The 57,671-nt window shown below is 65.8% G+C and carries 52 protein-coding genes; 16 read left to right on the forward strand and 36 right to left on the reverse strand.

Features of this window, described 5'->3' with window-relative positions; all coding sequences use genetic code 11:
• The 3 genes from IEX43_RS17900 to IEX43_RS17910 all read left to right on the forward strand — a co-directional run.
• Positions 1–645, forward strand: a 645-nt coding sequence (locus tag IEX43_RS17900; RefSeq protein ID WP_188813210.1) for a lipoyl synthase, incomplete at its 5' end; no start/stop codon positions are given.
• A gap of 97 nt (positions 646–742) precedes the next feature.
• Positions 743–1,495: a DUF4191 domain-containing protein gene (locus IEX43_RS17905; RefSeq protein ID WP_188813212.1), complete on the forward strand. Its 753-nt coding sequence runs from the start codon at positions 743–745 to the stop codon at positions 1,493–1,495.
• Positions 1,496–1,577: 82 nt separating this feature from the next.
• Complete coding sequence (locus IEX43_RS17910) at positions 1,578–1,937, forward strand: DUF3817 domain-containing protein (protein ID WP_188813214.1); 360 nt, start codon at positions 1,578–1,580, stop codon at positions 1,935–1,937.
• Positions 1,938–1,974: 37 nt separating this feature from the next.
• Here the strand turns inward: IEX43_RS17910 and IEX43_RS17915 are convergent, their stop codons facing one another.
• Positions 1,975–2,412 (reverse strand): RDD family protein, encoded by a 438-nt coding sequence (locus tag IEX43_RS17915; protein WP_188813216.1) that lies wholly within the window; start codon positions 2,410–2,412, stop codon positions 1,975–1,977.
• A 300-nt stretch (positions 2,413–2,712) separates the two neighbouring features.
• Between IEX43_RS17915 and glnA (IEX43_RS17920) the strand changes: the two genes are divergently transcribed.
• Positions 2,713–4,137, forward strand: coding sequence for a type I glutamate--ammonia ligase (gene glnA / locus IEX43_RS17920; protein ID WP_174177032.1), 1,425 nt, complete (start codon positions 2,713–2,715; stop codon positions 4,135–4,137).
• Between the two features lie 251 nt (positions 4,138–4,388).
• Here the strand turns inward: glnA (IEX43_RS17920) and IEX43_RS17925 are convergent, their stop codons facing one another.
• From IEX43_RS17925 to glnA (IEX43_RS17940), 4 genes are all read right to left on the reverse strand, one after another.
• On the reverse strand, positions 4,389–4,904 hold the full coding sequence (locus IEX43_RS17925) for a GNAT family N-acetyltransferase (protein ID WP_188813218.1): 516 nt from the start codon (positions 4,902–4,904) through the stop codon (positions 4,389–4,391).
• Between the two features lie 5 nt (positions 4,905–4,909).
• The gene (locus IEX43_RS17930) at positions 4,910–5,353 is read right to left on the reverse strand and encodes a VOC family protein (protein WP_188813220.1); all 444 of its coding nucleotides are present in this window, start codon (positions 5,351–5,353) and stop codon (positions 4,910–4,912) included.
• Between the two features lie 68 nt (positions 5,354–5,421).
• Positions 5,422–8,433 carry a bifunctional [glutamine synthetase] adenylyltransferase/[glutamine synthetase]-adenylyl-L-tyrosine phosphorylase gene (locus IEX43_RS17935; RefSeq protein WP_188813222.1) on the reverse strand — a complete coding sequence of 1,004 codons (3,012 nt, stop codon included), beginning with the start codon at positions 8,431–8,433 and terminating at the stop codon, positions 5,422–5,424.
• Positions 8,434–8,442: 9 nt separating this feature from the next.
• Entirely contained in the window at positions 8,443–9,783 is a 1,341-nt protein-coding gene (glnA, locus tag IEX43_RS17940; RefSeq protein WP_066280551.1) for a type I glutamate--ammonia ligase, read from the reverse strand.
• Positions 9,784–10,059: 276 nt separating this feature from the next.
• Between glnA (IEX43_RS17940) and panB the strand changes: the two genes are divergently transcribed.
• Positions 10,060–10,962, forward strand: a complete 903-nt coding sequence (gene panB, locus IEX43_RS17945) for a 3-methyl-2-oxobutanoate hydroxymethyltransferase (RefSeq protein WP_104188656.1) — start codon at positions 10,060–10,062, stop codon at positions 10,960–10,962.
• A 54-nt stretch (positions 10,963–11,016) separates the two neighbouring features.
• Here the strand turns inward: panB and IEX43_RS17950 are convergent, their stop codons facing one another.
• On the reverse strand, positions 11,017–11,181 hold the full coding sequence (locus IEX43_RS17950) for an SPOR domain-containing protein (protein WP_188732230.1): 165 nt from the start codon (positions 11,179–11,181) through the stop codon (positions 11,017–11,019).
• A gap of 121 nt (positions 11,182–11,302) precedes the next feature.
• Between IEX43_RS17950 and map the strand changes: the two genes are divergently transcribed.
• Both map and ppgK read left to right on the forward strand, forming a co-directional pair.
• The gene (gene map, locus IEX43_RS17955; RefSeq protein ID WP_188813224.1) at positions 11,303–12,181 is read left to right on the forward strand and encodes a type I methionyl aminopeptidase; all 879 of its coding nucleotides are present in this window, start codon (positions 11,303–11,305) and stop codon (positions 12,179–12,181) included.
• A gap of 132 nt (positions 12,182–12,313) precedes the next feature.
• On the forward strand, positions 12,314–13,117 hold the full coding sequence (gene ppgK / locus IEX43_RS17960) for a polyphosphate--glucose phosphotransferase (protein ID WP_104188661.1): 804 nt from the start codon (positions 12,314–12,316) through the stop codon (positions 13,115–13,117).
• Between the two features lie 225 nt (positions 13,118–13,342).
• On the opposite strand, the gene nrdR is transcribed toward ppgK, so the two are convergent.
• The 3 genes from nrdR to IEX43_RS17975 form a co-directional block, all read right to left on the reverse strand.
• Positions 13,343–13,846 carry a transcriptional regulator NrdR gene (gene nrdR, locus IEX43_RS17965; RefSeq protein WP_188813226.1) on the reverse strand — a complete coding sequence of 168 codons (504 nt, stop codon included), beginning with the start codon at positions 13,844–13,846 and terminating at the stop codon, positions 13,343–13,345.
• Positions 13,847–14,002: 156 nt separating this feature from the next.
• Entirely contained in the window at positions 14,003–15,373 is a 1,371-nt protein-coding gene (hisD, locus tag IEX43_RS17970) for a histidinol dehydrogenase (protein WP_188813228.1), read from the reverse strand.
• 9 nt (positions 15,374–15,382) lie between these two features.
• A complete protein-coding gene (locus IEX43_RS17975; RefSeq protein ID WP_188813230.1) occupies positions 15,383–15,913 on the reverse strand; it encodes a hypothetical protein in 531 nt (176 codons plus the stop codon).
• Between the two features lie 134 nt (positions 15,914–16,047).
• On the opposite strand from IEX43_RS17975, the gene IEX43_RS17980 reads away from it, so the two are divergent.
• A complete protein-coding gene (locus tag IEX43_RS17980; protein ID WP_188813232.1) occupies positions 16,048–16,548 on the forward strand; it encodes a flavin reductase family protein in 501 nt (166 codons plus the stop codon).
• An 83-nt stretch (positions 16,549–16,631) separates the two neighbouring features.
• On the opposite strand, the gene dnaE is transcribed toward IEX43_RS17980, so the two are convergent.
• From dnaE to dinB, 23 genes are all read right to left on the reverse strand, one after another.
• On the reverse strand, positions 16,632–20,189 hold the full coding sequence (gene dnaE / locus IEX43_RS17985; protein ID WP_104188671.1) for a DNA polymerase III subunit alpha: 3,558 nt from the start codon (positions 20,187–20,189) through the stop codon (positions 16,632–16,634).
• 36 nt (positions 20,190–20,225) lie between these two features.
• Complete coding sequence (locus IEX43_RS17990) at positions 20,226–21,152, reverse strand: RluA family pseudouridine synthase (RefSeq protein ID WP_188813342.1); 927 nt, start codon at positions 21,150–21,152, stop codon at positions 20,226–20,228.
• A gap of 4 nt (positions 21,153–21,156) precedes the next feature.
• Positions 21,157–21,729 carry a signal peptidase II gene (gene lspA, locus IEX43_RS17995; protein WP_188813234.1) on the reverse strand — a complete coding sequence of 191 codons (573 nt, stop codon included), beginning with the start codon at positions 21,727–21,729 and terminating at the stop codon, positions 21,157–21,159.
• A gap of 92 nt (positions 21,730–21,821) precedes the next feature.
• Complete coding sequence (locus tag IEX43_RS18000; RefSeq protein WP_104188675.1) at positions 21,822–22,508, reverse strand: DivIVA domain-containing protein; 687 nt, start codon at positions 22,506–22,508, stop codon at positions 21,822–21,824.
• A 176-nt stretch (positions 22,509–22,684) separates the two neighbouring features.
• Positions 22,685–22,972, reverse strand: a complete 288-nt coding sequence (locus IEX43_RS18005; RefSeq protein ID WP_066275136.1) for a YggT family protein — start codon at positions 22,970–22,972, stop codon at positions 22,685–22,687.
• Between the two features lie 120 nt (positions 22,973–23,092).
• Entirely contained in the window at positions 23,093–23,623 is a 531-nt protein-coding gene (locus IEX43_RS18010) for a cell division protein SepF (RefSeq protein WP_104188679.1), read from the reverse strand.
• Positions 23,624–23,713: 90 nt separating this feature from the next.
• Positions 23,714–24,469 carry a YggS family pyridoxal phosphate-dependent enzyme gene (locus IEX43_RS18015; RefSeq protein WP_188813236.1) on the reverse strand — a complete coding sequence of 252 codons (756 nt, stop codon included), beginning with the start codon at positions 24,467–24,469 and terminating at the stop codon, positions 23,714–23,716.
• Positions 24,462–25,151, reverse strand: a complete 690-nt coding sequence (locus IEX43_RS18020; protein WP_188813238.1) for a polyphenol oxidase family protein — start codon at positions 25,149–25,151, stop codon at positions 24,462–24,464. The genes IEX43_RS18015 and IEX43_RS18020 overlap by 8 nt, the downstream gene beginning before the upstream one ends.
• 8 nt (positions 25,152–25,159) lie before the next feature.
• Positions 25,160–26,398, reverse strand: a complete 1,239-nt coding sequence (ftsZ, locus tag IEX43_RS18025; RefSeq protein ID WP_066275125.1) for a cell division protein FtsZ — start codon at positions 26,396–26,398, stop codon at positions 25,160–25,162.
• 183 nt (positions 26,399–26,581) lie between these two features.
• Positions 26,582–27,562, reverse strand: a complete 981-nt coding sequence (locus IEX43_RS18030; protein WP_188813239.1) for a cell division protein FtsQ/DivIB — start codon at positions 27,560–27,562, stop codon at positions 26,582–26,584.
• Positions 27,555–28,931 carry a UDP-N-acetylmuramate--L-alanine ligase gene (murC, locus tag IEX43_RS18035; protein ID WP_188813241.1) on the reverse strand — a complete coding sequence of 459 codons (1,377 nt, stop codon included), beginning with the start codon at positions 28,929–28,931 and terminating at the stop codon, positions 27,555–27,557. Before murC ends, IEX43_RS18030 begins: the two co-directional genes overlap by 8 nt.
• Complete coding sequence (gene murG, locus IEX43_RS18040) at positions 28,928–30,028, reverse strand: undecaprenyldiphospho-muramoylpentapeptide beta-N-acetylglucosaminyltransferase (protein WP_188813243.1); 1,101 nt, start codon at positions 30,026–30,028, stop codon at positions 28,928–28,930. The genes murC and murG overlap by 4 nt, the downstream gene beginning before the upstream one ends.
• Positions 30,029–30,034: 6 nt before the next feature.
• A complete protein-coding gene (gene ftsW / locus IEX43_RS18045) occupies positions 30,035–31,375 on the reverse strand; it encodes a putative lipid II flippase FtsW (RefSeq protein WP_188813245.1) in 1,341 nt (446 codons plus the stop codon).
• Between the two features lie 2 nt (positions 31,376–31,377).
• Positions 31,378–32,952, reverse strand: coding sequence for a UDP-N-acetylmuramoyl-L-alanine--D-glutamate ligase (murD, locus tag IEX43_RS18050; protein WP_188813246.1), 1,575 nt, complete (start codon positions 32,950–32,952; stop codon positions 31,378–31,380).
• A complete protein-coding gene (gene mraY, locus IEX43_RS18055) occupies positions 32,934–34,043 on the reverse strand; it encodes a phospho-N-acetylmuramoyl-pentapeptide-transferase (protein ID WP_188813248.1) in 1,110 nt (369 codons plus the stop codon). Before mraY ends, murD begins: the two co-directional genes overlap by 19 nt.
• Entirely contained in the window at positions 34,040–35,506 is a 1,467-nt protein-coding gene (locus tag IEX43_RS18060) for a UDP-N-acetylmuramoyl-tripeptide--D-alanyl-D-alanine ligase (protein ID WP_188813250.1), read from the reverse strand. Before IEX43_RS18060 ends, mraY begins: the two co-directional genes overlap by 4 nt.
• Before the next feature lie 6 nt (positions 35,507–35,512).
• Positions 35,513–37,174: a UDP-N-acetylmuramoyl-L-alanyl-D-glutamate--2,6-diaminopimelate ligase gene (locus tag IEX43_RS18065; RefSeq protein ID WP_188813252.1), complete on the reverse strand. Its 1,662-nt coding sequence runs from the start codon at positions 37,172–37,174 to the stop codon at positions 35,513–35,515.
• Positions 37,175–37,256: 82 nt separating this feature from the next.
• Positions 37,257–39,053, reverse strand: coding sequence for a peptidoglycan D,D-transpeptidase FtsI family protein (locus IEX43_RS18070; RefSeq protein WP_188813254.1), 1,797 nt, complete (start codon positions 39,051–39,053; stop codon positions 37,257–37,259).
• Positions 39,054–39,101: 48 nt separating this feature from the next.
• The gene (locus tag IEX43_RS18075; RefSeq protein ID WP_188813255.1) at positions 39,102–39,842 is read right to left on the reverse strand and encodes a hypothetical protein; all 741 of its coding nucleotides are present in this window, start codon (positions 39,840–39,842) and stop codon (positions 39,102–39,104) included.
• Entirely contained in the window at positions 39,839–40,831 is a 993-nt protein-coding gene (gene rsmH / locus IEX43_RS18080; protein WP_188813257.1) for a 16S rRNA (cytosine(1402)-N(4))-methyltransferase RsmH, read from the reverse strand. The genes IEX43_RS18075 and rsmH overlap by 4 nt, the downstream gene beginning before the upstream one ends.
• A 165-nt stretch (positions 40,832–40,996) precedes the next feature.
• Complete coding sequence (gene mraZ / locus IEX43_RS18085; RefSeq protein ID WP_104188709.1) at positions 40,997–41,425, reverse strand: division/cell wall cluster transcriptional repressor MraZ; 429 nt, start codon at positions 41,423–41,425, stop codon at positions 40,997–40,999.
• Positions 41,426–41,818: 393 nt separating this feature from the next.
• On the reverse strand, positions 41,819–42,193 hold the full coding sequence (locus tag IEX43_RS18090) for a DUF3040 domain-containing protein (RefSeq protein WP_188813259.1): 375 nt from the start codon (positions 42,191–42,193) through the stop codon (positions 41,819–41,821).
• Between the two features lie 274 nt (positions 42,194–42,467).
• A complete protein-coding gene (gene dinB, locus IEX43_RS18095) occupies positions 42,468–43,679 on the reverse strand; it encodes a DNA polymerase IV (RefSeq protein WP_188813349.1) in 1,212 nt (403 codons plus the stop codon).
• Between the two features lie 90 nt (positions 43,680–43,769).
• Between dinB and IEX43_RS18100 the strand changes: the two genes are divergently transcribed.
• Together IEX43_RS18100 and IEX43_RS18105 are read left to right on the forward strand one after the other, a co-directional pair.
• Positions 43,770–44,297 carry a hypothetical protein gene (locus IEX43_RS18100; RefSeq protein ID WP_188813261.1) on the forward strand — a complete coding sequence of 176 codons (528 nt, stop codon included), beginning with the start codon at positions 43,770–43,772 and terminating at the stop codon, positions 44,295–44,297.
• On the forward strand, positions 44,294–45,388 hold the full coding sequence (locus IEX43_RS18105; protein WP_188813262.1) for a polyprenyl synthetase family protein: 1,095 nt from the start codon (positions 44,294–44,296) through the stop codon (positions 45,386–45,388). Before IEX43_RS18100 ends, IEX43_RS18105 begins: the two co-directional genes overlap by 4 nt.
• 39 nt (positions 45,389–45,427) lie before the next feature.
• Here the strand turns inward: IEX43_RS18105 and IEX43_RS18110 are convergent, their stop codons facing one another.
• Positions 45,428–45,781: an Rv2175c family DNA-binding protein gene (locus IEX43_RS18110; protein ID WP_188813264.1), complete on the reverse strand. Its 354-nt coding sequence runs from the start codon at positions 45,779–45,781 to the stop codon at positions 45,428–45,430.
• A 239-nt stretch (positions 45,782–46,020) separates the two neighbouring features.
• On the opposite strand from IEX43_RS18110, the gene IEX43_RS18115 reads away from it, so the two are divergent.
• On the forward strand, positions 46,021–47,406 hold the full coding sequence (locus IEX43_RS18115) for a lytic transglycosylase domain-containing protein (RefSeq protein WP_188813272.1): 1,386 nt from the start codon (positions 46,021–46,023) through the stop codon (positions 47,404–47,406).
• Between the two features lie 101 nt (positions 47,407–47,507).
• Positions 47,508–49,682, forward strand: coding sequence for a Stk1 family PASTA domain-containing Ser/Thr kinase (locus tag IEX43_RS18120; protein WP_188813274.1), 2,175 nt, complete (start codon positions 47,508–47,510; stop codon positions 49,680–49,682).
• Positions 49,683–49,728: 46 nt separating this feature from the next.
• Here the strand turns inward: IEX43_RS18120 and IEX43_RS18125 are convergent, their stop codons facing one another.
• Together IEX43_RS18125 and IEX43_RS18130 are read right to left on the reverse strand one after the other, a co-directional pair.
• The gene (locus IEX43_RS18125) at positions 49,729–51,123 is read right to left on the reverse strand and encodes a class II 3-deoxy-7-phosphoheptulonate synthase (RefSeq protein WP_188813275.1); all 1,395 of its coding nucleotides are present in this window, start codon (positions 51,121–51,123) and stop codon (positions 49,729–49,731) included.
• A gap of 73 nt (positions 51,124–51,196) precedes the next feature.
• Positions 51,197–52,024 carry a lysophospholipid acyltransferase family protein gene (locus IEX43_RS18130; RefSeq protein ID WP_188813277.1) on the reverse strand — a complete coding sequence of 276 codons (828 nt, stop codon included), beginning with the start codon at positions 52,022–52,024 and terminating at the stop codon, positions 51,197–51,199.
• Between the two features lie 111 nt (positions 52,025–52,135).
• Here IEX43_RS18130 and IEX43_RS18135 point away from each other — a divergent pair, with 111 nt between their 5' ends.
• From IEX43_RS18135 to IEX43_RS18145, 3 genes are read left to right on the forward strand one after another with little or no spacing between them, the layout of a single operon-like run.
• Positions 52,136–52,924, forward strand: coding sequence for an alpha/beta hydrolase (locus tag IEX43_RS18135; RefSeq protein WP_188813279.1), 789 nt, complete (start codon positions 52,136–52,138; stop codon positions 52,922–52,924).
• The gene (locus IEX43_RS18140; protein ID WP_188813280.1) at positions 52,921–53,742 is read left to right on the forward strand and encodes an alpha/beta hydrolase; all 822 of its coding nucleotides are present in this window, start codon (positions 52,921–52,923) and stop codon (positions 53,740–53,742) included. Before IEX43_RS18135 ends, IEX43_RS18140 begins: the two co-directional genes overlap by 4 nt.
• Positions 53,729–54,310 (forward strand): hypothetical protein, encoded by a 582-nt coding sequence (locus tag IEX43_RS18145; RefSeq protein ID WP_188813282.1) that lies wholly within the window; start codon positions 53,729–53,731, stop codon positions 54,308–54,310. The genes IEX43_RS18140 and IEX43_RS18145 overlap by 14 nt, the downstream gene beginning before the upstream one ends.
• Positions 54,311–54,373: 63 nt before the next feature.
• On the opposite strand, the gene IEX43_RS18150 is transcribed toward IEX43_RS18145, so the two are convergent.
• A complete protein-coding gene (locus tag IEX43_RS18150; protein ID WP_104188737.1) occupies positions 54,374–55,468 on the reverse strand; it encodes an ROK family glucokinase in 1,095 nt (364 codons plus the stop codon).
• Between the two features lie 190 nt (positions 55,469–55,658).
• Between IEX43_RS18150 and IEX43_RS18155 the strand changes: the two genes are divergently transcribed.
• The gene (locus tag IEX43_RS18155; RefSeq protein ID WP_188813284.1) at positions 55,659–57,467 is read left to right on the forward strand and encodes an AMP-dependent synthetase/ligase; all 1,809 of its coding nucleotides are present in this window, start codon (positions 55,659–55,661) and stop codon (positions 57,465–57,467) included.
• The last annotated feature ends 204 nt before the right edge of the window (positions 57,468–57,671 follow it).

The following is a 57,671-nucleotide window of genomic DNA, read 5'->3' on the forward strand; positions in this document are numbered from 1 at the left end:
GGCGTGGCCCGCGACGACCTCGAAGACGAGGGCGTGTGGCTGTACGCCGAAACGGTCCGGAAGATCCACGAACTGAACCCCGGCACCGGCGTCGAACTGCTGATCCCGGACTTCTCCGGCAAACCCGGGCACATCAAAGCGATCTGCGATTCAAAACCTGAAGTGTTCGCGCACAACGTTGAGACCGTGCCGCGGATCTTCAAGCGGATCCGCCCGGCGTTCCGGTACGAGCGGTCCCTGGATGTGATCACGCAGGGCCGGAACCTGGGCATGGTGACCAAGTCCAACCTGATCCTGGGCATGGGCGAGACCCGCGAGGAAATCTCCGAGGCCCTGCGGGACCTGCATGAGGCCGGCTGCGACCTGATCACCATCACCCAGTACCTTCGCCCGAGTGAGCGGCACCTGCCGGTGGACCGGTGGGTCAAGCCGCAGGAATTCGTGGACCTCCAGGACGAGGCCACCGAGATCGGGTTCCTCGGCGTCATGTCCGGGCCGCTGGTCCGCTCCTCCTACCGCGCCGGCCGGCTCTGGGCCACCGCGATGCGGAAGAAAGGCTGGGACATCCCCGCCGAACTCGCCCACATCGAGTCCTCCGGCAGCACCCGCCAGGAAGCCAGCTCACTCATCGCAGCACACCACTGATCTGCAGTTCCCAACAAAACGCAGCGTCCCCAAAGGGCCGGCATCCGAACAATCCGGTGCCGGCCCTTCGGCTTTGGTCACGTAGAATTAAGGCACTATGGCGAAATCCCCTGATTCCAGCAACTCCACTCCGTCTGGCTCCAGCGCAGTCAAGCGTGGCCTCTTCTCCCGCAAGCCGAAAGAAGCGAAGGCCAAGAAGCCCAGCCGGCTCAAGCAGATCCGCGAAGTCTTCACCATGACCCGCCGTCATGACCCCATGGTCCCGTGGCTGATGCTGCTGGTTTTCCTTGGCGTCGTGGCTGTCAGCTTCCTGGTGGGCTTCTGGCTGGATAACTGGATCACCGGCCTGATCATCGGCATCCCCCTGGGCCTGCTCGGTGCCACGTTCATCCTGTCCCGCAGGGCAGAGCGCGCCGCATTCGCCCAGATCGAGAACCAGCCCGGCGCTTCCGGCGCCGCACTGGGAACGCTCCGCCGCGGCTGGATCACCGAGGAACAGCCTGTTGCCGTTAACCCAAGGACACAGGACGCCGTCTTCCGCGCCATCGGCCGTCCCGGCGTCGTCCTTGTCAGCGAAGGCCCCACGCACCGGGTGAAGCCGCTGCTGGACGCGGAACGTAAACGCCTTGCGCGCATCCTGCCGAACGTCACCGTCCACGTCATCGAAAGCGGCCGGGGCGAGGGCCAGGTGCCCATCAGCGAGGTGGCCAAGAAGATGGGCAAGCTCAAGAAGGAATTGACCAAGCTTGAGGTGAACGCAGTGTCCAAGCGCATCGCCTCACTGGGCAACCGCCTCCCGATCCCCAAAGGCATCGACCCCTACAAGGCGCGTCCCAACCGCGGACGCTAGTTATCGAACCTGCCCCGGTTCCGGCTCCGGCCGGCAGCCGGGGCGTTTCTTTGCCGCTTTCACGGCAGGAAAGGACATTATAGTGACCTTCAAGAAAACGGCGGTGATCCGCGCATTCCGGATCCTGGCCATCGCCGAAGCCTTCAGCTGGGCGGCGCTCCTTATCGGCATGTACTTCAAATGGATTGCCGGCACCACCGAGATAGGCGTCCAGGTTGCCGGACCAATACACGGTGCACTCTTTGTGGGCTATGGCATTGCCGCCCTTGCCCTCTGGAGGCTGCAGCGGTGGCCCTTCGTCGTGGCGCTGTTCGCCGGCATCTCCGCCGTTTTCCCGTTCGCCACGGTCCTGTTCGAGCGCTGGGCGGACAAGCGGAACTACCTGGACGCCGCGCCTTCATCACCGGGCACCGCGGCAGTTCGGGAAGCCAGCTCCGTATAGCCGGGGCCTCGGGCCCGGAAATCCGGGGCTGCAGCCTTTAGCGCCGCACCAGCAGCGTGTCCATGGCCTTGTCGTGGAGGCCCCGGTGGTCGGGGTCGAAAATGACCGCGGGGATGACCAGGCAAAGCAGCAGGGACCTCACCAGCGCGGCCAGCGGCCCGGCCGGCCCGCCGCCGGCCCTGACCACGTGAATGCCCATGGCACGGTGTCCGATGCTGTAGCCAAGGGTTCCTATCAGCAGGGTCTGTTCGACGGCGAAGATCGCCAGGGTGGCCCACGGATCTCCCCCGAAAGCGAAGTTGCTGATCAGGAGCGCGATGCCCCAGTCAATCATGATGGCCGCGATCCTGCGGCCCGCCCGCGCAATGGAGCCCGGCCCCGACTCGGGCAGTCCCAGCCGCTCCCCCGGATATTTCGAGATACCCGAAGTGTCGGGGCCGGAGAGCCAGGAGCCGATGTCTTTGCGATCTACCACGGTCCAAGCTTAGCGACTTCCCGCCGACCACACTGTGGATGGGGTTAGACCACGGAGTGGACGGAAGATAGCGTTGCCATATCAGGGCATTATGTAACCTGCCCGAAACAATGCGGACACGGACGGGAAATGCCGCGTCCATAGGCTGTTACCAGTTTCAAGCAATCCGCCGCCAGGCAGTACGGGGCAGGTTTACACAGCAGGTACTCACAGCAGGGAAACTGCGTTTCCCTGCCCGTCGGATTGCGCTGGATCAGCTGGCTTGCCAGCCAGATATTTACATATGCGTTAGGAGCATAGATGTTCAAGACTGCGGACGAAGTCCTCAAGTTCATCAAGGACGAAGATATTAAATTCGTCGATATCCGCTTCACCGACCTCCCGGGCGTCCAGCAGCACTTCAACGTGCCGGCCAAGAGCGTTGACGCAGACTTCTTCGTCAACGGCCAGCTCTTCGACGGGTCTTCCATCCGCGGCTTCCAGGGCATTGCAGAGTCTGACATGCAGCTGATCCCGGACGTCACCACTGCGTTCCTGGACACCTTCCGCATGGAGAAGACGCTGGCGCTGAACTTCTCCATCGTCAACCCCCGCACGGGCGATCCGTACCACCGCGACCCCCGCGGCGTGGCCGAGAAGGCCGAAGCCTACCTGGCCTCCACCGGCATCGCCGACACCGCATTCTTCGCCCCCGAAGCTGAGTTCTTCGTGTTCGACAACGTGCAGTACCAGTCCTCCCCGCAGGGCAGCTTCTACAAGATCGACTCCGAGGAAGCCCACTGGAACACGGGCCGCGAGGAAGAAGGCGGAAACCTGGGCTACAAGACCCCCGTCAAGGGCGGTTATTTCCCGGTTTCCCCCACCGACAAGCAGGCTGACCTGCGCGACGCCATGTGTGTCGCCCTGGACGAGGCCGGCCTTGAGGTCGAGCGCAGCCACCACGAAGTTGGATCCGCCGGCCAGGCTGAGATCAACTACAAGTTCACCACCCTGACGCACGCTGCCGATGACCTGCAGAAGTTCAAGTACGTCATCAAGAACACCGCAGACGCCTGGGGCAAGTCCGTAACGTTCATGCCCAAGCCGGTCTTTGGCGACAACGGTTCCGGCATGCACTGCCACCAGTCGCTGTGGAACGGCGGCGAGCCGCTGTTCTACGACGAGAAGGGCTACGCCGGCCTGTCCGACACCGCCCGCTGGTACATTGGCGGCCTGCTCAAGCACGCCTCCGCCGTCCTGGCCTTCACCAACCCGACGGTGAACTCCTACCGCCGCCTGGTCAAGGGCTTCGAAGCTCCGGTCAACATGGTCTACTCGCAGGGCAACCGCTCCGCAGGTATCCGCATCCCGATCACGGGCTCCAACCCCAAGGCCAAGCGCATCGAGTTCCGCGCTCCGGACCCCTCCTCCAACCCGTACCTGGCGTTCGCTGCCCAGCTGATGGCCGGCATCGACGGTATCCGCAACCGCATTGAGCCCCCGGCCCCGATCGACAAGGACCTCTACGAGCTCCCCGCCGAAGAGGCCAAGGACATCCCCAAGGCTCCGGGCACGCTCGAGGAAGCACTGGAGGCCCTGCGTGAGGACAACGAGTTCCTGCAGGCCGGCGGCGTGTTTACCCAGGACCTGATCGACACCTGGATCGAGTACAAGTACGAGAACGAGATCCGCCCGCTGTCCCTGCGCCCGAACCCCTACGAGTTCGAGCTCTACTACGGCGTCTAGCATCACCGTCTCCTGAGACACCAAAGGCGGCCACCGGTTCACCGGTGGCCGCCTTTTGCGTGTGGCCCGAAGGTGGGAGCCCGGCTCCAGACGTGCTGAGACCGGGAGCCGGACCCCCTGACGAATGCCCCCCGGGACGAAGACCAGTTTCAGCCCTCCCCCCAACAAGGTTGAAGAACACCGCCATTCCACATGATCGGGCAATCGCTTTCTCAGCGCAATACGGCCCGCCGCCTGTTATGCCATTGTGGTCAAAAACTGCGGAACATGATCCGTTGCGGACCCGCCTGCCCGCCGGTGTACTGTCCCCGGTCCACGAACCCCGCCCGGCGGTAAGCGGACAGGCCCGCAGCGTTCGCTTCATTGACGGAAAGAACGACGCCGGCCTCCCCGGTATGGTGCCTGGCCGTGAGTTTTTGGGCGGCGGACACGGCGGCGGCTGCCGCGAGCGGACCCAGTCCCCTGCCCTGTTCGCGCCTGTCGATCAGGAAGCCCCTGAGGAGCCACGCAGAGTGGTCGTCCGGCCAGCCGGCCAGGCGCGCCGCCGCGGCCTGCAGGGTCAGGACGCCGACGGTCCGGCCGGCGGACTCGATGACATAGGGCCGGCGTGATTCCTCGGCAAGCCCGGTGAGGGCCATCCGGAGCGGATCGCCAACAAACCTGTCCTGCCCTGGCGCCATTTCGAGTCCGCCAACTGCCTCGAGGTGGATGGCGCGGGCGTCGTCGTCGAGGTCCTGGAGCGAAATCAGCCAGACGTCCGTGGCCACGCCGTTCAGGTCTGAGGTCCGGCAGAATCTTCGTGTGAGGGGGACTCGGCGGGCGGGCCTGCCGGGTCCATCCACAAGACCTCCCAAAGGTGCCCGTCCGGGTCCTGGAAGCTGTGGTTGTACATAAAGCCGTAGTCCTGGGCATCCTGGGACGCGGAGCCGCCGTTGGCCAGGGCATTCTGCACTGCCTGGTCGACGGCCTCCCTGCTGTCCACGGAGTAGGCGATGATTGCTTCGGCTGAACCCTTGGTGCTGGCGACCTCCTTTGTAGTGAAGGTCTTGAAGTATGCCTCCACCAGGAGCATCACGTACGCGTTCTCATTGACCACCATGCACGTGGCGTTCTCGTCCGTGAAATCGGGGTTGAAGGTAAAGCCCAGGGCCGTGAAGAAAGCGACTGAGCGTTGGAGGTCCTGGACGGGCAGGTTGAGGAAGAGTTGGCTAGCCATGCGCTCAACCTAGCACCGGGCCCTGACAGGTGTCAGCCGCCCTGCCGCCTTCCGCCGGCTCCTACCGGCTACTGGCCGTAGAAGACCCGCTCGAAGACAGCCCTCGCCCGCCGGCTGACCCGCAGGTAATCCTCCTCCAGCGCCGCTGCCTGTCCCGGTTCGTATCCGCACCAGCGGGCGACGGCTTCCAGGTCCCGCCGGGACGACGGCAGAAGGTCCGAGGCCTTGCCGCTCCAGATGACGTTCGCGGACCGGATCCGGCTTGCAAGACGCCAGGCCGTGGCCAGCAGGCCGGCGTCGTCCTGTGCGAGCAGGCCGGTCCGGGCGGCAGCGTCCAGCGCTTCCAGGGTGGACGTGGTCCGCAGCTCCGGGTGGCTGCCGGCGTGCTGCAGCTGCAGGAGCTGGACAAGCCATTCGACGTCGCTCAGTCCGCCCCGGCCCAGCTTGAGGTGGCGTGCGGGGTCGGCGCCGCGGGGCAGTCGTTCGGACTCCACGCGCGCCTTGATCCGCCTGATTTCCCGCACGTCGGTCTCGGCAACCGATTCCGGATACCTGATGGGCTCGATGAGGTCCAGGAAGTCCCTGGCCAGGTCGTCATTGCCGGCCATGGGGCGGGCCCTGAGCAGGGCCTGCGCCTCCCAGATGAGGGACCAGCGCCGGTAGTATTCGGCGAAGGAGTCGAGGGAACGGACCATGGCACCGTTCTTCCCCTCGGGGCGCAGGTCCGCGTCCATCTGGAGCACCCGCTCGGCCATGATGGCCGGCTTCAAGGGCTGGGTCAGCAGGGTGGAGACCTTGTTGACGATCCGGGTGGCCTGTTCCTGTGCTTCCTCGGGGCTGAACCCGGGCAGGGCCCTGTGCACGTACATCACATCCGCGTCCGAACCGTAGCCGATCTCGCGGCCGCCCTGCCGTCCCATGGCAACCACCAGCACGGTGGTCTTCAGCGGTCCGTTGGCGGAGACGATGCCCTCCGCCACGCGCAGGGCGCCCAGGACCGCGGCCCTGTCCGTGTCCGCCAGGGCCCTCCCCACCTGGTCCTGGTCCAGCAGGCCGGCTGAATCGGCGATGGCGATCCGGAGGATTTCACGGCGCCGGATCAGTCGGATGAGGCGCATGGCGCTTTCCGGATCCGCGTGCCGCGACATCTTGGAGGTGATTTCCTGCCACTGGGCATCGAACCCCACGGGTGCCAGGTCCTTGTCCTGGCCCAGCCAGGCCACCGACTCGGGCGAAACCTCCAGCAGATCCGCTATCAGCCGCGAGTTGGACAGCATGTGGCACAACCGCTCTGCGGCCGCATTGGAGTCCCGGAGCATCCCCAGGTACCAGTGTGTGGTTCCCAGGGCCTCGCTGACGCGCCGGAACGCAAGGAGCCCCGCGTCCGCGTCCACGCCTTCAGCCAGCCAGTCGAGAAGGATCGGCAGCAGCTGCCGCTGGAGGGCTGCGCGCCGGCTGACACCAGCGGTCAGGGCCTCGATATGGCGCATGGCGCCCTTCGGGTCCCGGTACCCCAGGGCAGCCAGGCGGCCCTCGGCTGCTTCCGGCGTCAGCTTTGCGTCTTCACTGCTGAGCTTGGCCGCCGTGTTGAGCAGCGGCCGGTAGAAGATGCGCTCATGCAGTTCCCGGACGGAGCGCTTGGTTTTCTGCCAGGTGGACAGCAGCGCGTCCGGATGGGGACGCTCGTTGGAGAAGGGGCCCAGCACGGCTTTCGCCAGCGACCTGAGCGCCGGTTCGGCAATGGGCATCAGGTGCGTCCTGCGCAGCTGGAAGAGCTGGATGCGGTGTTCCAGCAGGCGCAGGTAGCGGTAGGCGTTGTCGAAGGCGGCCGCGTCCGAGCGGCCGATATAGCCCCCGGCGGACAGGGCAGCGATCGCGGAGGTGGTGTCCCGGCGTCGGAGTGTTTCGTCTGCCTTGCCGTGGACCAGCTGGAGCAGCTGCACGGTGAATTCGACGTCACGCAGCCCCCCGCGGCCAAGCTTAATCTGGCGCTGCTCCTCCGCAGCCGGAATGTGTTCGGTCACCCGGCGGCGCATGGCCTGCACCGATTCCACGAATCCGTCCCGGCTTGCAGAACTCCAGATCAGCGGCGCGACGGCTTCCTCGTAGCGGCGGCCAAGGTCGGCGTCGCCGGCAATGGTCCGGGCCTTGAGCAGCGCCTGGAACTCCCAGCTTTCAGCCCAACGGGCATAGTACGTCTGGTGCGAGGCAAGGGTGCGGACCAATGGTCCGGACTTTCCTTCCGGCCGAAGGTTCGCGTCCACCTCCCATAGGCCCGGTTCACGGGCAACGGAGGAGATGGCGCGGGAGATTCCGCTCGCCAGCGCTGTTCCTATGGTGTTCGCCTTCGCGTCATCGAGGGCGCCGGGGTCCACCACGTAGATGACGTCGACGTCGGAAATGTAGTTCAGTTCCCGCGCGCCGCACTTGCCCATCCCGATCACGGCAAGGCCGACGTCGGCAACGTCACCGGCGCCGTACTGCTCGCCCGCCTCGGCGCGCGAGACGGCGAGGGCCGCTTCGATGGCTGCGCCGGCAAGGTCCGCGAGCTCCGCTCCCACTGACGGGAGGAAATCCAGGGGATCGGCCGCGCACAGGTCCTTGACGGCCAGGTCCACTACACCCCTGCGGTACGCTGTGCGAAGCGCCGCGTAGGCGTCATTGCCGGTGCTGGCTGCCACGGGCCGGGCAGCGCGGGGGTCAGCGCCCACGGACTGCAGGAGGACCCCGCGCAGGGCGGCAGGATCGGACTGCAGCGGCTCGGGGCTGGCGCGGACATGGAAGGCCTCCAGGTGTTCCGGATGCCGGATCAGGAACTCCCCCAGAGCTTCGGACGCACCCAGCACGCGGTACATCGGTTCACTGGTGTCGGGGTCGGCGGCGGCCAGTTCCCGGAGCGCCGGGTGCTTTTCGATCAGGCGGACCAGGGACTGCAGAGCGGTGTCCGGGCTGGCTGCCAACTGCAGGCCCGCAAACAGCCTGTCCTGGTCCAGCCCTTCCAGTTCAGGCGCAGCAAGGAACCGCTCCCCCTTGTCGAGGTCGCTGAATCCAGCCGCAATAAGGCGGCGTGCCAGGCTCACGCCCGCAGCCTAGAGGATGCCGAGGTTGCGCTGCAGCTCGTAGGGCGTCACCTGCAGGCGGTAGTCCTGCCACTCGGCGCGCTTGTTGCGCAGGAAGTGCTCAAACACCTGTTCGCCCAGGATCTGGGGCATGAGCTCCGAGTCTTCCATCGTCCGGATGGCGTCATGGAGGCTGGCGGGGAGGGGATCATGGCCCATGGCGCGGCGTTCGGCCGAGCTCAGCGACCACACGTCGTCCTCGGCGGCGGCCGGGAGGTCGTAGCCTTCCTCGATGCCCTTCAGGCCGGCCCCGAGCAGGACCGCGTAGGCCAGGTAGGGGTTGGCCGCGGAATCGATGCCGCGGTACTCGATCCGTGCGGACTGGCCCTTGCCCGGCTTGTACAGCGGGACCCGCACCAAGGCTGAGCGGTTGTTGTGGCCCCAGCTCAGATAGCTCGGAGCCTCTCCGCCACCCCAGAGCCGCTTGTAGGAGTTCACGAACTGGTTGGTCACTGCGGTGAACTCGGGCGCGTGCTTGAGGATGCCGGCGATGAATTGGCGGGCGGTCTTTGAGAGCTGGAATTCGGCGCCGGCCTCGTAGAACGCGTTGGTGTCGCCTTCGAACAGCGAGAAGTGCGTGTGCATGCCGGAGCCCGGGTGGGCGGTGAACGGCTTGGGCATGAAGGTGGCGTAGGTGCCCTGCTGCAGCGCCACTTCCTTGATGACGGTGCGGAAAGTCATGATGTTGTCCGCGGTCTGCAGGGCGTCCGCGTAGCGCAGGTCTATTTCGTTCTGGCCGGGACCAGCCTCGTGGTGGCTGAATTCCACGGAGATACCCACAGATTCGAGCATGGTGACAGCTGTCCGGCGGAAGTCCTGGGCCACGCCGCCGGGAACATGGTCAAAATAGCCGCCCTCGTCCACGGGCACGGGGGCGCCGTCCGGGCCGGGTTCCTGGGACTTGAGGAGGTAGAACTCGATTTCGGGGTGGGTGTAGCAGGTGAAGCCCATGTCGGCGGCCTTGGCGAGGGTCCGCTTCAGGACGTTGCGGGGATCCGCGGCGGACGGTTCGCCGTCCGGGGTGAGGATGTCGCAGAACATGCGCGAGGTCTGTTCCGTCTCCCCGCGCCACGGCAGGATCTGGAAGGTGGAGGGATCGGGCTGGGCCAGCATGTCTGACTCGAACACCCGGGCCAGGCCTTCAATGGCGGAGCCGTCGAAGCCCAGTCCTTCCTCGAACGCACCCTCAACCTCGGCGGGGGCAAGTGCCACGGACTTGAGCGAACCCACGACGTCGGTGAACCACAGCCGCACGAAACGTACGTCGCGCTCTTCGATTGTGCGCAGGACAAACTCTTGCTGGCGGTCCATGATGGCCTCTTCTCCGGTCAAACGTCCATGCTCCGGGCCCGCAGTAAAGGGAAGCCGGCAGCAGTTCACCAACACTGTACTAAGCATTCGGCGCCGATGCTGAAGCCTGCGCCGCGCGTAACACAGCGTTAACGCCCGGCCTCCGGATTTAAGCCGCGCAACCGGGCTGTGCGCACCGTCCGGACCCGCCGCAGGCGGGCCCTTATGACCCTTATCACCAGTGGAGCCTCCGGCCCGCGGTAGCTAGGACAGCGGCTCCCCCACTACGCTCATGCCATGGCCTCAAGCAACAGCTCCGATTCCAGCATGTCCGCCGACGTCCCCGCCCCCTACGGCAGCGGGCCGGGCCAGGCAGCTGCGCCCGCGGCTGCGGCACAGCAGAAGCCGGCCAAGGTGCGCATCCACCACCTTCAGCAGGCCAAGAGGGACGGTACCAAGTTCGCCATGCTGACTGCCTACGAGCAGTACACGGCTGAAATTTTTGATGCCGCCGGAATCGAGGTTCTCCTGGTCGGCGACTCGGCCTCGAACAACGTGTTCGGCAACGAGACCAGCCTTCCGGTCACGGTGGACGAACTGCTGCCGCTCTGCCGCGCCGTAGCACGCAGCGCCAAGCGCGCGCTCATCGTGGCCGACCTGCCGTTCGGCAGCTATGAGGTGTCCGCGGAACAGGCAGTCGGCGCCGGCGTCCGGTTCCTCAAGGAAGGCCTGGCGCACGCGGTCAAGATCGAGGGCGGCGCCTACTATGCGCCCACTGTGAAGGCCATGGTCCAGGCCGGCATTCCGGTCATGGCACACATCGGTTTCACCCCGCAGAGCGAGCATGCCCTCGGCGGTTACCGCGTGCAGGGCCGCGGCGACGATGCGCAGCGCCTTATCGATGACGCGGTCGCCCTCGCTGAGGCGGGGGCATTCTGCGTGCTGATGGAGATGGTCCCAGCCGGGACGGCAGCCGCCGTGGACGCGGCTGTTCCCGTCCCCACGGTGGGCATCGGCGCGGGCAAGGAAACAACAGGACAGGTGCTTGTCTGGCAGGACATGGCCGGGCTGCGGGGCGGGCGGATGGCCAAGTTCGTCAAGCAGTACGCAGACCTGCGCAGCACACTTATGGACGCGGCTACGCAGTATGGCGAGGACGTCAGGTCAGGACAGTTCCCCGGGCCGGAACACTCGTTTTAGAAGTCCCCCACAGGACAGGCGGGCCGGCATCCGGCCAGCTTGCCCGCCCGACTGTCAGTCGTCGTCGTCCTTTTCCCAGGCCTCGTTGCGGGCCCGTACCTTTTCCAGCGCGTGCTCGGCTTCCTCCCGCGTTTTATACGGTCCGATCAGCTGGCTCCAGTCGGACAGCCGGTCCTCTTCGATCTCATGCGTATTGACGTTGTACCAGTACTCAGTCATCGGTGCTCCTCGTTCCGGCGGCGGGAAAGCTGCGGCGTGATCCGCGTAACTTAAATTCTTACGCGGGCCGCGCGCGGCTTCCGGTTGTTAGGCGTTCTGCAGTGCCTTATATGATCAATCTATGCCTTCCCTTGCCTCGACTGCACCCATCGGCACCCTCACCCCGGGAACCATAGGTCCGCAGCGTCCCGTACCGGCGTCCATCCCCCGGCCGGAGTACGTCGGCAGGCCCGCACCGGCGAAATTCACCGGGTCGGAGGTCAAAACCCCCGAAACCATCGAGAAGATCCGGATCGCGGGGAAGATCGCAGCACAGGCCATCGTGGAGGTGGGCAAGCACATCCAGCCCGGCGTCACCACCGACCAGCTGGACAAAGTGGGCCACGAGTTCCTCCTTGACCACCACGCCTACCCGTCCACCCTCGGCTACCGGGGCTTCCCCAAGTCGCTGTGCTCCTCCCTGAATGAGGTCATTTGCCATGGCATCCCGGACAACACAGTGGTCCGGGACGGCGACATCCTCAACATCGACATCACCGCCTTCATCAACGGAGTCCACGGGGACACGAACTACACCTTCCTGGTGGGCGACGTGGACGAGGAATCACGGCTGCTGGTGGAACGCACGCAGGAGTCACTGAACCGGGCCATCAAGGCTGTGGCTCCCGGACGGGAAATCAACGTCATCGGCAGGGCAATCCAGTCCTATGCCAAGCGCTTCGGCTATGGTGTTGTCCGTGATTTCACCGGGCACGGCGTGGGCGAAGCCTTCCACACTGGGCTCATCATCCCGCACTATGACGCGGCACCTGCCTACAACACCGTGATCGAGGCCGGCATGGTCTTCACAATTGAACCGATGCTCACCCTCGGCACCGTGGAATGGGACATGTGGGCCGATGACTGGACCGTTGTCACCAAGGACCGGAAGCGCACTGCCCAGTTCGAGCACACGCTGCTGGTCACGGACTCAGGCGCGGAAATCCTCACGCTGCCCTAGCCCGGCCACCCTGGCACCGCCAAGACCCACGCACCACGGCCCTACCCTTCCCGGTTCCTGACCGGACATTTTTTCCCGGCCGGCCACCGGCCGCCGCTACCCTGCCCGCCCCTGCCACGAACGGAAAACCCATTGGCCAAGAAGGACGAGAAGTCGCACAAGAACGCCCCGCTGATCGGCATCGACATCGGAGGTACCGGAATCAAGGGCGGCATCGTCGACCTGAAGAAGGGCAAACTGCTGGGGGAACGGTTCCGGGTCCCCACCCCGCAGCCAGCCACCCCTGAATCAGTTGCCGAAGCCGTGGCGCTGGTGGTTTCCGAGCTGTCCGCCCGGCCCGAAGCGCCCGCTGCCGGCTCTCCGGTCGGCGTGACCTTTCCGGGCATCATCCAGCACGGAGTGGTCCACTCTGCCGCCAACGTGGACAAGAGCTGGCTCAACACGGACATCGATGCGCTCCTGACTGCCCGCCTGGGCCGGCCCGTTGAGGTCATCAACGACGCCGACGCAGCGGGCCTGGCCGAGGCGCGCTACGGCGCCGGCGCCGGTGTCAAGGGCACGGTCCTGGTGATCACGCTCGGCACCGGAATCGGCTCCGCCTTCATCTTCGACGGCAAGCTCGTCCCCAATGCTGAACTTGGCCACCTCGAAATCGACGGGCACGACGCCGAAACCAAAGCCTCCGCGGTGGCCCGCGAACGCGATGGCCTGTCCTGGGACGAGTACAGCGTGCTGCTGCAGCGCTACTTCTCCCACGTTGAGTTCCTGTTCTCGCCCGAACTGTTCATCGTGGGCGGCGGCATTTCCAAGCGCGCTGACGAGTACCTGCCCAACCTGCGGCTGCGCACGCCGATCGTGCCGGCGGTCCTCCGCAACGAGGCCGGCATCGTGGGCGCCGCAATCGAAATCGCACTGAAGCACAAGCTCGCCAAGTAGCCCGGCCTGCGTGCCGCCGTCGTCAGCGGTCCAGCAGACGACGGCGGCACGGGTGTTTTAAGCGTGCAGATGCGGCAGATACATCCCGTGTTGTCCGCGCGGCCTTGGGTCCGCGGGCGCGCAGGGGGCGGCCGTCATGTGGGTTTTCCTTGGGCTGGCTTTCTTTTCGCCGGACCGGAGTGCCGGTGGCGGCTTCGGCTTCCCCTCCGCTGCCGCCACCGGAGTTTACAGGGGGCTCTTCTCGGAGCTCTTGGCGCCCTTGGCGGCAACGCCCCGGGCGTCCTGTTCTTCCTGGCGGAGCAGGGCAATGGCAGCCTCAAAATCCTCAAGGGATTCGAAGGCCTGGTAGACGCTCGCAAAGCGGAGGTAGGCGACCTTATCCAGCTTCTGCAGGGGTCCGAGGATGACCAGTCCCACCTCGTGGGCGTCGATTTCCGCGGCGCCGGAGGAACGGATCTGCTCTTCCACTTCCTGCGCCAGCAGCGCGAGGTCGTCCTCGCTGACCGGACGCCCCTGGCAGGCTTTACGCACGCCGTTGATCACCTTGCTGCGGCTGAAGGGCTCGCCCACGCCGGAGCGCTTGATCACGGAAAGGCTGGTGGTTTCAACGGTGGTGAACCTGCGGCCGCACTCCGGGCACTGGCGGCGGCGCCGGATGGCCGAGCCGTCATCCGCCATGCGGCTGTCCACCACCCGGGAATCGGGGTTGCGGCAGAACGGACAGTACATTTTGCCTCCCTCTCCCAGGACCTGTGCCAGCGGAACCAAATCTGCAGGCGCAAGTGCGCCGTCTTCCAGTTTACGTCCCTGCTCCGGCTAATAACAAGCGTGTAAGTACTACATGTTGTGGTTGCCACCACTACATGTCGGCATTTCGGGCGGACGTCAGGAGAACCGGACGGTCACCGCATCCCCGTGCGCGGGAAGGTCCTCAGCCCCGGAAAGGCTGACAATGTGGCCGCTGACCTCCGCCAGCGCGTCACGGGTGTAGTTCACCACCTGGATGGCCCGCAGGAAGGTGGTGACGTTCAGGCCGGACGAAAAGGCCGCCGTGCCGCTGGTGGGCAGGACGTGGTTGGAGCCGGCACAGTAGTCCCCCAGGCTGACCGGGCTGTAGTCGCCCACAAAGATGGCACCGGCATTCCGGATCCTGGCGGCGACGCCCGGGGCATCCTGCGTCATGATCTCCAGGTGTTCCGCCGCGTAGGCGTCGCACGCTGCAATGCCCTGTTCAAGGTTGTCCACCAGGACCACCCCGGACTGCGGGCCGGACAGCGCCTCGCGGACGCGGGCGGAGTGCCTGGTGGCCGCGGCCTGCCGGTCGAGCTCGGCACGGACAGCGGCGGCGAGGTCCTCGGAATCCGTGATCAGCACGGATGCTGCCTTGGGGTCGTGCTCGGCCTGGCTGATGAGGTCGGCCGCCACCAGGCGGGGCTGGGCCGTGGAGTCTGCAAGGATCGCGATTTCCGTGGTGCCCGCCTCCGAGTCGATCCCCACCACGCCTTTGACCAGACGCTTGGCGGTGGCGACAAAGATGTTGCCCGGTCCGGTCACAACGTCCACCGCCTCCAGGGCCGGGCCGGCCTCCGTTGCAGGGACACCGTAGGCGAACGCGGCGATGGCCTGGGCGCCGCCGATGGCATACACCTCGGTGATCCCCAGCAGCGCGGCAGCGGCAAGGATGGTGGGGTGCGGCAGGCCGCCGAACTCTTTTTGCGGAGGGGACGCCAGGGCAATTGACTGGACACCTGCTGCGAGGGCCGGGACGACGTTCATGATCACGGAGGAGGGGTAGACGGCGAGGCCGCCCGGGACATACAGCCCCACCCGCGCCACCGGCACCCAGTTCTGCGCCACCACTGCGCCGTCGCCGAGCTGTACCTCGATATTGCGCGGTCGCTGGCCGTCAGCGAACCGGCGGGCCCGGCTGATGGATTCCTCCAGCGCGCCGCGGACGGACGGGTCCAGCTCCTCCAGTGCGGAGGCCAGGGCCTCCGCGGGAACCAGCGGGTGGTCCTGCGCCACGCCGTCAAAACGCCGGGCGAGTTGGCCCAGCGCCGCGAAACCCCCCTGCCGGACAGCCGAAATGATGTCCTGGACCTTCGCCTCGGCATCGGCCACGGTCTGGCCTTGGGCCCGCGGCACGGCGGCCCTGAGTCCAGCGAGGGTGAGGCTTTGGCCACGCAGGTCAACGGTGCGGAAGTCCACGGCGGCGGTGGCGGCTGGGCTGGCGGAGTTCTCCGAAGAAATGGTCACTGGCCTATTTTACTGGCCCTGCCACAGCGTCCGGCGACTCTCGTGGTCAGCCGCCGGCTTCCGGCTCATGAGGTCGAGAAGCTCCAGCACGAAAACCGAGACGGCCGTGGCGGCGGGCCACAGGAGCAGCACCGGCCAGGCGCGCAGCGAAAAGGCAATGCTGGCATTGGCTGAGGCATCAACTGCAGGCGCCCACACCTGCGCGGCCAGCAGCCCTGCCTGCCAGGCCAGGGCCGCCCCGCACAAGGCTCCCGCCAGGCCCGCCACCAGGTCCGCCTGCGGATCCGCCCGTTTCTTGTCCGCGAGGACAACGGCCAGGAGGCATCCGGCAAGAACCAGCAGCCCTGCCAGCGTCAGGTCCCGCGGCAGCCAGACCTCCGGATTGGTTCCACTGCCGAAGGCCGGGTCCCTGGTGATCAGGTTCAGGCCCCCGGGCGCCAGAATCCACCAAAGGATGCCCAGGGGGACACCTGCCGCTGCCGGAATCACCAGCACCGCCCAGGGCAGCCGCGGGCGTGAGCGGCGGGTGGCTTTCGTCATGCAACAAACCTTAACAAATGTCTGCGGCGTCCATCGCCGGACCCGGGCCTTCCGGGAATTCACTGCCGGCACGGCAGAGCCATACCCTTGAAGGAAAGCACACGTACCCGACTTTCCAGCCACCAGGAGTTTCCGTGACAACTAATGACGTTCCGTTCGAGCGGACGTTCCGGGAGATGTTCCGGCGCCACGCTGCCGGCGTCGCCATCATCACGGTGAACTACCAGGACCAGCCCTACGGCTTTACCGCCACCTCCGTGGCCTCGCTCTCCGCGCAGCCTCCGCGCTTCACGTTCAACATGGCCCGCAGCTCCAGGTCGTGGCCGGCCGTCGCCAACACCACCTACCTGGGGGTCCACATGCTGGGCCTCGAAAACATGCAGCTTGCCGACCGGTTCGCGGGCGCCGGCAACCGTTTTGAGGGCGACCACTGGGAAACCGGTCCGCATGGGGTGCCCATCCTGAAGGACGTGGCTGGCTGGCTGATCGGCGAAGTGCAGATGCGGCTGTCCTTCGAGAACAATGCCGTCGTGGTGGTCCAGGTGGTGGACGGCCAGGTGGGCGGCGACGGCTCACCCCTGCTGTACCACGGCGGCGCGTACGGCCAGCCCGTCCCGCTGGACTACGAGATCTAGCAGTCCCCTACTACCCGCGGACGACGACGGGACGTGCTTTCCGTCGTCGTTCTTCCTTCGTCCTCCTTTCGCAAGGAGGCCGCTTAGGCGTCCAGGCAGGCCGGGCCGAGCAGCACCTTCAGGTCGCCGAACAGTGACGGGCTGGGGTTCACGCGGAGGTGGACCGGCAGTCCCATGACTTCCGTCCGCGTGTCGCCCTGCAGGTGTAGGCGCACTTCGGAGTTGCCGCGGTGCGTGCGGAGGACGTCGCCCAGTTCGGTGACCACAGCCTCGGTGGCTTTGTAGGTAGGCATGGTAATCACCAGCGGCCCGTTGAGCCCCTCGCTGAGGTCCGGAACGGACAGTTCCATGCAGTTCAGGGTGATGGCACCGTCGTCACGTTTCTGCAGGCGCCCTTTGACCACCACGATCAGGTCCTCCGCAAGGACAGAGGCGATGGGTCCGTAGACCTGGCCGAAGAACATGACTTCCATGGAACCGCCAAGGTCCTCCACCTCGGCCCGGGCGTACGCGTTGCCGCTGGCTTTGGCAATGCGCCGGCTCAGCGAGGTGATCATTCCCGCAATGGTGATGATGGCGCCGTCCTGCGGCCCGTCTTCGCCGAGGACGGAGGTAATGCTCATCTCCGCGTGCTGGCTGAGCAATCCCTCCAGGCCCTGCAGCGGATGGTCCGAGACGTAAAGTCCGAGCATGTCCCGTTCGAAGGAGAGTTTGTCCTTCTTCTCCCACTCCGGCAGGTCGGGGATCTCGATACTCAGGGATGACTCGGATTCGGCTTCGTCGAACCCGGCGAAGAGATCGAACTGTCCGATCGCCTCATTCCGCTTGAGTGTGATGACGGAGTCGATGGCCTCTTCATGGATCATGGCCAGAGCCCGGCGGTGGTGGCCCAGCGAATCGAAGGCGCCGGACTTGATGAGTGATTCGATGGTCCGCTTGTTGCAGACCACCGCCGGGACCTTCATCAGGTAATCCTTGAAGGAGGTATACGCGCCCTCGCTTTCGCGGGCGGCCACCATGGCCTCCACCACGTTCACGCCCACGTTGCGGATGGCGCCCATGCCAAAGCGGATGTCGTTGCCCACAGGGGTGAAGTTCAGTGCGGACTCGTTGACGTCCGGCGGCAGCACCGTGATGCCCATGCGGCGGCACTCGTTAAGGTAGATCGCCGACTTGTCCTTGTCATCCCCCACCGACGTCAGCAGCGCGGCCATGTACTCCGGCGCATAGTGGGCCTTGAGGTATGCAGTCCAGTAGGAGATCACGCCGTAGGCGGCGGAGTGTGCCTTGTTGAAGGCGTAGTCGGAGAAGGGAAGCAGGATGTCCCACAGGGTCTTGACGGCCTCCATTGAGTAGCCGTTGTCCTGCATGCCCTGGGAGAACCCTGCGAACTGCTTGTCCAGCTCCGATTTCTTTTTCTTGCCCATGGCGCGGCGCAGGATGTCCGCCTGGCCCAGCGAGTATCCGGCCAGTTTCTGCGCCACCGCCATGACCTGCTCCTGGTACACGATCAGGCCGTAGGTTCCGCCAAGGATCTCCGCGAGCGGTTCCTTCAGTTCGGGGTGGATCGGGATGACTTCCTGGATCCCGTTCTTGCGGAGCGCGTAGTCCGTGTGCGCGTTGGCGCCCATGGGCCCGGGACGGTACAGGGCAAGCACGGCGGAAATGTCTTCGAAGTTGTCAGGCTTCATCAGCTTGAGCAGGGACCGCATGGGCCCGCCGTCGAGCTGGAACACGCCCAGGGTGTCGCCTCGGGCCAGGAGCTCGTAGGACGGGGCGTCATCCAGTTCCAGCGACTCGAGGTCCAGGTCGATGCCGCGGTTCATCTTGATGTTTTCCAGGGCGTCGGAAATGATCGTCAGGTTCCGCAGGCCCAGGAAGTCCATCTTGATCAGCCCCAGGCCCTCGCACGTGGGGTAGTCGAACTGGGTGATGACCTGGCCGTCCTGGATACGGCGCATGATGGGGATGACGTCGATGATCGGGTCCGAGGACATGATGACGCCGGCTGCGTGGACGCCCCACTGCCGCTTAAGGCCCTCAATGCCCAGCGCCGTCTCGAAGACTTTCGCAGCTTCCGGGTCGGTGCTGATCAGCTGGCGGAAGTCGCCAGCCTCGCCGTAGCGCTTGGCCTCCGGGTTCTGGATGTCCGCCAGAGGAATGTCCTTGGCCATTACGGCCGGGGGCAGCGCCTTGGTTAGCTGCTCGCCCATGCTGAACGGATAGCCCAGCACGCGGGAGGAGTCCTTCAGCGCCTGCTTGGTCTTGATGGTGCCGTACGTGACGATCATGGCCACGCGTTCGTCGCCGTACTTCCGGGTCACATAGTCGATGACCTCGGACCGGCGCCGGTCATCGAAGTCGACGTCGAAGTCGGGCATCGAAACGCGGTCCGGGTTCAGGAACCGTTCGAAGATCAGGCCGTGCCGCAGCGGGTCGAGGTCCGTGATGCGCATGGCATACGCCACCATGGAACCGGCACCGGACCCACGGCCGGGACCAACCCGGATGCCGTTGTTCTTGGCCCAGTTGATGAAGTCCGCCACCACCAGGAAGTACCCGGGGAAACCCATCGAGGTGATGACACCCAGCTCGTAGTCAGCCTGGGCGCGGACGTCGTCGGGGACGCCGCCCGGATAGCGGTACTCGAGCCCCGTGGCAACCTCTTTCACCAGCCAGGACGTTTCGTCCTCCCCCGGCGGGCAGGGGAAACGCGGCATGTAGTTGGCACCGGTATTGAAGGACACCTCGCAGCGCTCGGCGATGAGGAGCGTGTTGTCGCAGGCGTCCGGGTGGTCGCGGAAAAGTTCCCGCATTTCCTGCGGGGACTTCAGGTAATAGCCGCTGCCGGAGAAGGCAAAGCGTGAACCGCCGTTGTCGTAAGTGGGCTCCAGGAGGGTGGACCCGGACTGGATGGCCAGCAGGGCCTCGTGGGCCTTGGCGTCGTGCTCGTGGGTGTAGTGGAGGTCGTTGGTGGCCACCAGGGGAAGGTTCAGATCCTTGGCGAGCCGCAGCAGGTCGCCGGTGACGCGCCGCTCGATGTCCAGCCCGTGGTCCATGAGCTCACAGAAGTAGTTCTCGGCCCCGAAGATGTCCCTGAACTCCGCGGCCGCTTCCAGCGCCTCACGGTACTGTCCCAGCCGGAGCCGGGTCTGGATCTCCCCGGAGGGGCAGCCGGTGGTGGCAATCAATCCCTCGGAGTAGGTGTTGAGCAGTTCCCGGTCCAGGCGTGGCCATTTCCCGAACACGGCGTCCAGCGAGGCGATGGAGGAAGCCCGGAACAGGTTCCGCATGCCCGCATTGTTGTAACTGAGCAGGGTCATGTGGGTGTAGGAACCGCCGCCCGAAATATCGTCCTTGCGCTGGTGCTCCTCGCCCCAGCGCACGCGGCTCTTGTCGCCGCGGGCCGTTCCCGGGGTCACATAGGCTTCGACGCCGATGATCGGCTTGATCCCCTTGTCAGTGGCCTTCTTCCAGAAGTCGAAGGCGCCGAAAAGGTAGCCGTGGTCGGTGGTTGCGAGTGCGGGCATCCCCAGCCGCTCGGTCTCGTCGAACAGCTCACCCAGCCTGGCGGCGCCGTCCAGCATCGAGTACTCGGTGTGGTTGTGGAGATGGACAAACGAGTCATTGCTGGAAGTCACCGCACTATTCTATGCGCCGGACAGGCGGCGAAAGCGCTAGACCTGCCCGGACCCGAGGACTTCCAGGGCATAGGCCAGGTCCTGCGGGTAGTCGCTGGCGACCCGGACGCGCTCGCCCGTCACCGGGTGGTCGAACCCCAGTTCGCGGGCGTGCAGCCACTGCCGGGTCAGGCCGAGGGTGGCGGCCAGCCGCGGGTCGGCGCCGTAGGTGAGATCTCCGGCACAGGGATGCCGGAGAGCGGAAAAGTGGACGCGGATCTGGTGGGTGCGGCCCGTTTCCAGGTGGACTTCCACCAGGCTGGCCTTGCCGAAAGCTTCAATCACTTCGTAGTGCGTGACAGACGGGCGTCCGTCCTCGATCACCGCGAAGCGCCAGTCATGCCCGGGATGCCGGCCGATGGGCGCGTCGATGGTTCCCGCCAGGGGGTCGGGCAGGCCCTGCACCACCGCGTGGTAGACCTTGTCCACCGTCCGCTCCTTGAAGGCCCTCTTCAGGGCCGTATAGGCACGCTCCGACTTTGCCACCACCATCACGCCGGATGTCCCGACGTCCAGCCGGTGCACGATGCCTGCCCGCTCCGGCGACCCGGAGGTGGAGATGCGGTAGCCGGCCCCTGCGAGGCCTCCCACCACCGTGGGCCCCACCCATCCCGGTGAGGGGTGCGCGGCCACGCCGACCGGTTTGTCGACGACGACGAAATCCTCGTCGTCCAGCAGTATCTTCAGGCCTTCCACAATTTCCTCCACGACTTCCAGCGGGTCACGCCGTTCCGGCATGCTGACCTTGAGGACATCGCCCGCCACCAGCTTTGCCGACTTGCCCAGCGGCTTGCCCCTGCTCTCTACATGGCCCTCTGCAAGGAGGGACGCGGCAAGGGACCGTGAGATGCCCAGGAGGGCCGCGAGTCCGGCGTCGGCACGGGTTCCCCCGTACTCGTCGGCAACAATAACCTGCTCAGGCATCGCTTCAGGCATCGCCGGACTTGTCCTTGCTTTCAGGGGTAAGCCTGCTTCCATCGAGGGTGATGCCGCGCAGCGTCAGGATGCAGATGATGGCGACGGCGGACACCACCGCCGAGTCCGCGATGTTGAAGATGGCAAAATTGGGGAGCTGGATAAAGTCCACCACGTGGCCCATGCCGAAGGACGGTTCCCGGAACAGCCGGTCGGTCAGGTTGCCGAGCGCGCCTCCCAGGAGCAGGCCCAGCGCCAGGGACCACCAGACTGAGCCCAGCTTGCGGACCTGGAAGAGAATCGCCACGGACACCGCGGCCATGATGATCGAAAACACCCAGGTGACGTTCTCGCCAATGGAAAAGGCCGCGCCCGAGTTGCGGATGAAGTACCAGTGCAGGAGCGGGGGGAACACGGGGATCCGTTCGCCCTCCACCATGCTGGAGGTGACCCATAGCTTGGTGACCTGGTCCAGGACGTAGGCAAAGAGGGCGAACCCGGCGAAGACGGAGAACAGCACCGCCCGGCGCGGTCGCGGTGAGGGTGGGACAGGGCGTGCGGGATCCGCAGCAAGTTCGTCAGTCATGGTGCTTTCATTCGTACAACAGGTGTCAATGCCAAAAGCCGGTGGCCGAGGAATCCTCAGCCACCGGCTTTCAGAATACGTGCTTTGACGGACTAGTTGGCTTCGCTGACTTCCGGCGTAGCCACAGAACCGCGGGCGTCGAGGTCGCGCAGCTGGCCTTCGATGTAGGCCTTCAGGCGTGAACGGTAGTCGCGCTCGAAGCCACGGAGCTGCTCTACCTTGCGCTCCAGGACCGAACGCTGCTGCTCGAGGGCGCCCAGGATCTTGCGGGACTTCTCCTGTGCATCGTTGACCAGGCTGCTGGCTTCGATCTGCGCCTCGGCGATGATCTTGTCCTTCTGGGCCTGTCCGTCGGCCACGTGGCGGTCGTGCATCTGCTGGGCCATGGCCAGGAGGCCGGCTGCGGACTCGGCAGAAGGTGTTGCGACGGCGGCGGGGGTGGAGGCGGCAGGGGCTGCAGCAGCGGCCGGCTGGACGTCCTTTTTCTTGCTGGCTTCGGCAGCCTTGGCGTCGGCTTCCGCCTTCTCGCGTGCCTCATCCTTGTCGGCCTTGACGGGCGCGGGGACCTTCTCCACAACGGGAGCGGCGGCCGAGCTGGCCGGAACGCTGGAACCGGCCTCGGCGAGCTTCTTGCGAAGTTCGTCGTTCTCCTGGTTCAGGCGGCGGAGTTCAACGACGATCTCGTCCAGGAAGTCATCGACTTCGTCCTGGTCGTACCCTTCGCGGAACTTGGTCGGCTGAAAGCGCTTGTTGACAACGTCTTCTGGCGTCAAAGCCATCTGGTCACCTCACTGGTCTGGTTAGTCAGTAGGCCTTCCGGCCGTCAAAACTACGGTACCTAAATTTGGTCTGGTTACTCTAATTCAACACTGGGGTGTCAAACGTGAGTTTCTTCGCTTCACAGTAGCTGTTCCCGGACGGGTCCACCCTGTGCTGCTAGGTCTATAGGGGTAAATCAGGCAAGGCCCCTTGTGATTCCCATCGCAATGCTGACGGCGATGAACAGAACCAGGAAGCCCAGGTCCAGGGAGATGCCGCCAAGTCGCAGGGGCGGGATCACCCGGCGCAGTACCTTCAGTGGCGGATCGGTGATGGAGTACACCGCGTGGGCGGCCACCAGGGCGACGCCCCGCGGACGCCATTCACGGGCGAACATCTGCACCCAGTCGAAGACCAGGCGGATGATCAGGGCAACGAAGAACAGGAGCAGCGCGAGATAGACAAGTCCGAAAGCAATTCCCATGACTTAACTCATATCTCCATGTTCATCTGTGTACCGCGGCTTCCTGCCGATGTGTCCCGTCTATTTCAACACAGATGCCAGACAGGTGTCCCTGCCTGGCATCCGCATGCTGACCGAGGTTCAGCTTTGGTTGAAGAAACTGGCCTGCGTTTCGCTGATTTTCTTGTCGTCACCGATGACTTCAACGTACGACGGCGACAGCAGGAAGACCTTGTTGGTGACCCGCTCGATGCTTCCACGGAGTCCGAAGACCAGTCCTGCGGAGAAGTCCACCAGGCGCTTGGCGTCAGCCTCGCCCATGTCCGTGACGTTCATAATCACCGGAATGCCGTCCCGGAAGCTCTCACCGATGAGCTTGGCATCATTGTAGGAGCGCGGGTGGATGGTGGTGATCTGGCGAAGCCCGCTGGTCTCTTCGCGGCTCGAGGCCGCACGTTTGATGGGGGTCACTGGGGCGCGGTATTCCTCTTCGGGGGTGTAGGACGTTTCGCGGCTGACCTCACGGACGGGTGCAGGTGCACGGCGCTCCTCGCGGTCAGCTTCCATAGTTTCGTCCTCATCCTTACGTGTTGTCTGTTGCTCGGACTCGTAATGCTCATCGCCGTCGGCGAGCCCAAGATAGATCATTGTCTTGCGCAGAGCGCCGGCCATGGTCGACTCCTAATCGTGTCCCGTAAGCGGGCCGCCCAATGACTTGACAGCATTGAAGTCCCCCGCCCATCACTTGCAATAGCTCCGACGCTACCCCACGGCTGGACGCGATCCGAGAATATCGGACCCGATTCGCAGGTGTGTCGCCCCGAACACGATGGCTGCTTCAAGGTCCTGGCTCATGCCGGCGGAAATGGCGGCAGCCCCTGGGTGGTGCGCCACCAGCCGCGCAGAGACTCCGGCCAGCTTTTCGAAGGCAGCCTCCGGTGGGGCGCCCAAGGGGGCCACTGCCATCACGCCGGCCAGCCGCAGGCCTTCGGCCGCGGCAATCCGGTCCGCCAGGAGCAGCACGTCGCCGGGGTCGGCACCTCCCCGGTGCGCACCGGCATGGTCTTCAAGGTTGACCTGGATGAAGCAGTCCAGGGGCGCGCGCCCTGCCGCGACACGCTCGTTCTGCGCCGCCTTCGCCAGGGCATCCACGAGCTGGGGCCGGTCCACCGAGTGCACGGCCGAAGCGTAGCGGACCACCGATTTGGCCTTTTTTGTCTGCAGTTGGCCCACAAAGTGCCAGGTAAGCGCGCAATCGGCCAGGATTTCCGCCTTCGCCGCAGCCTCCTGGTCCCTGTTTTCCCCGACGTCGGTGACTCCCAGGGCGGCGAGCCGCCGGATGTCCTCCGTGGGATGGAACTTGGTGACCACAATCAGGGTCGGCAGCCTGTCCGCCCTGCCGGCCGCCGCCGCGGCCACGGTGATCCGGCGCCGGACTGCTTCGAGCCGCCCGGCCAGCTCGGCAGTGCGCGGATCCACTGCCCCTGCACCGCCGTCGTTCAACGCGGCGTCAGTCATGGCACCAGACAACACCGGCGAAACGACCCGTGCCGGAGTCCCGGCGGTAGGAGTAGAGGAAACCTGTTTCCAGGGTGCAGGGACCGGCGTATTCAACGCCAACCCCGGCGTCTTCCAGCTGGCTGCGCGCGCCGGCCGGAAGGTCCAGCGCCGGGGTTCCCCAGGAGGTCGTGGACCAGGTGGCGGGCACCGCCGCGGCCACCTCGTCCCGCAACGCAGGAGGCACCTCGTAGCACGTGCCGCAAATGGACGGACCGAGCCAGGCGCGGATGTCCGACGCGCCGAGCGATTTCATGGCGTGCACGGCGGAGGGGATAACCCCGTTGGCCACGCCGGGCCTCCCGGCGTGGACGGCGGCCATGACGGGACCGTCAGCTGACGTTCCCGCCAGCAGGAGCGGGATGCAGTCAGCCACCATGACAGCCAGCGGCTGGGAACGTGAAACTATCGCATCTGCTTCCGGCGTGCCGCTCCCCCGGTCCATAACGGCCACCGTGGTGCCGTGCACCTGGTTCATGAACCGCAGGCTGCGGGGTTCGATTCCCACCGCGGCTTCGAGCTGTTCCCGCCGCCGCTGCACGGCGCCGGGGTCGTCGCCCACGTGCAGGGCGAGATTCCCTGCGCCGCTGTCAGTAAAAGCGGCCGAGACCCCCGGAAGGATCTCGGCCCGCCAATGGAACAAGCCGCGGCCTACTTCAGGAAGTCGGGGACATCCAGGTCATCCGAGCGGCTGCCGGTGAGGTCCGGTTCCACGACGGAGGGAAGGTCAACGTCGAAGCCGGAATCGGCCGGGACGGCCGACGGGCGCTGCTGCCCCCAGTTGCTGAGGCCTGCTGCACCTACACCTGCGTGGACCGGCTGGACGTGCACCTGGTGGTTTCCGGCGGAGGGTGCCTGCGACGGCGCGGGGGCGGCTGCCGGAGCGGCGGGCCGCTGGGGAGCCACCTGGGGCTGCGACTGGTCCATGGACGGCGAGGTGGCCTTGACGTCGTCGAAGCCGGCAGCAATGACCGTGACGCGGGCCTCGTCGCCGAGCGCATCGTCGATCACTGCGCCGAAGATGATGTTCGCCTCCGGGTGGGCAACTTCCTGGACCAGGCGTGCGGCTTCGTTGATCTCGAACAGGCCAAGGTCTGAGCCGCCCTGGATGGACAAGAGGACACCATGTGCGCCGTCGATGGACGCTTCCAGCAGCGGCGACGCAATGGCCAGCTCGGCTGCCTTGACGGCCCGGTCTTCACCCCGGGCAGAGCCGATGCCCATCAGCGCGGAGCCGGCACCCTGCATGACGGACTTCACGTCGGCGAAGTCGAGGTTGATCAGGCCCGGGGTGGTGATGAGGTCCGTGATGCCCTGGACACCCGAGAGGAGCACCTGGTCTGCTGAGCGGAAGGCGTCCAGGACCGACACGTTGCGGTCGCTGATGGACAGGAGCCGGTCGTTGGGGATCACGATGAGGGTGTCCACCTCGTCCCGGAGGGCGTCGATTCCGGCCTCCGCGGAACCGGCACGGCGGCGGCCCTCGAACGTGAAGGGACGGGTGACCACGCCGATGGTCAGCGCACCCAGCGAACGGGCAATGCGGGCGACCACGGGAGCGCCGCCGGTGCCGGTGCCACCGCCTTCGCCGGCCGTGACGAAGACCATGTCCGCGCCGCGAAGCACTTCCTCGATCTCGTCAGCGTGGTCCTCGGCGGCCTGCTTGCCCACCTCCGGGTTGGCGCCTGCACCGAGCCCGCGGGTCAGCTCGCGTCCGACGTCGAGCTTCACGTCCGCGTCACTCATGAGCAGGGCCTGGGCGTCGGTATTGATGGCGATGAATTCAACGCCTCGGAGGCCGACCTCGATCATGCGGTTGACTGCGTTCACGCCACCGCCGCCGATGCCGACGACTTTGATGACGGCCAAGTAATTCTGCGGAGCTGCCACGTTACGTGTCCCTTGTTCGTGTCTTATTGCGAAAACTGATGGAGAGCTTGAAGCCAGTAACCTTAACCTTCGAGTTGAAGGTTATAGTTATGTCAAGTAACTCATGTCTGTGACGGTATTTCCTCTGCCTGCCACATTCAATAACCGGCTCCGCGTGTCGGATTAATACCGGAAATAAACCCTTCAGCGCGTCACCGGGTGCCGGGGTACGCTGACGTCATAAACCTTGACGGGGTTCTTGGGATCGGCGGGAACCTTCAGGAGTGCAGCCAGTACTTTGGCCTTGAGCTCCTTCTCCCCCGCGTTGCCCCAGATGATGGTCTGGCCGTCCACGAGCTTGAGTTCCACCGCATCCACCGACTGCGCAGAGGCGTTGGAAAGCCTGGCGAGGACGTCGGCGGGCAGGGCGCCCAGGACGGCGGCCGTCGCGCGGAAGAGATCCTGTCCGATGGCTCCCGCCCCGCCGTCGATGACGGGCAGGGAGACGGACGCGGGATCGGCGGTGGCCGCCAGCTGGACGCCTTCGACGTCCACGAGCTGGTACTGCTCCCCCTGCTTGACCAGTGCCACCGGCACCCGTTCCCGGACTGCCACAGCCAGCCCTGAGGGCGGCCGGGCTTCCACGGAGACCGCCTTGACCTGGACCAGGGGCTCCAGCAGCCTCGCCACCTCGTCGTCGCTGATTTGCGGCAGGGGCTTTCCCCGCAGGGGCTCAAGCGCGGTTTCCACCTGGGCAGGCGTCAGCAGGCGCGTCCCGGAAACGGAGATCGTGTCAACGGCCAGGACAGGCGAGAAGGTGGCCACCGCCAGGAGGCCGGCCACGAGGGCGATGAGCGTTCCGGCCACGGCGAGGATGTTCCGCTTGCGGCGCTTCCCCTTGGGCTCGGGAAACGCCAGCACGTTCTCCGCGGCTGCCGCAGGCTGTTCCGCCTTCCTGCCCCTGCCCAGGCCGGGAATGCCGGCCCGTTTCGGCTTGTCCGGCTCCTTGCCCTTGCCGACCCCTTCGGGCGCCGGCTCGGGAACGCTCCGGGAGGCCGAAATGACGTCGTCCGCGGCAGGTCCGGTCTGCCCACCGTTGCCGGCATTTCCATCGCTGCCGCCTGTGCCGCCGGAGCGGGCCGAGCGGCCGGTGGAGGTGTACGTGGGGCGGCGGGTGCTAGCCACGCAGGGCCTCGACGATCTGCGGCCCATACGCGGTGACATCGCCGGCGCCGGCCGTCAGCACAATGTCACCGGCCGCGGCGGCAGCCGTCAGTGCTGAGACGGCGTCGCCGGCGGCCACAAGGCGTCCTCCGCTGTCCAGGTGGTCGGCAATGAGCTGGCTGGTCACTCCCGGGATTGGATCCTCACGGGCGGGATAGATATCCAGCACCAGGGCGGTGTCGGCGAGGTTGAGCGCCTCGGCGAACTCCTGCGCGAACTCGCGGGTGCGGGAGAACAGGTGGGGCTGGAAGAGGACGTGCACTTTGTGCGCGCCGGCGACCGAGCGGGCAGCGGCGAGGGCGGCCCGGACTTCGGTCGGGTGGTGGGCGTAGTCATCGAATACGCGGACTCCGCGGGCCTCGCCTTTGAGCTCGAAGCGGCGGGAGGCGCCGGAGAAGTGCGCCAAAGCGGCTGCGGCCGCTGCGGGGTCAACGCCAAGTTCAAGCGCGACGGCGAACGCGGCCGCCGCGTTCAGGGCGTTGTGCCGCCCGGGCACCTGCAGGGCCAGCGGAAAACGCCCGGAGGCCGTGGAGACCGCGACGTCGCCGGGACCGCCGTCGTGCAGCACGAGGTCCGCCCCTTCGGTGGTTCCGTACAGCACCACGCGCGTGTTGCCCCTGGTCCGTGTTCTTTCCGCGAGGGCCAGCGCGCCGGCGTCGTCCGCGCAGGCAACCAGCACGCCGTCAGCGGGAAGCAGCGCAGTGAACCGGTCAAAGGACTGGTACACAGCCTCGGCCGTGCCGTAGTGGTCCAGGTGGTCCGGTTCAACGTTGGTCACCACGGCGATCCTCGGCCGGTAGTTGAGGAAGGAGCCATCGGATTCGTCGGCCTCGGCCACGAAGATTCCGGAACTCCCGTGCGCTGCGTTGACGCCAAGCGCGGGAACATTGGCGCCGATGGCGAATGAAGGGTCCAGCCCTGCGCCCTGCAGCAGGACCGTGACCATGGACGTGGTGGTGGACTTGCCGTGGGTGCCCGCCACCGTGACCACCGTGTCGCCGCCCATGGTGGCAGCCAGGGCCTCGGACCGGTGCAGCACGGGCAGCCCTGCTTCCCTCGCGGCAACAAGCTCCGGGTTGTCGGGGCGGATGGCGGATCCGGCCACGACTGTCTGGGCATCGCCCAGGTTGGCGGAGGCGTATCCCACCGCGATGCGGGCACCCGCTGCGGCGAGGTCGACCATCACCGGCAGGTCCTTGGCGTCGGAGCCGCTGACCGGAACGCCCCGGGCAACCATGATCCTGGCAACGGCGGACATGCCGACGCCTCCGATTCCCACAAAGTGGACGCGGCCCAGCGACTCGAGGCTGGGGACGGTGGCGTGGTTCATGATGCTGCTGCTTCCAGGATGAGGTCAGCCATGCGCTGATCGGCGTTTCGGATGCCAAGCCGGTAGGAACTGCCGGCCATGGCTGCAAGCCGCGGCTGGTCCGTGACGAGCGGGATCAGTTCCCTCTCCACCCATTCGGGGGTGAAGTCGCGGTCATTCACCAGCAAGGCTCCGCCGGCAGCCACCAGGCCGGCAGCGTTCAGGGCCTGCTCGCCGTTACCGATGGGCAGCGGCACCAGCACGGCGGGAACGCCGACGGCGGCAACCTCGCAGACAGTGGCCGCACCGGAGCGGGCCAGCAGCACATCGGCGGCAGCGTAGGCAAGCTCCATGCCGTCCACGTACTCCACCTGAAGGTAGTCCTTCGCGGCAAGCGGCCGGCCCTCGCTGTCCATGACGGTCTTGCCGCGGCCGGTGATGTGCAGGGTCTGGATACCCGCCGCCGACAACCGTTCAACAGCGGCGGCAATGGTGCGGTTGATGCTCTGGGCGCCGGAGGATCCTCCAGTGACGATCAGCGCAGGCTGGACAGGGTCCAGGCCGAGGGCAGCGCGGGCAGCGGTGCGCGCGGCTGCCCTGTCCAGGCCCGAGATTTCGGTGCGCATGGGCATTCCCACGTGCCTGGCGTGGCGGAGCGGAGTGTTGGCGAAGGCTACAGCGACGCGGCGGGTCATCAGGGCTCCCACCCTGTTCGCCAGTCCGGGACGCGCGTTGGCCTCGTGGATCACAATCGGAATGCGGCGTTTGCGCGCGGCCAGGTACATGGGCGTGCAGACATAGCCGCCAACCCCCACCAGGACATCAGCGGCCGCTGCGTCCAGGATTGCTCCCGCCTGGCGTACGGCCCCGGCCAGCCTGGCCGGGAGGCGAAGCAGGTCCGCGGAAGGCCGCCGCGGAAACGGCACCCGGTCGATGGTGGCCAGTTCAACCCCTGCAGCGGGAACCAGCCTGGTTTCCATTCCGGACGGCGTGCCGACGGCGAGGATGGCGGCTTCCGGGGAGGCATTCCGGAGTGCCGCGGCGATGGCGAGCAGCGGGCTGATGTGTCCGGCAGTGCCGCCGCCGGCCAGGACGATGGACGGGGTTTTGGTGGTCATGGAGGGCTAGGTACGCTTTCTTGCAGTTTTCTTCCGGTCCGCGTTTTTCCGCGCCGGCTTGGCCTTGAACTTGAGCATCCGTTTGGGCCGGATCGCCGGGGCCATCTGTTCCCTGGCCAGCGAAAGCACAACCCCGATGGCGCAGAGCGACATCAGCAGCGCCGAGCCGCCGTAGGAGATGAAGGGCAGCGGCACGCCGATGACAGGCATCAGGCCGGTCACCACGGACATGTTCACGGTGGCCTGGCCCAGCAGCCACACCATGATTGTGCCGGCGAGGACACGGTGGAACATGTCCTCCTGTGCCACCACCACACGGTAGATTGCGGTTCCCAGGATGGCGAAAAGGATCAGGACGACGACGGTCCCCACGAGCCCGAGTTCCTCACCGATGATGGCGAAGATGAAGTCGTTATGGGCTTCGGGGATCCAGCTGTACTTTTGCCGGCTTTGTCCCAGCCCCACGCCGAACCATCCGCCGGAGGCGAGCCCGTAAAGGCCGTTCGTGGCCTGGTAGTTGGCGTCGATGCCATCGGCACAGGACTGCCCGGTCCACCATGAGGTGATGCGGCACATGCGGTTGGAGCTGGTGACAGCCATGAGCGCCGTTCCGGCGGCTGCGGCCAGGCCGGCAATGCCGAAGAGGTAGAGCGGCGCCCCGGCGAAGAAGAGTGCGGCAGCCGTCACCATCATGATGATCATGGCGGTTCCGAGGTCGTTTCCCACCAGGACCAGGCCAACGATGATGATGGCCATCGGGACGGCAGGGACGGCGACGTGCTGCCACCGGCTGAGCAGCTTTCCCTTCCGGGCCAGGACGGTGGCCATCCAGAGTGCGAGTGCGAGCTTGGACGCTTCGGACGGCTGGAAGGTGATGCCGCCAAGGTCGATCCAGTTTTTGTTGCCGTTGACTTCCGCGCCGACCAGCTGGACCAGGCCAAGGAGGACGACGGCGGCGATGATGGCGGGCCAGGCAAGCCGCTTGAGCCACACCACATTGATGCGGGAAAGCACGAACATGGTGAAGATCCCTATTGCGGCGAACATGCCCTGTTTCAGGGCATCCCCGTACGGGGACTTGCCGGCGGCGATCGACTCCACGCTCGAGGCGGAGAGAACCATCATGATGCCGATGGCCGTCAGTGCGAGGGTGGAGCCCAGGATGAGGTAGTAGGTGGAGCCGTTCCTGGACGTTCCGGTTCCCTCAAGCGCCGACCAGAACTTACGATAGGCGGCGCGCAACCGGGTGGCGGCAGCGGCCGGAGGCCGGACCGGTGATGCGGAGGAGCCGGGACGCGGCTTGCCTGCCTGCTTCTGGGCTGGCGGGCGTGTGGGCGTGCTGACCATTGTTACTCCTCGCCGGTCTGGGCCTGCCCTTCCACCAGCTCGCGGACAGCTTCGATGAAAGTGCCACCACGGTGAGCGTAGGAAGAGAACTGATCCATGGAAGCAGCTGCCGGAGCCATCAGCACAGTATCGCCGGACCCGGCCAGCTGGGCTGCTGACGCAACTGCACGGGACATGACGGCTTTCCCGGCGTCGGGAGAACCGGCCTCAGTGCCGTCTGTTGCAGCAGTCTGCACCAGTTCAGTTTCACCCGGGGCCGTCCCGATCACGGGGACATCGGGCGCGTGTCGCCGGAGGGCGTCCGCCAGTGCTGAGGAATCCGCTCCGATGAGCACCACGGCCTTGAGCCGGGGGGCGTGTTCCCGCACCAGGTCGTCATAGGTCACGCCCTTGGAGAGGCCTCCGGCGATCCAGATGACGTTGGTGAAGGCGGCCAGGGAGGCCGATGCCGCGTGCGGGTTGGTGGCTTTGGAGTCGTTGATCCACAGGACGCCGTTGTGGCGGGCTACCGGCTGGATGCGGTGGTCGCCCGGCACGTAGTCCTGGATTCCCTGCCGGACTGCCTTGGGCTCGATGCCGTAGGCGCGTACCAGTCCTGCTGCCGCCAGGGCGTTGGCCACCATGTGCCGCGGCGCCAGCGCGCCAAGGTCAGTCATCGAGGCGAGCTCCACTGCACTGTCCCGGCGCTCTTCGATGAACGCCCGGTCCACCAGGAGCCCTTCCACCACACCGAGCATGCTGATGGCAGGGGTGACGGTGGTGAAACCAACGGCGCGGCATCCTTCCACCACGTCGGCGTTTTCCACCATGCGTTCCGTTTCGATCTGCTCCGCGTTGTAGAGGCAGGCCTTTTGGGTGCGTTCGTAGACCTTGGCCTTGTCCGCCAGGTACGAATCGTAGGATCCGTGCCAGTCAACGTGGTCCTCGGCAACGTTCAGGCAAACGCTGGCCACCGGCGAGAGTGACTCGGACCAGTGCAGCTGGAAGCTTGAAAGTTCCACGGCCAGGACGTCGTACTCCACCGGATCCCGGAGCGCATCGAGGATGGGCGTACCCACGTTTCCCACGGCAATGGCTTTCAGCCCGGCCGCGCGCAGCATTGATTCGGTGAGCCCTACCGTGGTGGTTTTTCCGTTGGTTCCCGTAATGGCAAGCCAGTCCGCCGTCTTGCGGCCTTCCCGTACGCGCACGCGCCAGGCCAGTTCAACGTCTCCCCATACCGGGATGTGGGCCCGTGCAGCGGCGGCCAGCAGGGCCTGGTCCGGACGCCAGCCCGGCGACGTGACAATCAGTTCCGGCGGCTCGCCGTCGATCCGGGGAATGCGGGTGACTGCGTCCTCGCCGAGCAGGACGTCCGCAGCGCCGACAATTTTCAGGGTGTCGGCGTGGGCCTTGGCCTTGTCGCTGGTGGCGGCATCCACCACCACCACGCGGGCGCCGAGTTCGATCAGGGTGTCCGCAGCGGCGAAGCCTGAGACGCCAATGCCGGTGACGACCACCCGGAGTCCGGACCAGTCGGAGTCCCAGCTCACGAGGTTCTGGAGGCGGGGGGAAACGGTCACAGCAGCACGACCCATTCAGCGTAGAAGATTCCCAGGCCCACGGCGACGAAGAGTCCGCCGAGGATCCAGAACCGGACCACCACGGTCACCTCGGCCCACCCCTGAAGTTCGAAGTGGTGCTGCAAAGGCGCCATTTTGAAAACGCGTTTACCTCCGGTGGCTTTGAAGTAGCCCACCTGGATGATGACGGACAGTGTGATCAGGACGAACAGCCCGCCGATGATGCCCAGCAGCAGCTCGGTCCTGGACAGGATGGCGAATCCCGCAATGGCGCCACCGATGGCCAGCGAGCCGGTGTCGCCCATGAAGATCTTGGCCGGAGAGGTGTTCCACCAGAGGAAGCCCACCAGGGCCGCACTCATGATCGCTGCCAGCAGGGCGAGGTCCAGGGGGTCCCGGACCGAGTAGCAGCCGCTGCCCGCCTCGCGGGGCGAGCCGCAGGCCTGGTTGCTCTGCCAGATGCCCATGAGCGTGTAGGCGCCGAACACCATGACCGAGGCCCCTGCCGCCAGCCCGTCGAGGCCGTCGGTGAGGTTCACGCCGTTGGTTGCAGCGGTAACGATCAGGTTGGACCAGACAACGAAGAGGATGGCCCCCAGCACAGTTCCGCCGAAGGCAAGGTCCAGCCACGGCAGGTCGCGCACCAGGGAAATCTTGGTGGACGCCGGCGTGAGGCCGTCCTCGTCGGGGAAGTTCAGGGCCAGCACGGCGAAGATGATGCCGACGGCGGCTTGCAGGATCAGCTTGGCCTTGGCGTCGAGCCCAAGGCTGCGCTGCCGCGAAATCTTGATGAAATCGTCCAGGAACCCCACAAGTCCCATGCCCAACATCAGGAAGAGCAGGATGAGGGCGGACGCGGAGGGGCCCGGGGAAGCCGGGTTGACCATCAGCATGATGAGGTGGGTCAGGCCGTAGCTCAGCAGGACGGCAGCCACCACCACGGTCCCGCCCATGGTGGGCGTTCCGCGTTTCGTGTGGTGGGAGGTGGGCCCGTCGTCGCGGATGAACTGTCCGTAGCCGCGGCGCACCAGGAGCCGGATGAAGAGCGGGGTGCCCACCAGCGCAAACAACAGGGCCAGTCCGGCGCCGATCAAAAGTGCAATCACAGCAGAGTGCTCCTTTCATCGGCGGGTTGCGGGGTTTGTGGGGGTAATGCTATCTGATCGCCCAAGTGGCGAAGTCCAACGCTGTTGGACGATTTGAAGAGCACCAGGTCGCCGGGTTCGAGTTCGGCGTTGAGCAGTTCGTAGGCTTCGTCGGCGGTCTCGGCGAAGACGCATTCGTCCCCCCAGGAGCCCTCCTGGACTGCGGATACGTAGAGTGCGCGGGCTTCCCTGCCCACCACCACCAGCCGGGAAATATTGAGCCGCACCACCTGGGTGCCCACGGCTGTGTGCTCGCGGATGGAATCCTCGCCGAGCTCCAGCATGGCGCCCAGGACTGCCCAGGTGCGCCTGCCCTGCCCCAGGTCGGCGAGTGTGCGCAGCGCGGCGCGCATGGATTCGGGGTTGGCGTTGTAGGCGTCATTGATGATGGTCACGCCGTCCGGCCGCTCGGTGCGCTCCATGCGCCACCGGCTGGCGGCCGCCTGGCTGCTGAGGGCGGCGGCGATGTCTGCGCCGGAGATTCCTGCGGCCCGGGCCGCTGCTGCCGCCGCCAGCAGGTTGCCGGTGTGGTGGGCGCCGATCAGCCGGCTTATGACATGGTGAGGCGTGTCTTCTCCGGGGAGGAGGAGGTCGAATTCGGGGTTGCCGTCAGTGTTGGTGTCCGCATTGAGTGCCTGCACGGCGGCGTCGGGCCGCCCTTCGGCGGAGAATCCGACGACGGACGCTGAGGTGCGTGCGCGCATGGCCGCCACCCGGTCGTCGTCGAGGTTAATGACGGCGGTTCCGGAGGCTGCAAGGGCTTCCACCAGTTCGCCCTTGGCCAGGGCGATGTTGTCCACTCCCCCGAATTCGCCGGCGTGTGCAGTTCCCACTCCAAGTACCACGCCGATATCCGGCTTGACCATGTCTGCGAGGTAGCTGATGTGGCCAACTCCTGTGGCGCCCATCTCAATAACCAGGTACCGGGTATCCGTTCCGGCGGTGAAGACCGTGAGGGGCACCCCGATCTCGCCGTTGTAGGAACCCCTCGGCGCCACGGTATTGCCGTGAAGGGAGAGAATGCCTGCGAGCAGGTCCTTGGTGGTGGTCTTCCCTGCCGAGCCGGTGATGCCGATGACTGTCAGTTCGCCGTTTGCCGCAGCACGTGCGGCGCGGATCCTGCGGACGGCCTCCGCAGCGAGTGCGCCCATGGCGAGCACGGCATCAGAAACAACGATGGAAGGGTAGGGAGCACCGTCGGGGCCGGCTACAGGGCGTTCCACGAGCGCAAGGGTGGCGCCGGCTGAGAAGGCGGCGGCTGTGAAGTCGTGGCCATCGGCGTACTCCCCAGGTTTCGCTACGTAGAGCGACCCAGGCGTGGCTTCGCGGGAATCCGTGACCACCGAAAGAGGGGTGATTCCAGGATCGGCGTCCAGGCGCCCCTTGGTGATATCGGCGATTTCCGCCGCAGTAAATGCAATCATCTCGGTCTAGGACTCTATCCGGTCGTCTTGGAGAACGTTGAATCCCCTGGCTGTCAAGGCGCTGCGCAGCTCCACCCTGTCGTCGAGCGCAAGGTTGACGCCCTTCACTTCCTGCCACACCTCGTGGCCGCGGCCGGCCACCAGGATGGTGTCATGCGGCCGGGCGAGTTCCACGGCGCGCTGGATGGCTGTGTCCCGGGGGAAAACCTCCAGCACGGTACAGGGCAGCTTTTCCCGCTCCTGGGCCTCCCGGGCCCCGGCTAGGACATCGGCGCGGATGGCGGCCGCGTCCTCGTCGTGGGGGTCGTCATCGGTGATGATCACGGTGTCCGCCAGCCGTGCGGCGATGGCGCCCATGGCCGGCCGTTTGCCCTGGTCCCGCTGGCCTGTCGCACCAAACACAACGATCAGCCGGGACCCCGGTTCCGGTGACCGGACAGCTTCGAGTGCCCGGGCCAGTGCGTCGGTGTTGTGGGCGAAATCCACGACGGCGGCGGGCTGTTCGGAGACCAGCTGCATCCGCCCCGGCACTGCCACCGTAAAGGGGTCGCCTGCGTCGAGCGCAGCCTGCAGCGTTGCGGCGTCCACGCCGGCGGCGAGCACCATCACCACCGCCAGGGCTGCGTTGGCAACGTTGAAGCTCCCGGGAAGCCCCGTGTGGACCGTCAGGACGGTGCCGCCGGGCCCGCTGAGCGTGAATTCCGTGCCCAGCCCCCGGGGCGCGGTTTCCGTCACGGTCCAGTCGGCGGGGTTGGCCCTTGAGGTGCTGAGGGTGGTGACCGGCACCCCGGCGCTGCCGGCAAGGCGGCGGCCCCATTCGTCGTCGACCGTTACCACGGCCCTCCGCGCCCGGGCAGGCGTGAAAAGCTCCGCCTTGGTGGCGAAATAGTCCTCCATGGTGTGGTGCAGGTCCAGGTGGTCCTGGGTGAGGTTGGTGAAGCCGGCGACGTCGAACAGCACTCCGTCCACCCGCTGGTAGGAGATGGCGTGGGAGGAGACCTCCATGGCGGCGGCGTCCAGTTCCTTTTCACCCATGAGCGCCAGGAGCCCGTGGACCTCCGGGGACTCCGGTGTGGTGAGGAGGCTGGGAATGGGGTCCCCGCCGGCCAGGATCTCTATGGTCCCGATCAGGCCGGTCCTTTTGCCAAGGGAGCGCAGCAGCGAGGTGATGAAGTATGTGGTGGTGGTCTTGCCGTTGGTGCCCGTCACACCGAACAACTGCGGGGCGGCGTCCTGCCCGCTGCGGTAGATCATGGCGGAGAGCGGGCCCACCACGTTCCGCGGGGCATCAACCACCAGCACAGGTACCGCAGTCTCGGAGGAAAGGGCCAGGAGTCGCGCACCGGCGTCGTCCGTCAAGACAGCCGCGGCTCCCGCTTCAACGGCCTGGGCGGCGAAGTCCGCGCCGTGCCGGACGGCACCGGGCAGGGCCACGTACAGGTCACCCGGCTCCACTGTGCGGGAGTTCAGCGAGATGCCGGTCACCGCCACATCCGCCGAGGCTCCCGGAATGACGACGCCGACTGCGTCGCCGATGCTTTCCAGCCGGACCGCCTCCACAGCTGAGGGGCGGAAGCGTGCCTGGCTGTCCGGTCCCTGCGGGGCCGCTCCCTGCGGAGCCGCTTCCTGCGGGGCAGGGCGCCGATCGGACGCGTTGAACTCTGACAAGGGATCTCCGATGGTGCTAGTGGACCGTGCCCGGCGTGGATCAGCCGAAGCAGGCGGGGCTGCTGCGGCTGCTGCCGGGGTATTACTTGGCGAACTGGGGCAGCCGGGCCGGTTCACCCGTGGACGGCTGGACGTTGTAGGTCCGCAGTGCCTGGCTCAAAACCGACCGGAAGACCGGCCCGTTGGTAATCCCGTAGATGCTGCCCTTGGGCCGCTGGAGTACCACCTCAACAATAAACCGCGGATCATCCATCGGAGCCATGCCCACGATCGAGGCGGTGTAGCCGCAGAAGCCGGACTTGCCGTCGTCGCACGGGGACTCGGACGTTCCGGTTTTTGCCCCCACCCGGTAACCGTCGATGCCGGCGTCCTTGATCTGGCCCTCGGTAACCGCGCTCTCCAGGATGTCCTGCACCTGCTGGGCGGTGTCCTCCGACACGATCTGGCGTGGTTCCGCGGGCGCAACCTTTTCCTCGGTTCCATCTGCGGAAACGTAAGAGTCGATGAGGCGCGGCTGCAGCATCACGCCGTTATTGGCGATGGACTGGAATGCCCGCACGGTCTGCAGGGTGGACTGGGAGACGCCCTGGCCGAACAGGACCGTGAATTCCTGGCGGCCGTCCCACTGCTGCCAGGGTGTCAATATCCCGGAGGCCGTGGCAGGCAGGCCAATGTCCGGAGCTTCGCCGATGCCAAACTTCTTCAGCCAGTCGTAGCGCTGTTCCTTGCTCAGCCGCTGACCGGCCATGACGGTTCCGGTGTTCATCGAGTAGCCCAAAATGCCGGCGAGCGTCCGCTCTTCCGTGCCGTGCGCAAAGGAGTCGCTGAAGGTCTGGCCGTTGACCGTGTAGGTCGGGTCCAGGGTGAATTCATCGAGCGGGCCCGCCTTGCCCTCTTCGATCAGCGCGGCCACGGTCATCATCTTCTGCACCGAGCCGGGCTCGTAGGCCGCGGTGACGGAGCGGACACCGCGGTCCTGCGCAGCCACCCTGCCGGGGTCGTTCGGGTCCGGCGCGTTGGTGTCCGCCATGGCCACCAGGTCTCCGGTCTTGGCGTCCATCACAATGATGGAGCCCCACTCGGCGTTCAGTTTCTCCGTCTGGCTTTGGATGGCCTGCTGCGCGAAATACTGAAGGTCCGAGTTGATGGTGAGCTTGACGTCCTTGCCGTCCTCCGGCGGAGTCAGTTCATCCACGCCCACGGGGATGCGCAGGCCGTCCGCACCGATCTCGAAGAGCCTCTTGCCGTCAGCACCTTTCAGGAGGCCATCCTGGGTCTGCTCGATCCCCGCCTGGCCTGTGGTGCCGTCCTGGAGGAAACCGATGATGCCGCCGGCAACGGATCCGTTCGGGTAGACACGCTTGCTGACGCCCTCGGTCACAATACCGGGAATTTGGAGCTGCGAGATGCGGTCCTCAACGTCCGGCTTCACGTCCTTGGCCACAATGTAATAGGGCTGCTGCCCGGTGACGGCCTCGCGGATCGCGTCCTTTTCCATGCCGAGGGCAGCCGCAAGTTCCGTCAGCCCCTGCTCCCGGCTGACGTCCACCAGCTTCTCCTTGGCGTCGTCCAGGCGCTTGAATGTCTCCGTTTTGGTGTTGACCCGCTGGTCCACCACCACGTTGTAGCGGATCACGCTGTTGGCGAGCACAGTACCCCGTGAGTCCAGGATGCTTCCGCGTTCTGCCGGGAGGACAGTTTGCTGCATCCGGCTGTTCAGGGCGGCCTCGGCCATTCCCCCCACGTCGAGCCCCTGGACCAGGAAAAGCTTTCCGCCCACCACCAGCAGGAGCGTCAGCATGATGCCAAGGCCCAGGCGCAGGCGCTTGGTGGCGTTGGGAGCCCTGCCGTTGTTTGCCTTGCCGGTCCTCTGCGCCACCGTTAATTTCCTTGCTGTTCGACCCTGCTGCCTGCCAGACCTGCCGTATTACTGTCCGGGCACCTTCTGTTCCGGCGCGGGCACGGAGCCCCCGTGGAGTTCAACGGCAGCCGCCGCCGGTGCTGCTGCTGCTGCAGCCGCGGCAGCAGCAGCGGGATCACCGGCTGCGGAGGCCGCAGCACCCGGCGTTGCCGCGCCGGACGCCGCAGCATCCGCTGCTTCACTACCCTGCGCGGCGGGAGCAGCCGCTTCTGCCGGCTTGCGGCTTTCCAGCGGTTCACCCTTGCTTGCCGGCGGCACCACGATCAGCTGCCCGGCCACGGCGGGGGCGGGGATAACCGCCCCTTCAGCACCGCCCTTAACCGCGGGAGTCGCCTTACCGGTGACAGACAGGGTGGACAGATCGATCTGGCCTTTGACCGTGGAGGCAACCATCCCCAGTTCCGTGGCTTTCGCGGCCAGGTTCTGGGGTGCTTCGAAGTTCTGTACCTGCTGGGTGAGGTCCTGGTTCTGCTTGGTCAGGGTACTCTGCTTGGCCCGAAGCTCCACCAGCTGGTACTGGGAGGTGGATACCGAGATGTTCAGTACCAGCACGGCAATCAGTGCCAGGGCAAGCATGGCGAAGCACAGCACCACGAAGGGTGCCCGGCGCTTGCGGGGTACGGTGCGCACCACAGACAGCGGAGTACGGGCCTTCCGTCCGTCACCGGCGGTACGGGCGGGAAGATTCCTGCCGGCCGCCGAGCCGCCTGAAGCGACGGGAAAGTCCTTGACGGCAGCGGTGCTCATGCAGCTCTCCTGGCTCTGATTCGTTCCGCCGCGCGCAGTCTTGCAGAGGCAGCACGCGGGTTTTCGGCGATTTCGACGGCGGTGGGCACCTCGGTGCCTTTGGTAAGGGTTTTCAGTTCGGCCTTATGTTCTTCCAGCTCCACCGGGAATCCGAGCGGAGCCGAGGATTTGGAACGTGCCTGCAGGACGCCCTTGACGATTTTGTCCTCCAGCGAGTGGTAGGACATGACAACGATCCGCCCACCCATGGCCAGGGAGTCGACGGCGGCCGGAACAGCACGCTCCAGGACGTCGAGTTCTTCGTTGACCTCGATCCGGAGAGCCTGGAAGGTCCGCTTGGCTGGGTGTCCGCCGGATTTCGCTGCGGACGCCGGCACCACCGAGCGGATCTGTTCCACAAGTTCCCCGGTTGTTGCGAAGGGCTTGGTGGCCCGGGCTGCAACAATCCTGTTGGCGATCCGGCCCGCGAACTTTTCCTCGCCCCACTTGCGGATGATCCTGACGAGCTCCTCTTCCGAGTAGGTGTTCACAACGTCCGCCGCCGTCTGGCCGCGGCTGGTGTCCATCCGCATGTCCAGCGGGGCGTCGAAGGAGTAGGCGAAGCCGCGTTCGCGTTCATCAAGCTGGAGGGAGGAGACACCGAGGTCCATCAGGATCCCGTGGACCTCGGAAACGCCAAGGTCAGCCAGGACGTCCTGGATCTCGTCATAGACGGCGTGCACCAGGTCCGTGCGGGCGGCGAACGGGGCCAGCCGCTGGCCGGCAAGTGCCAGGGCTTCCTCATCGCGGTCGATGCCAATGAGGTGCAGGTCGGGAAAACGCTGCAGCATGGCCTCGGAGTGGCCGCCCATGCCCAGGGTTGCGTCAACGGCCACCGGGGTTTCCCCGCGCAGCCTTGCGGCCTCGAATCCAGGTGCCAACAAATTGATGCACCGGTCCCGAAGGACCGGCACATGGCGTTCGGACGTGGGCTTCGGGTGTTCGTTCATGCCTCGTCCTTTCTCGCCGTCGGGTGTTGCCTGTGGTGCTTCTGGGACCAGATCCCCATCCGCGCCTATCGTCCGCCAGCCTGGCTCCGGGGAAGTGAGCCAGGATGGCCAGCCGATGGGCGGCTGGAGATCTCATCCAAGAAACTGCCTGCTGTCCCCCCCCGGTCAGAGAATGCCCGGAATGGGGTCATCAGTCTCGGAGAAGGCCGTCTCCTTCTCCGCGAGGTATTCAGTCCAGGCCTGGGCATCCCAGATCTCGGCGCGGGAGCCGGCGCCGATAACGGCGAGCTCCCTGCCGAGGCCTGCATATTCCCGGAGCGCCGGTGGAATAGTGATGCGCCCCTGCTTGTCAGGTACCTCGTCCGAGGCTCCAGAGAGAAAGACGCGGATGTAGTCCCGCGCCTGTTTTGAGGAGATTGGCGCATCCCGCATTTGCTCGTGGACCCGCGCAAATTCCTTCTCGCTGAAGACGTAGATGCAACGTTCCTGGCCCCTTGTGAGCACCAGCCCGCTGGCAAGTTCCTCACGGAACTTGGCAGGGAGGATAATCCGTCCCTTTTCATCCAGACGCGGCGAGTGAGTGCCAAGAAACACTGGCCCACCGCCTGTCCGATGTCAGGAACTGCACATCCCCTATGTTGCAACTACCCTCTTATGTCCTCCACATTACTCCACTTTCCCCCACAGTCAACGCAAACAGGGCGCCCCGGCCTCCACTTTGTGGGAAAAGGAGGCTGAATTGGCGCGGATTTCGCCGCGGTGGTGGAAAGTGGAGGAGTTTTGCCGCCGGGCGGTTCCCTGGCTCCGGAAAGTGTCACTTCCAAAGGACTGAACGCGGCGGTACGTCCGGCCAGGCCCCGGCAAGGGAGGGACATTTCGCCAGAGGCGTGCCTAAACGCGAAAAGACCCGCCAAAGGCGGGTCTTTTCGCGTTTACCCCACTAGGGGGAGGGAAGTGGAGATGCCGTCATGGGCAGCGCCCGGAGGTTTAGGGTTCTCCCCTGCGCCTTTCGTCCCAGCGCTCCTCGAGAGTGCTCATGAAGGAGTTTTTCTGCTTGCCGGGCTTTCGACTGCCGGCCTTGGATCCCGGCTTCGCGGCCGTACTGCTGCGCATGGTGGCGAAATAGACGCCGCCGCCCATCACTATGAAGCCCAGTACTCCAACAAAGATATTTTGGAGAGTGACGCCCACGAGCAACAGGAAGACGCCAGCCAGGGCGCAGAGGACGCCAATCACCACATGCCTCGTGGACCATGAACGCCCTGGGTCTGACCCCATGGAATTTGCGAACTTCGGGTCGTCCTCGTGAAGCTGCTTCTCCAGCTGCTCAAGCAGCTTCTGTTCGTGCTCCGACAGCGGCATCACGACCTCCTTTTGTAGGCCAACGTCCGGGCTGATCCCAGCCACTACTTCTGCACCGTTAACGGCTGTTGTGCCTAAGAGGTTCCCGCCCTGCCCACAATGGCAAAAAGTCGGTAACCAGGCACGCCGTCGCAGGAGCGGGAGCATGTCCAAGAGGGTCCGGCAGTAAGTCCAGTCACTCAAAAACTATGTATATCTAAGGATAGTTTGTTGGGGGCTGTTCTGAAAGACGGCAATGACTTATCCGGGACCCCCGGCTGCCGGAACCGGCCCGCTATTGAGGGCCGGTTCCCGGCTCCATCAAGCGGGCCGGGAGGACGGATTTGCTGCCGAATTTGCGCGCCACTTCGTCGAGGGCCTGTTCGGCCGCACGCCAGTTCTCGTCCCGCCGGTCGATGCTCAGCTGCAGCGAGGTGCGGGCGGCTTCCTCCAACTGTTCGGCCCGTACGCCCACGAGCCGCACCGCCATGGTCCTGTCCCCCACCGATTCCAGCAGCTGGAGCGCCACTGAATAGATTAGCTGGGCACTGTCCACCGGCGTTTGGACCGTCCGGCTGCGGGTAATGGTGGAGAAATCGGCGAACCGCAGCTTCAGGGCAATTGTCCGGGCCACCATCCCGGAACTCCGAAGGCGCGACGCCGTCCGGTGGGACAGCCGCAGGATTTCACGGTGGAGCAGGGCGTCGTCGCCCGTGTCGACCGCAAAGGTCTCTTCGGCACCGATGCTCTTCTCCAGCCGGACCGGAGTCACCGCCCGGTGGTCAATACCCCACGACAGCTGATGAACGTGCTCACCCGTAGCACCCAGCATCCTCTTAAGGGTGGACACCGGCGTTGCTGCCACGTCAGCAACCGTCCTGATGCCCATCCTTGCCAGGACATCAGCGGTCTTGGCGCCTACGCCCCACAGGGCACCAACCGGCAGGCTGTGGAGGTAGGGCACCGTTTCGTCGGGACCAATCAGAAGCAGTCCGTCAGGCTTGCAGCGGGTTGACGCGATCTTCGCCACGAACTTTGATTCCGCTATCCCTACGGATGCAGTGATGCCCAGCTCCGAAGCTACCTGGCGCCGGATCATCTCTCCGATGCCCCGCGGTGCACCCAGCCGGCGTATGGCGCCTGTGACGTCGAGGAACGCCTCATCGACGCTGAGCGGTTCAACGAGTTCGGTGACTGATCCAAAAATCGCCATCAGCTGGGCTGACACCTCGTAGTAGAGCTTGTGGCGCGGTTCGATGATGACCGCCTGCGGGCACATCCGGGACGCCACGGCCATCGGCATGGCCGATTTCACACCGAACGCACGGGCTTCGTAGGAGGCAGAGAGGACCACGGAACGGTCCGCGGGGAAGCCAACAATGACTGGCTTGCCGCGGAGTTCAGGTCTCGTCCGCAGCTCGACAGAGACGTAAAAGGCATCCATGTCCACGTGCATGATGCACGTGCGCCGACGTCCCGGAATCACCGCTCCGGGTGGCTGGTTCATACCTTCGGGCCCCACGGCTGCAATCCTAGCCGTTTTGTACTGACTAAACTGGAGGCTGAATCCGGCATCAACACCAGGAGGAAAGTCCCTGTGACGGTCTTTGGAAACCTCAAGCCAGCAGGCGCTGCAGTTCTAGCTGCCGGCGCAGCGATGGCACTTGCAGCCTGCAGTCCAAGTCCGTCAGCAAGCCCGGATTCTTCCGCCTCCGCTTCGGCGCCGGCAACTGCCGCGTCCACTGTCACGGCTTCCCCCAGCCCTTCCGCTTCCCCCAATACCTCCGCCACCGTCGGCGCGCTGGTGGACGGCTTCCCGCAACAGCTCCTTCCCCTCATGCCTGGGGCCACAGTGGTATCGAGCAGTTTCGATAAAGCGTCGGCCCCCGCCACCGCCGCACTGGTGGGAACCGTGGCGGCCCCCACCGCCGCAGTCCTCGATTTCTACGCCAAGGCGCTTGAAGGCCAGGGCTTCAAGGCCGTACCCGGCGAAACCGTGGGGGCAGTCGCTTCCAGGGACTTTCTCCGGGGGGACAGCGAGACCGTCAACATCTCGGTAGTTGAAGCAGCTGGAGTTTCCACCTTTACCATCGGCGCCAACGTGCCAGCTGAGTCAGCCAAGTGACCGCGGCCGAGCAGCTCAGGCATGAACAGGCAGACTTCGTGGCGGCGGTGGCCGGCGAACTCACCGGGTTCCTGGCCTCGCGGCAATCAGTCATGTCCGCCATTTCGCCGGACATTGATCCGATCATGGGGTCAATCTCCAACCTGGTGACCGGCGGCAAGCGCCTGCGCGCGTTGATGTGCTACTGGGGCTGGCGGGGTGCCGGTGGAGAACCTGCGGCCCAGCAGGTAGTAACGGCAGGCGCAGCCCTTGAGTTGTTCCAGGCCGCTGCGCTGATCCACGACGACATCATCGACCGGTCTGACACCAGGCGGGGCGGACCAAGCGTCCACCGCCGGTTCAGCGAGCTGCACGGCTCACAGGGCTGGGCGCTGGACAGCGAACGCTTCGGGCAGGCAGCCGCCATTCTGGCGGGAGACCTCTGCCTCTCCTTCAGCGAGGAGGCCTTCACGGATATTGGCGAGCGGGCAGCAGCCGGCAGCAGGGCAAGGCTGATCTTCAACCTCATGCGGGCCGAAGTGATGGCAGGCCAGTACCTGGACATCCTGGAAGAGGTTGCCGGGCCGGCCAGGGACCGCGCCGGCGCCGTCTCGCGCGCCCAGTCCATCATCCGCTTCAAATCTGCCAAGTACTCCACCGAACATCCGCTGGCGCTGGGAGGCGCACTCGCGGGAGCCTCGGATGACCTGCTCCGCGGCTACTCGGCATTTGCGCTGCCACTGGGGGAAGCGTTCCAGCTCCGGGATGACGTGCTCGGTGTCTTCGGCGATCCGCTGACAACCGGCAAGCCGGCGGGCGACGACCTGAGGGAAGGGAAGCGCACTGTGCTGGTTGCCCTGGCCATGGACCAGGCAACGGCTGAAGAGGCGGCCTTCATCGACTCCAGGCTCGGGAGCCCGGACCTCTCGGAGGACGACGTCGACGAGCTCCGGCGGATTATTGAGGAGTCCGGGGCACTGGCGGCCACCGAGGTCCTCATCAATGAATTTGGCGCCGCCGCCTTCGAGGCCCTGGAGGCACTCCCCCTCATGGAGTTGCCCAAGACTGCCCTTCGGCGGCTGGCTGAAGCGACCGTCAGCCGCGCCTCCTAGCGGTTTAAGGCAAGCCAGGCGACGTGCCGGGCCGGGAAACTACCAGGCGAGGGTCTGGGCCCTGCGCCGTATTTCTGTTTTCCGGCCCTCACGCAGGGCGTCGATGGGCCGTCCGCGCAGTGACTCGTCCGGGGTAAAGAGCCATACGATCAGGTCCTCGTCCGAGTACCCTGCGTCAGACAGGACAACGATGGTTCCCTTAAGGCTGTCCACCACCTGGCCGTCCTGGATAAATTCTGCCGGCACCGACCTGATTCTCCGTTCACCGACCCGCAGCGCCGCCAGGGCACGTTCATCCAGCAGGCTGTGAACCTTGGTGATGGAAACATCCAATAAACGGGCGACGTCGGGCAGGGGCAACCATTCGCCCACAAGGTTTTCTACATTGCTCACGGATCAAGGTTGCCACGGCGTGCGCCTTGCCGCCTAGTTGATGCATTCGGCGGAACGCATTGACCCGCGGACACTCCCAAAATTCTTCCTTGCAGCTGTTACCGGAATTCTTGTGCTAATCCACAATCCGTGAGAGATTCTCATTGACCACATTTGTAACAGTATTAACAGCAGTAACAGTAGTATCGGAATCAGCGGCATCCCCGCCCGCGCCCGCAGTTGAGAAGAGGATTTTTTCCATGACGATGTCCCGCTCGCACAAGCAGCCCCCCAAGCCGAGCCTGCCTATGCTCGCCGCGACGACGGCAGCGCTGCCAGCGGTCGTATTGTCATCCTTGGCGCTGGCCCAGCCAGCCGCTGCCGAGCAGCCTGTCCGCGCCATTCCGGGGACGCTTGCAGCAGCCATGAAAGCCCAGGCCGCCACGGCCAGTGCAACGGTTATTCCCGCGGCGTCGGTGTCGACGGCGATCCCCTCCGCCTTTAAGCCGGCACAGCCTTCGGCGCCGGCGGAGTACACGATTGCCCGTGGCGACACCATCAGTGCCATTGCAGGAAAATTCGGACTTAACACTGCTGAGGTCCTGAAGCTGAACAACCTTCAGGCGAACACAATCATCTATCCCGGCCAGAAGATCAAGCTTTCCGGCTCGGCCGCCGCACCTGCAGCGCCCTCCGCCGCGCCCGCCCCGGCCGCACCTGCGGCCGCACCCGCAGGCGGCGCCACGTATACGGTGAAGCCCGGTGACACGCTGGGTGCCATCGCTGCCCGGCACAACGTGGGCCTGGCGGATGTGTTCTCGTGGAACAACCTCAACATGCGCTCCGTTATCTACCCGGGGCAGAAGATCAAGGTCGGGGCCGGTGGTGCGGCTCCCGCGCCCGCCGCCGCTCCTGTCCCGGGCGGGCTGGCCTCGACATCGGCTCCCGCCGCGCCTGCGGCCCCGGCCTCCGGCTCGTACACCGTCAAAGCCGGAGACACGCTCTCTGCGATCGCGTCCCGGCACGGCGTCAAGCTCTCCGAGCTGCTGTCCGCCAACCGCCTGGGCATGACCAGTGTCATCTACCCGGGCAACAAGCTGGCCATCCCCGGCGCCAACGGACAGCCTGCCGCTCCGCAGCCGGCAGCCTCGGTCACGCCCCTGGTCCCAAGCTCATTCCTGGGCTTCAGCTACCCTGCCGCAGTGGTCAGCTCCGCCAACGAGAACAAAGCGTTGCTGAACGCCTCCCCGGTGCCCTCCCGAGCTGAAATGCGGAACATTGTGGCAGATACCGCGCGCAGGATGGGCGTGGAACCCTCCTTGGCCCTCGCCTTCGCGCACCAGGAATCCGGGTTTGACCAGCGGGCAGTTTCCCCCGCCAACGCCATAGGTACCATGCAGGTCATCCCCACCTCCGGCCAGTGGGCTTCGGACCTGGTGGGACGCAAGCTGAACCTGCTGGACCCCTATGACAACGCCACGGCCGGGGTAGCAATCATCCGCCAGCTCCTTGCCACCAGCAAGGACAGGGACACGGCCATCGCCGGCTATTACCAGGGCCAGTATTCTGTCAGCAAGTACGGCATGTACGACGACACCAAAGCCTATGTGGCGGCCATCAAGGCACACCAGAAAAACTTCGGCTGAGCTGCTGCTGCCGCCCGCGCACCGCGGGGACGGGAAAGTTTGAACGGGTCCGGACCGGTAAAGGTTCGGGCCCGTTCCGTTGCGGGGATTAGGATCGTAGGGTGCAGGAACACGTGTCAGACCCTCTTGTAGGAACGCTGGTGGACAACCGGTACGCCGTGCGGTCCAAGCTCGCACGCGGCGGCATGTCCACGGTTTACCTTGCCACGGACCAGCGGCTGGAGCGGGACGTGGCGCTCAAGGTGCTGCACCCCCACCTCTCCGCTGATGACAACTTCCTGGGCAGGCTTGGCCGGGAGGCCAAGGCGGCTGCACGGTTGTCCCATCCACACGTGGTGGGGGTCCTTGACCAGGGGAACGACGGCCCCACGGCGTACCTGGTCATGGAATACATCAAGGGCCACACGCTGCGTGACCTCATTAATGAGAAGGGCGCCCTGCCTCCGCGGCTGGCACTGGCGCTGATCGATCCGGTGGCCGAAGGCCTCGGCGCCGCCCATGCTGCCGGCTTCATCCACCGCGACGTCAAGCCGGAGAATGTTCTGATTTCCGACGACGGCCGGATCAAGATCGGTGATTTCGGCCTGGCCCGCGCCGTCACCACCGCCACCAGCACGGGCGCCCTGATTGGAACAGTCGCTTACCTCTCCCCTGAACTCGTCCTGGGACGGGCGGCTGACGCGCGCAGCGACATCTACTCCCTGGGCATCATGCTGTACGAGATGCTTACCGGACGGCAGCCGTTCGACGGCGAGGTCCCCATCCAGGTGGCGTACCAGCACGTCCACGGGACAGTGGGGCCGCCCTCGGCCCTGGTCCCGGGCCTGGCCGCCGAAGTGGACGAACTCGTGCAGTGGTGCACAGCCAGCGACCCCGAGAACCGGCCGGTGGACGGAAATGCCCTGCTCCAGGAACTGCGGCATATCAGGACCCACCTCACGGATGCTGAACTGGACCTGCGTCCGCCGGCGGCTGCCGCCGGCGGCACCGTGACCGCGCCCCAACAGGTTGCCCCGGTCCGGATTCCTTCCCCGCCCCCGGGGCCTCCGCCATCCCGCGAGCCTGCCGGGTCCAACAACACCGGGCACGTCCAGCATCCCACCGAGGTCATCGGCCGCACCAACAATCCCACCACGGTGATGCCTTACGGACAGACGCCTGGGCCCGCCTATCAGCCCTCGCCGGGCCAATCCCGGGCCGCCATGCAGCCTTCAGGTCCTGCTGCCGGTGCTGCCAGGCGCACCCTGTCACCACCTGACGACGACCAGGCGTGGGCGCCGCCTCCTCCGGTGCTGGGCAAACGCGCCCAGCGCAAGGCCGACAGGGAGGACGAGAAGGCACGGGCGCGTGCCGCCGCCACCCCCGCACGGACGCTCCGGGAAGGGAATCCCCGGCGCCGCGGCGTCCTGTGGGTGATAATCCTTGTGGTGGCTGCCCTCCTGGCAACAGGCGCCGGCTGGTTTTTCGGGATGGGCCCCGGCGCAGCCGCGTCCATCCCTTCCGTCGCCAACAAGACCGTGGCGCAGGCGCAGCAGCTGCTCAGCGACGCCGGCTTCCGGTCCACCACCAGGGACGTGTTCGACGACGACGTGCCTTCCGGCCTGGTGGTGGGCAGCGAGCCCGCCGAGGGCGCGGAAATCCGCAAGTTCCAGCCCGTGGCCCTCTATGTTTCCAAGGGGCCCCAGCTTTTTCCGCTGCCCGTTCTGGCCGGCGGCACCCTTGAGGAAGCCAAGAACGGCCTCAACGCGGCGGACATGGCACTGGGCCCCGTGACGGAGCAGTTCGACGAGCAGGCACCCGCGGGCACGGTCCTGTCGCAGGACCCTGCTGCAGGGACGGATGTCCGCCGCGGTACGCCTGTCAGCCTGGTGGTTTCCAAGGGGCCCGAGCCTATCCCGGTGCCGCTGGTGGTGGGCCAGGACCAGGACGACGCCGTTGATGCCATCACGGCAGCCGGTCTCCGGGCAGATGTGGCCGGCGAGGAAGTCTTCAGCCGGGACATTCCCAAGGGCGCTGTGGTCAGCCAGGCGCCGGCGGAGGGAACGCTTACCCGCGGCGGAACCGTGACCCTGACCATCTCCAAGGGCCCCCGGATGGTGGAAGTCCCCAGTTACATCGGCAAGCAGGCCAAAGAGGCCGAACAGGCACTGCGCCAGCTCGGCTTCGACGTGAAGGTGAACAATATCCTCGGCGGCTTCTTCGGAACCGTCAGGGATCAGGACCCGGTCAACAAAGAGGTTCCGGAGGGATCGGTCATCACCCTGACGGTGGTGTAGCCGGACCTGCCGGCCACACCACTATCGGGTCGTGAGTGTGCGGCGCCTAGTGCTTTGCCAGGGCGCCGGCTACCAGGAAGGCCATCTCGAGGGACTGCATGTGGTTCAGGCGCGGGTCGCAGACCGACTCGTAACGGTCCAGGAATGCGTCCTGGTCCACGGGATCGGCGCCGCCGAGGCACTCTGCGACGTCGTCGCCGGTCATTTCCACGTGCAGGCCGCCGGGAACGGTCCCCAGCGCGTGGTGCACCTCGAAGAAGCCGCGCACTTCGTCAATGACGTCGTCGAAATTGCGGGTCTTGTAGCCGTTGGGGGACGTGACGGTGTTCCCGTGCATGGGGTCCGTGACCCACAGCACCTGAGCGCCGGACGCGGTGACCTTTTCGACGACGGCGGGCAGCTTCTCGCGGATATTGCCGGCCCCCATGCGGGTGATGAACGTCAGCCGGCCGGGCTCGCGCTCCGGATCCAGCTTGTCGATCAGGCGAAGGGCGTCATCGCCGGTGGTGGACGGGCCCAGCTTCACGCCGATGGGGTTCCGCACCCGTGAAAGGAAGTCAACGTGCGCATGGTCCAGTTCGCGGGTCCGCTCGCCGATCCAGAGGAAGTGGGCGGAGGTGTCGTACGGGAATCCGGTGCGTGAATCGATCCGGGTCAGCGCCCGCTCATAGTCCAGCAGCAACGCTTCGTGGCTGGCAAAGAATTCGACGCGCTTCAGGGCCTCGAAGTCGGCGCCGCAGGAGGCCATGAACTGGATGGCGCGGTCGATGTCGCGGGCCAGGGACTCGTAGCGTGCGTGGGCCGGGTTCTCGGTGAAGCCCTTGTTCCACTGGTGCACCGAACGCAGGTCCGCAAACCCTCCCTGCGTGAAGGCGCGGATCAGGTTCAGCGTGGAAGCGGACGTGTGGTAGGCGCGGAGCATCCGGGAGGCATCATGGCCCCGGGACTGTGGAGTGAACTCGTAACCGTTCACGATGTCGCCCCGGTAGGCGGGCAGGGTGACGCCGCCGCGGGTTTCGTCATTGGACGAACGGGGCTTGGCGAACTGCCCGGCCATGCGGCCCATCTTGATGACGGGCATGGCGGCACCGTACGTCAGCACCACGGCCATCTGGAGGATGGTCTTGACCCGGGCGCTGATCTTGTCTGCCGTGGCAGCCTCGAAGGTCTCGGCGCAGTCACCGCCCTGCAGCAGGAAGGCCTTGCCCTGGGCAGCAGCGGCCAGCCGCTCGCGCAGGACATCCACTTCGCCCGCGAAAACCAGCGGGGGAAGGACGGAGAGTTCCTTCACCGAGGCGTCGAACACGTCACGGTCCTGCCAGCTGGGCTGCTGGGAAATGGGGAGGTCCCGCCAGTTATCAAGTCCGGGATAGTCGGCTGCTCCGCTCTGGGCGGTGCTGGACAGCGAAAAGGCGGGTTTTGCAGATAGCTCAGTCACCATCTAAGACTAGCGGTCGCGCAGCTCCCCGGGACACCGCACTGTCACGCTTAGGGCCCGCCGCGTCACAACCCGCTCAGCCCGCGGCAGCACCGCCGTCGTCCGCTTTTCGCGTGTCATCCGAAGGACCGCCCTTGCCGGCGCCGGGAGAGGCCTCACTTACACTGCCGGATTCAGGTGCGGGCGAGGCCAGGGGATCGGCGGCAGCCGCCGGCTCGACCACCTTGCCGGCCAGCCGCAGCTTGACAACTGCGGCGTACTCGTCCACGTATTCCTGCCCGGAGAGACGCATCAGTTCGAACATGATCTGATCGGTGACTTTCCGCTGGATGTCGCGGTCCTCGGCTTGGTCCCGGTAGTGCCTGAAGTCCAGAGGCTCCCCGAAGATCATGCCGATCCTGCGGATGTTCGGCAGCCGCTTTCCAATGGGCTGGACCTTGTCCGTACCGATCATGGCGACAGGGATCACCGGGACCCCGGCCTGCAGCGCAAGCCTGGCTACGCCAACCTTGCCCCTGTAGAGCCTGGAATCCGGGCTCCGCGTGCCCTCAGGGTAGATGCCCAGCAGTCCGCCATGCGTGAGGACCTCCATGCCGGCAGTCAGTGAAGCCGCGGAGGCAGCTCCCCCGGACCGGTCCATGGGCAGCTGGTTGGTCAGGCGGAAAAACAGGGCAGTCAGCCTGCCCTTGATTCCAGTGCCGGTGAAGTACTCCGATTTGGCCAGGAAAACCACCGGACGGCGGACCATCAGCGGCATAAAGATTGAATCGGAAAAGGAGAGGTGGTTGGACGCAATAATCGCCGGGCCTTCAGCCGGAATATTGTCCAGTCCCTTGACCCAGGGGCGGAAAAGGAGCTTCAACACAGGACCGAGGAAGATCCGCTTCATGACCCAATAGAACACGTGAGAAACCTCTCCGGAAGGCGGCCTGCAGGCCCCGCGTCGGGCCTGGCCAGCAGTTCAATGCAACCCTACTCTAGTGAGATTTGTCCGGAACAGTGACACGATGGAGGCATGAGCGAAAGCAGCATCCCGTCCCCTCCTGCCGCTTTCAGCTATCCCGGACACGGGCCCAATGCGCGGATCGGCATCGCCATCTGCCATGGCTTTACGGGAAGCCCCCTCAGTGTCCTGCCGTGGGCCGAGCACCTCGCTTCACAGGGTTACGCCGTGACCGTCCCCCTGTTACCGGGCCATGGGACGGACTGGCGCCACCTGGCCAGGACGCGGTGGACCGACTGGTACCGCAGCTTCGAGGCCGCCTACCTGGAGCTCGCGCGGAACACCGAAACGTGCTTTGTGGCCGGGCTCTCCATGGGCGGGGCCATTGCGCTGCTGACGGCCTCCCGGCACACCGTTGCCGGGGTGTCCGTGGTCAACCCGGGCCTGAGCTTCTACGACCGGCGGGTCCGGGTGATCGGAGTGCTGAAGTACTTCCAGCGGACAACCCTCCCAATAGAGGAGGAACAGGCGACGGCGGCAGCCACGAATGACGGGGATTACTCACGTACTCCCCTGGCAGCGGTGCACGAGCTGAAGAAGCTCTTTGGTGCAGCGGCCCGCGGCCTGCCCAAGGTCACGGCGCCGGTCCAGGTCTTCAAGTCCCGCACCGATGCCGTGGTACCGCCGACGTCCCTGGCGCTGCTCAGGAAAGGCCTCGGCAGCCACCTCACTGAGGTGGTGGACCTCCATAGCAGCGGGCATGTGGCTACGCTGGACGTGGACGCGCCGGAGATCTTTGCGAAATCCAGTGCTTTCTTCCACGCCCTCGCCCGCCAGAACACCGCATTGGAGACTCCATGACCTCCAGCCTGGACCACAGCCCCTTCAGCGCCGGCTGCACCGGCGAGGGTCCCCGCATCGGCGTGGTCCTCTCCCACGGGTTTACCGGCAGCCCGCACGGGCTGCGTGCCTGGGCCCAGGCCCTGGCCGGCGCCGGCTTCGCCGTGCGCATGCCCCTGCTGCCCGGTCACGGCACCAGCTGGCAGGAACTCGCCCGCACGCGGTGGCAGCAGTGGCACGGCGCGCTGGACGACGCGTACCTGGAGCTGGACGCCAGTTGCGATTACGTCTTTTCGGCAGGATTGAGCATGGGTGGAGCGCTTGCCCTGCGGATCGCTGCCACCCGCCCTGTGGCTGGGGTGGTCCTTGTCAACCCGGGGCTGGTCATTGACGATCCGCGCGCGCCCCTCGCCGGCATCCTGAAGCTGGTCATGAAAAGTACGCCGGCCATCGGAAACGACATCCTCAAAGAGGGCATGGACGAGGGCGCCTATTCGCGAACCCCGGTAGCTGCCGCGCATGAGCTCAACAAGCTGTTCAAGGACACCATCAGGATCCTGCCCAGGGTCACCGCTCCGGTCCGGGTCTACCGGTCCACCGTTGACCACGTGGTATCTGACTCCAGCATCCATGCCCTCCGCCGCGGACTGACCCACGCTCCCCTGGATCTGGTTCGTCTTGAAAACAGCTACCACGTGGCCACCCTGGACAACGACGCCGACCAGATTTTCCAGGGCTCCGTGGACTTCATCCGGGCAGTGGTTTCCGGCGGAAACCCGGAACGGCCAGCCGCAAATGCAGCATCGAACCTGGAGGCCACGCCCCATGAACAGGCCTGACCCCGGACCCCAGGACCAGGGCGCGAACCCGGACGACGCCGTCTGGCTGGACCTCGTGGCCCGCCTTGAATCCGGCGCCCCACATACAGGCCCGGGCAGCGCCACCGGCACCGACATCGATCCCGCTGCGGATGCGGCGCCGCGCCAGGATGCTGCAGCACCGGGCGGAAGGCCGCCTGCGTTCCGCGACTTCGACCCGCTGGGCCTTGCGGGCGCAGTCCCCGCGGAGTTGTCCGCAGCGGAACGTCAGGCCTCAGCGGAAACCCCTGGCCCCGGCGTCGAGGCAGGCTTCCCTTCCGGCCCCCGCGACTACGATGTGGACCCGGATGACGGTGAATTCGTCCCGGAGGAACCGCCCAGCCTGGCCGGGACAGATCCGTTGACCATGCTTGCGTGGCTCGCCGCCGTGGGGGGTCCGGTTGCGCTGCTGCTGTCCGTGATGTTCTGGCGCTCCGCCCCGCTCCTGGCCATCGTGGCTATTGTGGCTGCGTTCGTCCTGGGAACCGTCTACCTGATCATGAAGCTTCCACAGGAAAAAGACGAGAACGACGACGGCGCACGGGTTTAGCGCGGCCGGCTTCCCCGGCTGCGCTCCCCCTAATCAACCGCCGGAGGAGCGCGCCGCGTGCCGTCAGCGGCGCGCCCGGCTGCTGACGCGGGACAGGTCCGCGGCCCCGATGAGTCCGGCATTCGGCCCGAGGGCAGCCAGCTGGATGCCGGCGGCCGGCCGGAAACCCCGCCCCGTCAGGTTGCGGGCGAAGGCCTTTCGGGCAGGCTCCACCAGCAGGTCGCCTGCTGAACACAGGCCGCCGCCGATGACGAAAAGCCCCGGATCCAGGGCCGCTGCCAGATTGGCCAGCCCCAGCCCCAGCCACTCCCCTACTTCCTCAAGCAGCTCGCGGCACGCCGGGTCACCGGCAAGTGCCAGCTCCGTGACGATCGCACCCGTGATTGCTTCGGTCCGTCCGCCCACGGCCGCGAGCAGGTCCTGCGCCACCGGAGAGTTTGCGCGCGCCAGGATCCGTGCTTCGCGCCCCAACGCGTTTCCAGAGGCATACTGTTCCCAGCAGCCGCGGTTTCCGCATTCGCACCGGTGACCGCCCGGCATGATGATCTGGTGGCCGAACTCGCCTGCCACGCCGAACCGTCCGCGTTCCACCCTGCCGTCCATCACCATGGCACCGCCAATGCCGGTGCCCAGGGTGATGCAGACCAGGCGGTCTTCCCCCTGGCCGGCTCCAAAACGCCATTCCGCCCAGGCCGCGGCATCGGCGTCGTTGGTCAGGAGCACGGGCCTGCGGAGAAGCTGCTGCAGGTTTGCCCGGAGCGGTTCATTGCGCCAGGCCAGGTGGGGGCTGAAAAGCACCGTGCCGCCGTCGAGGTCCATCCACCCGGCGGCGCCGATGCCCACGGACCAGATCCGGTGCCCCCTGCCCAGTTCCTCCACCAACTCCACGATGACCTGCTCCACGGCCCGGGGGTCGCTGCCGGGGGTCGCGCGGCGCGCTTCGCGGAGGATGCGTCCGTCGGCATCCACGACGCCGGCCGCCACCTTTGTCCCGCCGATGTCGATTCCAATGGCGAGGCCCTTGCGGCCGAGGCGAAGATGCTCACGGAAGCCTCCGCCGTCGTGCCGTGTCCCGGCCCGGCGCGAGGTGGGCCGCGCCCTCCAGGGGGCAGTTCTGCTCAAGGGCCCGGGCTGCTTGCCGGGGGGCGGTGCGTACATAGTTCCCCATTCTAGGTGGGCATATTCCACGGCCGTGCGCGGACAGGCGGAGCTGCTGCCGACATGTCCGCAGGGCAGCGTTGACGGCAAAGTTACCGGCCAGTAACTTTAGATACTGCATGGTCCCGCATGGGCGTACTAGTCTTTAGGCATACCCCTGCGCGGGACCTCGGATATCAAAGGAGCTATAGTGCGCGAATTCAGTGTTCCGCCTCTTGTTGTTGTCCCACCGGAGACCAACATCACCGACCTAGTGCTGCGGCAGGCAGCTAAGGCCAGCAACCCGGCACTCTTTTCGCGGCTTGATGCCTCCGGAGCCTGGCAGGACATTTCCGCCACTGATTTCCTGGCAGACGTCCGGGCGCTTGCAAAAGGACTGATGGCCAGCGGCGTGGGAGCGGGCGACCGCGTGGGCATCATGTCCCGCACCCGGTACGAATGGTCCCTGGTGGACTTTGCCATCTGGTTCGCCGGAGCCGTCTCCGTCCCCATCTACGAAACGTCCTCGCCTTCACAGGTTGCGTGGAACCTCGGTGACTCCGGCGCTGTGGCCGCCTTCGGCGAGGCAGCCCACCATGAGGACACCATCCGCCAGGCCGTGACGGCGGAAGCACTCACCGCACTCCAGCATGTCTGGCAGCTGGAAGGAAACGGTCTCGATGCCCTCCGCGAAGCCGGCCGCGGCGTCAGCGACGACGACCTTGAGGCCCGCAGGAAGACCGCCGGACTGCGCGACACCGCCACCATCATCTACACGTCCGGCACCACAGGCAGGCCCAAGGGCTGCGAACTCACGCATGGCAACTTCGTCGAGCTGTCGGACAACGCGCTGGCCATCATTGGCGAAATCGTCCATGAAAACGCGAAGACCATCATGTTCCTCCCCCTGGCACACGTCTTCGCCCGCTTCATCTCCGTCCTTGCGATGGCTGCCGGCACCACGGTGGCCCATACCCCGGACATCAAGAACCTCCTGGCAGACCTCCAGAGCTACGAGCCCACGTTCATCCTCGCGGTGCCGCGCGTCTTCGAGAAGGTCTACAACTCCGCCCTGACCAAGGCGGAGGACGGCGGAAAGGGAGCGATCTTCCACAAGGCGGCCGACACTGCAATCGCGTACTCCAAGGCTCGGCAGGACGGCCGTATCGGCCTGGGCCTGAAGCTCCGCCACGCCTTGTTCGACAAGCTCGTCTACGGGAAGCTGCGGGCGGCCATGGGCGGGCACGTGGCCCACGCCGTCTCCGGCGGCGGTCCCCTCGGCGAACGCCTGGGCCACTTCTTCCAGGGCATCGGGCTGCAGGTGCTCGAGGGATACGGCCTGACCGAAACCACCGCCCCCATTTCCGTGAACACGCCATCACTGATCAAGATCGGCTCCGTCGGGAAGCCCCTGCCCGGCAACTCGGTCAAGATCGCCGAGGACGGGGAAATCCTTGCCAAGGGCGTCTGCGTTATGCGGGGCTACTACCAGCGGCCGGACCTCACCGACGAAACGTTCGACGACGGGTGGCTGCGCACCGGAGACATCGGCCGCCTGGATGAGGACGGCTTTGTCTGGATCACAGGGCGCAAGAAGGAAATCATTGTCACCGCTGGCGGGAAGAACGTCATTCCCGCCCTGCTGGAAGACCAGATCCGGGCGGATGCGCTCGTCTCGCAGGTGCTGGTGGTGGGAGACAACCGGCCGTTCATCGGTGCGCTGGTCACCTTGGACCAGGAAGCCCTCCCCGGCTGGCTGCAGCGCCACAACCTCCCCGCGGACACCTCCCTTGCGGACGCCGCCAACAACCCCGTGGTCAAGGCCGCCGTCCAGGACCTGATCACGGCAGCCAACACCTCCGTCTCGCAGGCCGAAGCGATCAAGTCGTTCCGCATCGTGCCCGCCGACTTCACCGAGGCATCCGGCCACCTGACACCTTCCATGAAGGTCAAGCGGGCCCAGGTGATGAAGGACTTCGAGACGGTGATCGAGGAGATGTACGCCGCACCGCGTTCCTGATCGCCCGCGGACGAGGCGGTCCCCGATCCTCTGCGTGCTATTCCCCGCGCCCCGCTAAGGCCGCTTCGCGGCGAGCAGGGGCGCGGGGCCCCTTTTACGCACGCTGCCGGACCGCGGTCCGCCACAGCGCCCGCCGTCCAGTCAGGCGGTGGCTTCGGCTTTTAAGACAAGTGAGGGCCCTCCTTAGGGAGGGCCCTCACTTGT

It is taken from the genome of Pseudarthrobacter polychromogenes (assembly GCF_014644495.1).
GTDB classification, from domain to species: Bacteria; Actinomycetota; Actinomycetes; order Actinomycetales; family Micrococcaceae; genus Arthrobacter; species Arthrobacter polychromogenes.

Excerpts from the sequence above, each read along its gene's own strand:
- IEX43_RS17905 (WP_188813212.1), top strand. The coding sequence starts at position 743 with ATGGCGAAATCCCCTGATTCCAGCAACTCCACTCCGTCTGGCTCCAGC.
- glnA (WP_174177032.1), top strand. The coding sequence starts at position 2,713 with ATGTTCAAGACTGCGGACGAAGTCCTCAAGTTCATCAAGGACGAAGAT.
- IEX43_RS17930 (WP_188813220.1), bottom strand. The coding sequence starts at position 5,353 with ATGGCTAGCCAACTCTTCCTCAACCTGCCCGTCCAGGACCTCCAACGC.
- glnA (WP_066280551.1), bottom strand. The coding sequence starts at position 9,783 with ATGGACCGCCAGCAAGAGTTTGTCCTGCGCACAATCGAAGAGCGCGAC.
- panB (WP_104188656.1), top strand. The coding sequence starts at position 10,060 with ATGGCCTCAAGCAACAGCTCCGATTCCAGCATGTCCGCCGACGTCCCC.
- IEX43_RS17950 (WP_188732230.1), bottom strand. The coding sequence starts at position 11,181 with ATGACTGAGTACTGGTACAACGTCAATACGCATGAGATCGAAGAGGAC.
- map (WP_188813224.1), top strand. The coding sequence starts at position 11,303 with ATGCCTTCCCTTGCCTCGACTGCACCCATCGGCACCCTCACCCCGGGA.
- nrdR (WP_188813226.1), bottom strand. The coding sequence starts at position 13,846 with ATGTACTGTCCGTTCTGCCGCAACCCCGATTCCCGGGTGGTGGACAGC.
- IEX43_RS17975 (WP_188813230.1), bottom strand. The coding sequence starts at position 15,913 with ATGACGAAAGCCACCCGCCGCTCACGCCCGCGGCTGCCCTGGGCGGTG.
- IEX43_RS17990 (WP_188813342.1), bottom strand. The coding sequence starts at position 21,152 with ATGCCTGAGCAGGTTATTGTTGCCGACGAGTACGGGGGAACCCGTGCC.
- lspA (WP_188813234.1), bottom strand. The coding sequence starts at position 21,729 with ATGACTGACGAACTTGCTGCGGATCCCGCACGCCCTGTCCCACCCTCA.
- IEX43_RS18000 (WP_104188675.1), bottom strand. The coding sequence starts at position 22,508 with ATGGCTTTGACGCCAGAAGACGTTGTCAACAAGCGCTTTCAGCCGACC.
- IEX43_RS18005 (WP_066275136.1), bottom strand. The coding sequence starts at position 22,972 with ATGGGAATTGCTTTCGGACTTGTCTATCTCGCGCTGCTCCTGTTCTTC.
- IEX43_RS18010 (WP_104188679.1), bottom strand. The coding sequence starts at position 23,623 with ATGGCCGGCGCTCTGCGCAAGACAATGATCTATCTTGGGCTCGCCGAC.
- IEX43_RS18015 (WP_188813236.1), bottom strand. The coding sequence starts at position 24,469 with ATGACTGACGCCGCGTTGAACGACGGCGGTGCAGGGGCAGTGGATCCG.
- murC (WP_188813241.1), bottom strand. The coding sequence starts at position 28,931 with ATGAACCACGCCACCGTCCCCAGCCTCGAGTCGCTGGGCCGCGTCCAC.
- murG (WP_188813243.1), bottom strand. The coding sequence starts at position 30,028 with ATGACCACCAAAACCCCGTCCATCGTCCTGGCCGGCGGCGGCACTGCC.
- ftsW (WP_188813245.1), bottom strand. The coding sequence starts at position 31,375 with ATGGTCAGCACGCCCACACGCCCGCCAGCCCAGAAGCAGGCAGGCAAG.
- murD (WP_188813246.1), bottom strand. The coding sequence starts at position 32,952 with ATGGGTCGTGCTGCTGTGACCGTTTCCCCCCGCCTCCAGAACCTCGTG.
- IEX43_RS18060 (WP_188813250.1), bottom strand. The coding sequence starts at position 35,506 with ATGATTGCATTTACTGCGGCGGAAATCGCCGATATCACCAAGGGGCGC.
- IEX43_RS18075 (WP_188813255.1), bottom strand. The coding sequence starts at position 39,842 with ATGAGCACCGCTGCCGTCAAGGACTTTCCCGTCGCTTCAGGCGGCTCG.
- rsmH (WP_188813257.1), bottom strand. The coding sequence starts at position 40,831 with ATGAACGAACACCCGAAGCCCACGTCCGAACGCCATGTGCCGGTCCTT.
- IEX43_RS18090 (WP_188813259.1), bottom strand. The coding sequence starts at position 42,193 with ATGCCGCTGTCGGAGCACGAACAGAAGCTGCTTGAGCAGCTGGAGAAG.
- dinB (WP_188813349.1), bottom strand. The coding sequence starts at position 43,679 with ATGAACCAGCCACCCGGAGCGGTGATTCCGGGACGTCGGCGCACGTGC.
- IEX43_RS18115 (WP_188813272.1), top strand. The coding sequence starts at position 46,021 with ATGACGATGTCCCGCTCGCACAAGCAGCCCCCCAAGCCGAGCCTGCCT.
- IEX43_RS18125 (WP_188813275.1), bottom strand. The coding sequence starts at position 51,123 with ATGGTGACTGAGCTATCTGCAAAACCCGCCTTTTCGCTGTCCAGCACC.
- IEX43_RS18135 (WP_188813279.1), top strand. The coding sequence starts at position 52,136 with ATGAGCGAAAGCAGCATCCCGTCCCCTCCTGCCGCTTTCAGCTATCCC.
- IEX43_RS18140 (WP_188813280.1), top strand. The coding sequence starts at position 52,921 with ATGACCTCCAGCCTGGACCACAGCCCCTTCAGCGCCGGCTGCACCGGC.
- IEX43_RS18145 (WP_188813282.1), top strand. The coding sequence starts at position 53,729 with ATGAACAGGCCTGACCCCGGACCCCAGGACCAGGGCGCGAACCCGGAC.
- IEX43_RS18150 (WP_104188737.1), bottom strand. The coding sequence starts at position 55,468 with ATGTACGCACCGCCCCCCGGCAAGCAGCCCGGGCCCTTGAGCAGAACT.